The sequence below is a fragment of the Enterococcus sp. AZ196 genome (assembly GCF_050498845.1).
GTDB classification, from domain to species: domain Bacteria; phylum Bacillota; class Bacilli; order Lactobacillales; family Enterococcaceae; genus Enterococcus_A; species Enterococcus_A murrayae.
The window spans coordinates 2,728,186-2,785,856 of record NZ_JBIPAM010000001.1; the positions used below are offsets into that span (position 1 = coordinate 2,728,186).

At 38.9% G+C, this 57,671-nt stretch carries 52 protein-coding genes (2 of these 52 only partly in view); 46 read left to right on the forward strand and 6 right to left on the reverse strand.

What is annotated here, in order from left to right; genetic code table 11:
- From IGI67_RS13135 to IGI67_RS13145, 3 genes are all read right to left on the reverse strand, one after another.
- Positions 1-116 carry the 5' end (the start) of an IS30 family transposase gene (locus IGI67_RS13135; RefSeq protein WP_429958002.1) on the reverse strand. 877 nt of this gene lie to the left of the window's left edge, so 116 of the gene's 993 nt are visible here — the first part of the coding sequence; its start codon is at positions 114-116; its stop codon lies beyond the left edge, outside the window.
- Between the two features lie 197 nt (positions 117-313).
- A complete protein-coding gene (locus IGI67_RS13140; RefSeq protein WP_429958003.1) occupies positions 314-949 on the reverse strand; it encodes an isochorismatase family cysteine hydrolase in 636 nt (211 codons plus the stop codon).
- A 22-nt stretch (positions 950-971) separates the two neighbouring features.
- Positions 972-1,517 (reverse strand): hypothetical protein, encoded by a 546-nt coding sequence (locus tag IGI67_RS13145; RefSeq protein ID WP_429958004.1) that lies wholly within the window; start codon positions 1,515-1,517, stop codon positions 972-974.
- Positions 1,518-2,952: 1,435 nt separating this feature from the next.
- Here IGI67_RS13145 and IGI67_RS13150 point away from each other — a divergent pair.
- The 28 genes from IGI67_RS13150 (at position 2,953) to IGI67_RS13285 (ending at position 37,642) form a co-directional block, all read left to right on the forward strand.
- Positions 2,953-4,065 (forward strand): tyrosine-type recombinase/integrase, encoded by a 1,113-nt coding sequence (locus tag IGI67_RS13150; RefSeq protein ID WP_429958005.1) that lies wholly within the window; start codon positions 2,953-2,955, stop codon positions 4,063-4,065.
- A gap of 608 nt (positions 4,066-4,673) precedes the next feature.
- A complete protein-coding gene (locus IGI67_RS13155; protein WP_429958006.1) occupies positions 4,674-6,467 on the forward strand; it encodes a SpaH/EbpB family LPXTG-anchored major pilin in 1,794 nt (597 codons plus the stop codon).
- 156 nt (positions 6,468-6,623) lie between these two features.
- Positions 6,624-11,264, forward strand: a complete 4,641-nt coding sequence (locus IGI67_RS13160) for a SpaA isopeptide-forming pilin-related protein (RefSeq protein ID WP_429958007.1) — start codon at positions 6,624-6,626, stop codon at positions 11,262-11,264.
- Entirely contained in the window at positions 11,265-11,966 is a 702-nt protein-coding gene (locus IGI67_RS13165) for a pilin N-terminal domain-containing protein (protein ID WP_429958008.1), read from the forward strand.
- A 74-nt stretch (positions 11,967-12,040) separates the two neighbouring features.
- Complete coding sequence (locus IGI67_RS13170; RefSeq protein ID WP_429958009.1) at positions 12,041-13,798, forward strand: class C sortase; 1,758 nt, start codon at positions 12,041-12,043, stop codon at positions 13,796-13,798.
- A 61-nt stretch (positions 13,799-13,859) separates the two neighbouring features.
- The gene (locus IGI67_RS13175) at positions 13,860-16,145 is read left to right on the forward strand and encodes a glucosaminidase domain-containing protein (protein ID WP_429958010.1); all 2,286 of its coding nucleotides are present in this window, start codon (positions 13,860-13,862) and stop codon (positions 16,143-16,145) included.
- A 69-nt stretch (positions 16,146-16,214) separates the two neighbouring features.
- The gene (lepB, locus tag IGI67_RS13180) at positions 16,215-16,790 is read left to right on the forward strand and encodes a signal peptidase I (RefSeq protein ID WP_429958011.1); all 576 of its coding nucleotides are present in this window, start codon (positions 16,215-16,217) and stop codon (positions 16,788-16,790) included.
- Between the two features lie 28 nt (positions 16,791-16,818).
- On the forward strand, positions 16,819-17,598 hold the full coding sequence (locus IGI67_RS13185; protein ID WP_429958012.1) for a hypothetical protein: 780 nt from the start codon (positions 16,819-16,821) through the stop codon (positions 17,596-17,598).
- Positions 17,599-19,281, forward strand: coding sequence for a hypothetical protein (locus IGI67_RS13190; RefSeq protein ID WP_429958013.1), 1,683 nt, complete (start codon positions 17,599-17,601; stop codon positions 19,279-19,281).
- Positions 19,282-19,404: 123 nt separating this feature from the next.
- The gene (locus IGI67_RS13195) at positions 19,405-20,145 is read left to right on the forward strand and encodes a hypothetical protein (RefSeq protein ID WP_429956379.1); all 741 of its coding nucleotides are present in this window, start codon (positions 19,405-19,407) and stop codon (positions 20,143-20,145) included.
- Between the two features lie 30 nt (positions 20,146-20,175).
- Positions 20,176-21,276 carry a hypothetical protein gene (locus IGI67_RS13200; RefSeq protein WP_429958014.1) on the forward strand — a complete coding sequence of 367 codons (1,101 nt, stop codon included), beginning with the start codon at positions 20,176-20,178 and terminating at the stop codon, positions 21,274-21,276.
- Between the two features lie 134 nt (positions 21,277-21,410).
- The gene (locus IGI67_RS13205; protein ID WP_429956381.1) at positions 21,411-22,163 is read left to right on the forward strand and encodes a helix-turn-helix domain-containing protein; all 753 of its coding nucleotides are present in this window, start codon (positions 21,411-21,413) and stop codon (positions 22,161-22,163) included.
- A gap of 77 nt (positions 22,164-22,240) precedes the next feature.
- Complete coding sequence (locus IGI67_RS13210; protein ID WP_429956382.1) at positions 22,241-23,029, forward strand: YveK family protein; 789 nt, start codon at positions 22,241-22,243, stop codon at positions 23,027-23,029.
- Between the two features lie 15 nt (positions 23,030-23,044).
- The gene (locus IGI67_RS13215) at positions 23,045-23,812 is read left to right on the forward strand and encodes a CpsD/CapB family tyrosine-protein kinase (RefSeq protein ID WP_429958015.1); all 768 of its coding nucleotides are present in this window, start codon (positions 23,045-23,047) and stop codon (positions 23,810-23,812) included.
- A 149-nt stretch (positions 23,813-23,961) separates the two neighbouring features.
- A complete protein-coding gene (locus IGI67_RS13220; RefSeq protein ID WP_429958016.1) occupies positions 23,962-24,678 on the forward strand; it encodes a sugar transferase in 717 nt (238 codons plus the stop codon).
- Between the two features lie 11 nt (positions 24,679-24,689).
- A complete protein-coding gene (gene cps2T / locus IGI67_RS13225; RefSeq protein WP_429958017.1) occupies positions 24,690-25,874 on the forward strand; it encodes a beta 1-4 rhamnosyltransferase Cps2T in 1,185 nt (394 codons plus the stop codon).
- A 147-nt stretch (positions 25,875-26,021) separates the two neighbouring features.
- On the forward strand, positions 26,022-26,531 hold the full coding sequence (locus IGI67_RS13230) for a LicD family protein (protein WP_429958018.1): 510 nt from the start codon (positions 26,022-26,024) through the stop codon (positions 26,529-26,531).
- An 83-nt stretch (positions 26,532-26,614) separates the two neighbouring features.
- On the forward strand, positions 26,615-27,826 hold the full coding sequence (gene istA, locus IGI67_RS13235; protein ID WP_429956901.1) for an IS21 family transposase: 1,212 nt from the start codon (positions 26,615-26,617) through the stop codon (positions 27,824-27,826).
- Positions 27,827-27,834: 8 nt separating this feature from the next.
- Positions 27,835-28,629, forward strand: coding sequence for an IS21-like element helper ATPase IstB (gene istB, locus IGI67_RS13240; protein ID WP_429956808.1), 795 nt, complete (start codon positions 27,835-27,837; stop codon positions 28,627-28,629).
- 45 nt (positions 28,630-28,674) lie between these two features.
- The gene (locus tag IGI67_RS13245; protein ID WP_429958019.1) at positions 28,675-29,013 is read left to right on the forward strand and encodes a LicD family protein; all 339 of its coding nucleotides are present in this window, start codon (positions 28,675-28,677) and stop codon (positions 29,011-29,013) included.
- A 169-nt stretch (positions 29,014-29,182) separates the two neighbouring features.
- The gene (locus IGI67_RS13250; RefSeq protein WP_429958020.1) at positions 29,183-30,073 is read left to right on the forward strand and encodes a glycosyltransferase; all 891 of its coding nucleotides are present in this window, start codon (positions 29,183-29,185) and stop codon (positions 30,071-30,073) included.
- Between the two features lie 24 nt (positions 30,074-30,097).
- Positions 30,098-31,450 carry an O-antigen polymerase gene (locus IGI67_RS13255; protein WP_429958021.1) on the forward strand — a complete coding sequence of 451 codons (1,353 nt, stop codon included), beginning with the start codon at positions 30,098-30,100 and terminating at the stop codon, positions 31,448-31,450.
- Positions 31,451-31,469: 19 nt separating this feature from the next.
- Entirely contained in the window at positions 31,470-32,888 is a 1,419-nt protein-coding gene (locus IGI67_RS13260) for a lipopolysaccharide biosynthesis protein (protein ID WP_429958022.1), read from the forward strand.
- Positions 32,889-33,672: 784 nt separating this feature from the next.
- The gene (locus IGI67_RS13265; RefSeq protein WP_429958023.1) at positions 33,673-35,118 is read left to right on the forward strand and encodes a helix-turn-helix domain-containing protein; all 1,446 of its coding nucleotides are present in this window, start codon (positions 33,673-33,675) and stop codon (positions 35,116-35,118) included.
- 121 nt (positions 35,119-35,239) lie between these two features.
- A complete protein-coding gene (locus IGI67_RS13270) occupies positions 35,240-35,632 on the forward strand; it encodes a sigma-70 family RNA polymerase sigma factor (RefSeq protein ID WP_429958024.1) in 393 nt (130 codons plus the stop codon).
- A 12-nt stretch (positions 35,633-35,644) separates the two neighbouring features.
- Positions 35,645-35,839 (forward strand): helix-turn-helix domain-containing protein, encoded by a 195-nt coding sequence (locus tag IGI67_RS13275; RefSeq protein WP_429958025.1) that lies wholly within the window; start codon positions 35,645-35,647, stop codon positions 35,837-35,839.
- A gap of 389 nt (positions 35,840-36,228) precedes the next feature.
- A complete protein-coding gene (locus IGI67_RS13280; protein WP_429958026.1) occupies positions 36,229-36,471 on the forward strand; it encodes a DUF3173 domain-containing protein in 243 nt (80 codons plus the stop codon).
- Positions 36,464-37,642, forward strand: a complete 1,179-nt coding sequence (locus tag IGI67_RS13285) for a tyrosine-type recombinase/integrase (RefSeq protein WP_429958027.1) — start codon at positions 36,464-36,466, stop codon at positions 37,640-37,642. Before IGI67_RS13280 ends, IGI67_RS13285 begins: the two co-directional genes overlap by 8 nt.
- A 96-nt stretch (positions 37,643-37,738) precedes the next feature.
- Here the strand turns inward: IGI67_RS13285 and guaA are convergent, their stop codons facing one another.
- The gene (gene guaA / locus IGI67_RS13290) at positions 37,739-39,307 is read right to left on the reverse strand and encodes a glutamine-hydrolyzing GMP synthase (protein WP_207107182.1); all 1,569 of its coding nucleotides are present in this window, start codon (positions 39,305-39,307) and stop codon (positions 37,739-37,741) included.
- Between the two features lie 55 nt (positions 39,308-39,362).
- Positions 39,363-40,286: a type I pantothenate kinase gene (coaA, locus tag IGI67_RS13295; RefSeq protein WP_207107183.1), complete on the reverse strand. Its 924-nt coding sequence runs from the start codon at positions 40,284-40,286 to the stop codon at positions 39,363-39,365.
- Positions 40,287-40,688: 402 nt separating this feature from the next.
- Between coaA and IGI67_RS13300 the strand changes: the two genes are divergently transcribed.
- The 12 genes from IGI67_RS13300 to IGI67_RS13355 all read left to right on the forward strand — a co-directional run bounded on the left by IGI67_RS13300 (position 40,689) and on the right by IGI67_RS13355 (position 50,306).
- On the forward strand, positions 40,689-41,249 hold the full coding sequence (locus IGI67_RS13300; protein WP_429958645.1) for a GrpB family protein: 561 nt from the start codon (positions 40,689-40,691) through the stop codon (positions 41,247-41,249).
- Between the two features lie 55 nt (positions 41,250-41,304).
- A complete protein-coding gene (locus IGI67_RS13305; protein WP_207107184.1) occupies positions 41,305-41,886 on the forward strand; it encodes an SGNH/GDSL hydrolase family protein in 582 nt (193 codons plus the stop codon).
- 4 nt (positions 41,887-41,890) lie between these two features.
- Complete coding sequence (locus tag IGI67_RS13310) at positions 41,891-42,490, forward strand: class I SAM-dependent methyltransferase (RefSeq protein ID WP_207107185.1); 600 nt, start codon at positions 41,891-41,893, stop codon at positions 42,488-42,490.
- A 134-nt stretch (positions 42,491-42,624) separates the two neighbouring features.
- Positions 42,625-43,572, forward strand: coding sequence for a sugar-binding transcriptional regulator (locus IGI67_RS13315; protein ID WP_207107186.1), 948 nt, complete (start codon positions 42,625-42,627; stop codon positions 43,570-43,572).
- 76 nt (positions 43,573-43,648) lie between these two features.
- The gene (locus IGI67_RS13320) at positions 43,649-44,515 is read left to right on the forward strand and encodes a helix-turn-helix transcriptional regulator (RefSeq protein WP_207107187.1); all 867 of its coding nucleotides are present in this window, start codon (positions 43,649-43,651) and stop codon (positions 44,513-44,515) included.
- A 139-nt stretch (positions 44,516-44,654) separates the two neighbouring features.
- The gene (locus IGI67_RS13325; RefSeq protein ID WP_207107188.1) at positions 44,655-45,128 is read left to right on the forward strand and encodes a hypothetical protein; all 474 of its coding nucleotides are present in this window, start codon (positions 44,655-44,657) and stop codon (positions 45,126-45,128) included.
- A 335-nt stretch (positions 45,129-45,463) separates the two neighbouring features.
- Positions 45,464-46,264, forward strand: a complete 801-nt coding sequence (locus IGI67_RS13330) for an SDR family oxidoreductase (RefSeq protein WP_207107189.1) — start codon at positions 45,464-45,466, stop codon at positions 46,262-46,264.
- A gap of 69 nt (positions 46,265-46,333) precedes the next feature.
- Positions 46,334-46,747, forward strand: a complete 414-nt coding sequence (locus IGI67_RS13335; RefSeq protein ID WP_207107190.1) for a PTS sugar transporter subunit IIA — start codon at positions 46,334-46,336, stop codon at positions 46,745-46,747.
- 1 nt (position 46,748) lies between these two features.
- Complete coding sequence (locus IGI67_RS13340) at positions 46,749-47,237, forward strand: mannose/fructose/sorbose PTS transporter subunit IIB (RefSeq protein WP_207107191.1); 489 nt, start codon at positions 46,749-46,751, stop codon at positions 47,235-47,237.
- 33 nt (positions 47,238-47,270) lie between these two features.
- Complete coding sequence (locus IGI67_RS13345; RefSeq protein ID WP_429958028.1) at positions 47,271-48,083, forward strand: PTS mannose/fructose/sorbose transporter subunit IIC; 813 nt, start codon at positions 47,271-47,273, stop codon at positions 48,081-48,083.
- An 11-nt stretch (positions 48,084-48,094) separates the two neighbouring features.
- A complete protein-coding gene (locus tag IGI67_RS13350; RefSeq protein WP_207107193.1) occupies positions 48,095-48,958 on the forward strand; it encodes a PTS system mannose/fructose/sorbose family transporter subunit IID in 864 nt (287 codons plus the stop codon).
- A 121-nt stretch (positions 48,959-49,079) separates the two neighbouring features.
- Positions 49,080-50,306 (forward strand): zinc-binding dehydrogenase, encoded by a 1,227-nt coding sequence (locus IGI67_RS13355; protein WP_207107194.1) that lies wholly within the window; start codon positions 49,080-49,082, stop codon positions 50,304-50,306.
- Between the two features lie 122 nt (positions 50,307-50,428).
- Here the strand turns inward: IGI67_RS13355 and IGI67_RS13360 are convergent, their stop codons facing one another.
- Positions 50,429-51,196, reverse strand: coding sequence for an alpha/beta hydrolase (locus tag IGI67_RS13360; protein WP_429958029.1), 768 nt, complete (start codon positions 51,194-51,196; stop codon positions 50,429-50,431).
- Positions 51,197-51,358: 162 nt separating this feature from the next.
- Here IGI67_RS13360 and IGI67_RS13365 point away from each other — a divergent pair, with 162 nt between their 5' ends.
- From IGI67_RS13365 to IGI67_RS13390, 6 genes are all read left to right on the forward strand, one after another.
- Complete coding sequence (locus IGI67_RS13365) at positions 51,359-52,375, forward strand: LacI family DNA-binding transcriptional regulator (protein ID WP_207107273.1); 1,017 nt, start codon at positions 51,359-51,361, stop codon at positions 52,373-52,375.
- A gap of 139 nt (positions 52,376-52,514) precedes the next feature.
- Complete coding sequence (locus IGI67_RS13370) at positions 52,515-53,816, forward strand: pyrimidine-nucleoside phosphorylase (protein WP_429958030.1); 1,302 nt, start codon at positions 52,515-52,517, stop codon at positions 53,814-53,816.
- A gap of 62 nt (positions 53,817-53,878) precedes the next feature.
- Positions 53,879-54,541: a deoxyribose-phosphate aldolase gene (deoC, locus tag IGI67_RS13375; RefSeq protein WP_207107197.1), complete on the forward strand. Its 663-nt coding sequence runs from the start codon at positions 53,879-53,881 to the stop codon at positions 54,539-54,541.
- 18 nt (positions 54,542-54,559) lie between these two features.
- Complete coding sequence (locus IGI67_RS13380; RefSeq protein WP_207107198.1) at positions 54,560-54,952, forward strand: cytidine deaminase; 393 nt, start codon at positions 54,560-54,562, stop codon at positions 54,950-54,952.
- Between the two features lie 61 nt (positions 54,953-55,013).
- Positions 55,014-56,111: a BMP family lipoprotein gene (locus IGI67_RS13385; protein WP_429958031.1), complete on the forward strand. Its 1,098-nt coding sequence runs from the start codon at positions 55,014-55,016 to the stop codon at positions 56,109-56,111.
- Between the two features lie 200 nt (positions 56,112-56,311).
- A protein-coding gene (locus IGI67_RS13390; protein ID WP_242550204.1) for an ABC transporter ATP-binding protein crosses the window boundary here: on the forward strand, positions 56,312-57,671 show its 5' portion. It continues 176 nt past the right edge of the window; only the first 1,360 of its 1,536 coding nucleotides appear in the window; the start codon lies at positions 56,312-56,314; its stop codon lies beyond the right edge, outside the window.

Consider the following 57,671-nt stretch of genomic DNA (forward strand, 5'->3'; position numbering starts at 1 on the left):
GAGATCGTAGACCTATGTCGATCCAATCGGCGAGCTATTTCAGTTTGGGAAACCCCTTCCCTCAGATACGCTTCTATTTGTCCACGCTCTTCAGCTGATAAATGGTTATATGACATTCCAGAGACTCCTATCTAAAAAAACAAATCCAACAAACAATGTTTCTAGTAAATCACAAAGATTGCTACCCACAAATCCCTTAATGACAAGGTGTTCGTAGGTAGACCAATCCCATTTCACATTTTAGGTGCTTGAAATCCCTGCTGCGACAATCACTTGAAATAATCTTCACTTATGTAAAGTTCCGTAAAAATAACTAGCTTCCTTTACTAAAGTCAATTTGATCGTTGATGTTTGCTCCCAATTTTTTATAGGTGCTTAAAGCTTTGTTCAAGTGTTTTTCATCGATTGAGAATAAACAATCTTTCAGTATAGTAATTTCATATTTACGCATTAACCCCGCTTCAGTCGTTTTTAAGACGCACGAAGATGCATCTGCGCCAACTAAATATAATTCCTTGATATTGTTAGTTGCTAAAAAATCCTCGAAAGCATTACTAGAAAATAGATCACTTTTCTCCTTTGAAAAAATATTCTTTGATGTAACGGATAACTGGCTACTAAGTTTTGAACCATCCGAACCTTGCTTATATACTCCTCCTGATAGAAATTTATCAAGTGGTTTGCTAAACTCTTGTTTCGAATAAACCACAGGAATATTCATTTCATTAGCTTTTTCAATCACCTGATTAATATTATTTATTAGATCTGAAGAATTTTTATATTGAGGGACACTTAAGGTGTCATTTTGAATGTCAAGTACAACTATGGCTTTACCGCTTCTTAAATTTGAGATTATTTCTCCAGAAGAAGGTTTGCTAAGTTGATAAGTTCGAAGTCCAACAATTGTACCAATAATAATAATTACAACAGAAATTCCCAAAATGATCATTTTAACTCTCCCCCATCTTCTTTTAACTTTCATTCTGTTTGTCCTTTCTCGGCGGAGTTAATATAATAGCGACATTGTGCCGGTCTTGGTTTTCAGATTTTCTGATTAAGGCAGGCTCTAAAATCTTACTTATTGATTTCCCGTATTCAACTAATTCCTCAGCCGTTGCGTATATAGGGACTAAAGAAAAACCAGAGCCGTCTTTTAAAACATTGGCATTTTCATTTTTGGAATAATCACTAAACTCAGCTAATAGTCCTAATGTGAATTCCGAAAACATTTCATAGTATGCTTCAGGAGTAATAGTATTAAGATCTTCAATATCATTTTTCTTCAATTCTACATTCAAAGAATAAATCTTCTCTACAGAACCACGATTTTGTTTTTCATCTACAATTTTTAATATATTTTCTTGATAAAGTTTTTTCACATGTCGATACAAAGTTGCTTGAGGAACATCTGGTAATCTTAACCGTAGGTCTTTCACTGACATATTACGATTGTCAAACTCAATTAGAACTTGAGAGATCAAAGGATTCCCTAAATACTTGATGATTTTTTTATCCATTAATTACCACCGCTTTCATTATCGTATGATAATATTATCACTTGGTAACATAATATGCAATAGAAGAATATAACAAAAACACCCAACTGAAAATTGCTGAGTGTTGCGCTTTATTCTAGTATTCGGGCGTTCATTACAGAAAGAGAGAAGTAAATAACCCCCAAAAAAAGTCTACAAAAGAGGAAATAACCATGACTGGATCAAGTATTGTTAAATCAGAAGGAATTGATGGTGTCACAGCTAAAGGACAAGTCGGTTGCACTAGGAACTTTTCCTCACGTCTGATTTTCACAGCTTTTAAAGACATGAGTGGAGTTAGATCAGAAATACTGAATGTCAAAAAAACTATATAACGAATATACGAAAAAGCTTTTGAATCAGAGTTACCTTTTAGAGAGTTAGGAATGGAATGCTTTCGTTTTGCTAAAGATGAAACAAAATTGTTGGACTATTGTTTATGAGAGACTGGAATAAAGAAATGGGACTGCTGAATTTCTACATGAAATCATTGTAGATTATGATCGGATATTACAATCAATTCAGGAATGCTATAACGTTCCATATGAATTTGCTTGTCATGTTTTGAAAGTATGTGGTTGTTTACAAACAGAGTTTCTTGTTTACAAGTTGCTTCTACAATTCAGTTCACGGAAGAAAAGGTACATGCACTGATTGATGAAACTTTTACTAATTTATATTTAGTACACAAAGAACAGGAAACTACGTGAAGATAACGGACTTTTCAGGGCATATCCACTATTTTAAGACAAATCATCTCTTATAGAATTTGTAGCTTATAACCAGCTGTTCTCACAAATCAATTCACGTCAAATATATTACTTGTGTCAAGCGATCGTAGAGAAAAAAGTAAGAACGGAAGAGAACATATGTCAGCTTTTACTTTTGATTACTGAAAAAAATAGGAGATGCGGCTCAACTCCAAGCAGAAATTGAAGAAAAACAAACAAGTGAAAAAGGGGCAACTGCTAGATTGATTTCTGACACTGTAGATATTTAAAAAATGAAAAGGGTAATATAAAAAGCTTCCTTTTGTTTAGAAAGGAAGCTTATTTTTTTAAGAATATTCACAATATTTTTTTTATAACTAATATTATGAAGATTTTTTTGGGTAAATTTCTTATATACTACAAAACGTCAACTGAATAAGTACTGACAAGGATTTATCCAGTTTCTTAGAATTACTGAGTCTAAGAAACTGGATAATTTTTTGCCTTTATTTACTTGAAATAACGTTTAATTCTCACTATAGATTAACAATAATCATTTTAAACTACAATGTCAAGCTAATAAAGATCTTTTTTTTAGAAAATAGCAAGGAAATAACTCTATTTTTTGACCGAAAATATTATTTATCCCTTTGTTTTTATTCACCGTCAATTTCGCCGTCAAAATTATTGGAGAGGAATGAACAATTATGAGTCGACGAGGAGAAAATATTTATAAACGAAAAGATGGTCGCTGGGAGGGTCGATACATTCGAGGGTATCGTTCCGACGGAACCATTCATTACGGGTACATCTATGCGTATACCTATAAGGAGGTCCGTCAAGCGTTGCTTCCCTTAAAGCAGACCGAACCTTCACGCAAGAAACAGCGGTCATTGATGGATCCTACGATTACTTCATGGATCACAGACTGGTTAGCATTTCGTAAAGAAGAGTTGAAGCCTTCAACGTATGCCACCTATCAGTACAAAATCCAGCGCTATGTGTTGCCACACATAGGAGGAAAAAGACTGTCTGAATGTACGAATGACACCATTCGCGAATTAATCGTTCGCTGGAAAGAAGACGATCAGTTATCTGCTTCTACGATAAAAAGTATCTTTCAAGTGGTAAATAGAGCTCTAGGGAGCGCCCACAAGAAGGGGTATTTACTAGAAGATATTTGCGATCGAATCGTCTTACCCAAAGTCAAACGAACAAAAATCAATGCCTTGTCTTCGAGTGAACAAAGGCGATTAGAAAAAGCCGCAAACAAAGCCCCAGAGGGCTTGCCTACCCTGCTTGCGTTACATACGGGGCTTCGAATTGGAGAAATCGCTGCATTAACTTGGAAAAATATCGACTTTTCTAAGCGAAAACTCTACGTAGAAGGTACCTACCAACGTGTCCAATTGCCATCAGCCAATGGCAGAAAGACATCGTTGGTTTTAGGAGAGACAAAAACGTCTGCTTCGCAACGTTGTGTTCCATTGTCTAGTAAACTCATTCGTTTATTGAAAAAGTGGAAAGCGCAGCATTTAGGAGAGTCACATCTCTTTACGAAGAACGGACGTCCCGCAGAGCCACGCTTATTGGGCTATCATTTTCAACAAATTGCAAAAAAAGCAGCGATTGGACGTGTTCATTTCCATCAATTGCGCCATACTTTTGCGACACGCTGCATGGAAGTACAAGGTGATATTGCTTCGATCAGTTCCTTATTGGGCCACTCTTCAGCCAAGACGACCTTAGATATCTATGTGGACTCGTTGTTCGAGCAACGAGAACAGTTGATAGCCAAAATGGAACAACAATTTGCTTAACAATCATTAAAAAAACGAACGTTATCACTCCCTAGCCTCCCCCTTTTTTTGCCTCCCCAAAGAAAGCGCTTCATTTATACTTCTTCCTTTTTTGATACGTTTCGACCATTTTCCTTCAAAAATTCTTCCATTCGAGTAGATATGAGAGAAATCTCAGATTTAGAAACGGAGGAAAAAAAGTTATTTTCCGTCAATTCACCGTCAAGTATGTTTCTAAAACATTGAGTTAATCCCGATTATCGAACTCTTCTTAGACTCAGTAATTCCAAGAAACCCGTAGGGCTTCTTTTTCTCGTCAGATTTAGCCATTTTATCATGTTTTATCGATAAAAATCAGCTGACCTGTTCTTTCTATTAAAAAAAATTAATCAATACTCACACGAGAGAAAAAGATAGTGGAAACAATGGATGAAGGACCTTTGAAAGGAGGTATGTTTATCGACTGGTAGATATACAAAATAGTCAATCGTCTCCAATACCAAACGAGAGACCAAGAAAATCCAGTTGAGTATTGGGAAATAAGTGAAGAGATGCGGCAATCATAGTTTCACTTATTTTTGATTTCAACGAAATGAAACAAACTATAGCAGAGAATAAAGGAGTAAATTATGAATAGAAAATGGATAAGTAAAACAGCAATGGCTTTGGGTGTATTAACAATGGCAGGATCAGCAGGTGTAGGAACGGTGATTCATGTAGCCTATGCAGCAGAACAAAATATTAGTTCAAATGCGGTTTCTGATAATACGTCGACACGTTCGATCACTGTATGGAAATATGAAATTAAGAGCTCGTCTGAATTAGGGGGACGAGGAGATGGAACCAATCCAGACCCAAGTAAAGCTCCTGATCTAGGCGGTAAGAAATTAATGAAAGACGTGAACTTTGAAGTTATTAAAGTCAAAGCAATTGGCAATGCCTCATTAACAGATCCAGTAAAACAAAAAGAAGGAACAGAATGGGAACAAGACACTTCTTTCACTTCTATTAAAGGAAAAACCGATGCTAATGGTAAATTGACTTTTGATGTCGGAACAGGGAAAGCTGCCGATGGGATTTACTTAGTACGAGAAATTAAAGATTCCGTTTCCGGTGATTATACGTATACAAATGAAAATGGTGAAACGAAGAAAATTAATAAACCAATGGATCCATTCTTTGTTCATTTACCACAAACGAAACGGGATGATACAGGGAAATTGATCTACGACGTGCATGTCTATCCAAAAAATATCGTCACAGATACAGAATTGGATAAAACGATCGAAGGCGGAAAAGGCTACTCGATCAAAGCTGGAAATGACTTCCAATGGGAAGCAACCACAAAATTACCTGCCGGATTATATTTCAAAGCAGATAAAGACATGATTATTACAGATGTTGTTGATCCAGCAAATCCAGCGAATAAACTGCCAAACATCAATGTAGCAGCTGGTGATGAAGTGTATGGGAATTACTTCAAAGTAAGCGATAGCTTAGACGAACGCTTGTTACTACAAGATGTGGAAGTGTATGCCATCGATAAAACAGGAACCCCTGTAAAATTAACAAACGGAACTGAATATGAAGTGACGTTAGGTGGGACAAAAGTTACAGCACCAAATAAAGTAGAAGACTTAACCGAAGGTTCCAAAAAAGATGTTGTGGTGAGCTTAACGCAAGCCGGGATGAAAAAAGTTACTTTAGATGAAGATACTCACTTGCAAGTTGTGTATAAAGTAACCACTAACAAAGATTTTAATGGCACGATTGCTAATAAATATGGTGTGGATTACTTAATTCCTGGTCAAGAGCCTGTGACAGAAGAAAGTGAAAAGAATCCAGAATACTTTGATGGTGGGTTTGATATTGAGAAAACAGATGAAAAAAAAGCTGTTTTAGCAGATGCAGAATTTCATATTGCAGCGAGTGAAGACGATGCGAAAGCGAAAAAATTCTTAGCATCTGATGGAAAGTCTTACACATTAAATGATGATGGAACGACTACACCGGCGTTACCGACGGGAATTAGCCTATTGACGACGAAATCGGATGCATCAGGGAAAGCCGAATTTAATGGTTTAGCCTTAGACTGGTTTACCGATAGTAATGGCGATGGCAAACAAGATCCAAATATTCCATCAGAAGCCACTTGGGCTCATGAGGCTATCAAAAAAGACTACTGGGTAGTCGAAACAAAAGCGCCAAAGGGCTATGAATTAGTGAAAGATCCAATAAAAGTGACGGTTACATTAGACACTGCAGATGATGAAACAGTTGAATTAGATATCGTCAACAAAAAGGAAACAGACCTTCCATTTACCGGGGGTGCAGGGACTACATTGATGATCGTCATTGCATTAGGAGCAATTACTATTGGTACAGCAACAATGGCGATTGAAAAGAAACGTCGTCAAGTGTAAGTACTAAATTACACATATGATAAAGTTTTTAACACAAACTGTTTACGAAGGATTGCCTAATACTGGCATCCTTCGTATCCATCTGTTGGACAAAATAAAGAGTTCAACAACAGAAAGATTGTCTCTTAAAAGGACAACGGAAAGGAACGGAAGACGATGAGAAAACCGATTCAATTAAAACGCATGGTTCCCCTCCTTCTTCCTGTCGTGTTGATAATAGGAGTTCTTTTCTTCTATTACCAAGGAAAAGCCCTGAAAGCATCAGCACCTGACCCGTTGGTCAGTGTTACAGTAGATAAAAAAGCCGTAGAAAAGGATTCTTTGGAGACGGACAAAGAAACTGTCGAACTCACCTTGAAGGCGAAAGATACCGATGTTTTTGAGATACCGTATGATGATACCGTTTCGGTTGTCCCTTTGAATGAAGAGGGACAAGAAATTGCTTACCCTCAGTTGGATTCTTCCGATTTCAAAAAGAGTGACGCACTGAAACTATTTGAAGACAGAGTAAAAACGGTACAATCCAGCAGCAACTCTTCCGAAAAGGACGAGCAGGAAAGTAGCATAAAAGAAGAAAATAAACGACTTCCATATTATCAGGTTCGTAAAGAAGAAGGAAAAGGTTCTTTCTATTTTGAACTAGAGAAAGATCAAGAGCAGCGTGTTCGTCTCACTCGTTTGACAAAGAAAGAAAAATCCGTCGATCTGAAGTCGTTGAAAGATACAAATAGGACACAACCGATTGTAGTGTTTCAGGCAACCAAAGTGTTGAAAGAACCAGAATCAAAACTTTCAGCGAATCCTGAAGAAGCAATTAATCTAGATGAGCAACCAGAAACAAGCGACATATCGAAAAGTGAAACTGAAGAAGAAAGTACAGATACTGAAAAAGACAAAGCACCGATAAACCCACAAGCAATCAGTACGACAAAGCCTTTCGACGTAGCGGTTGATGTCGGAAAAAAAACAGGTGTGAGCCCGTTTGACAAGAAAAATGAACCTGGGTACGACACTTCTGAAACGAACGATGTTGTTCGGACATTTGATCAGGTTGTTTATGAATTTACTATGAGTATTCAAAATATGTCGTCAAAGTACACATCTTTGAAAGTTCGTTTGGATGAAGAAATTTCTGATGCATGGAGAGCTGATAAATCTGGAAAAATGCGTCAAACTGCTGAATTCGCAAATGGAAATGTAGTGAATGTCAATAGTACAACCAAAAAATCCACGCGAAGCACTTGGGCATTGGTGGAGAAGTCAACTGCACAGGTGAAATTTACAGAAACTGTTAATACTTATGGTGGAGTAAATGGTGATAACATTAATCCTAATTTTGTAATCACTATAGAAAGTGCTGTTACCTCATCCGGGGTTACAGAAGAAATTAATCAAGTAATTGATTCTAGTGTAGCACCTGTATTGTCTGAAAAGACTAAAGTAGTACTGAGTGCAAAACCAAATGTAGACATAAAACTAGCTTGGAATAGTAATAGAATGACTACATTTGAGAAGGCCACTGGAACAAAAGATAAAGAGAATACGATGATTACCAATGTTGCAGCATATGCAAAATTAAAACCCCTTCCTGATAGAGCGGATACTACACCTATTAAGGGCTCAACATTTCCTGTAGGTGGAATTAAATACAAGATAGATCAAAAGATGATCTATAAAGCATCAAATAGTAGTTCATCGAAAATTTTGAATATAGGAACCGATACTGAACCAATGGAAGTGGTTGCTTTTGATGGCTTAACAGGATGGAACTTCATTAACAAAACATTTACAGATGATTATCAAAAATATTCACCAAATTTCAATGGAGTAATAAGGCAAGGTTTGAGAGCCCCCGTTGGATATACAAATCCCAGCGAAACAAACACAATATTAAGAGGGATTTATAACACTGGAAATCCTAAGGCAACTAATAGTCTAGATCATAGTATAGAAGTAACAAATACCGACTATGTTCCCGCTTCTATTGGTAAAGATAAATGGTATTTGAATGGTAATACAATGGGGAGCAATGAGGAACCGTTTTCGGTGATTGCGATGCAAACCACCTTTCCGTATGATTATCTAGAAAAAAATTATGGAGAAGAAGCTCATATAAACTATCATTTAGAAGTGACTGAGGTGGAGTATGAAAATACTAAGCAATCAGTAGATTCATCCATTGATATGATATGGTACAAGAAGTGGCCTGGTGGTATAGAAACATATTCTTCATTTACCGATAAAGATTCAAGAGGGCTAAATTCTGGTAAAGATAGAGATTGGGTTAGTGTTGGCGATGGGAATACAGCAAAAAATAACGAAATTTATGCAAGTTCATATGCATCTTTTGTAGATTTAGAGGCTGATGAATCAGTATTATATAGTAGATGGAATTCTAACACATTAAAATTTGATGATACACGTCCTGTTAGAATTTCAGAAGAAGGAGCCAAAAAGATACAAACATTTTATGGTGTTGGAAGAGCTTTTCCTAATGTTAATGCGAGACTAAAAGAGGTTATTGATAAAGAATATTCATGGTATGAGTCGCCTGAAGAAGCTTCAGAAAAAGGGGAAATAAGTGCAGTAAAGACAACTTATAAAGTAACTGACGCTTCGGGTACTGGAAAACCAAGGATAATGACTCCTTTAATAGCAATGGGTAAAAAAGGTGCGACAGATGATTCCGGGAACGGGAATATACTTTTAACAAATGTTTTCAATTATAAAAATGATGGAGAAAAATTGACTAGTAGTTTCCCGACAATTTCAAAGGCAGATTATAAGGCAACTAAGTATGACGAAGATGGGAAGAAAACGGCAGATCATGCCCCAATGTCTAGTTATGGAGATACTCTCTATATTTCTAATATGACAATCAGACCTACGATTAATTCCAATAAAAATACGTTTTCTCCTGATGACAGAATTACTTGGACAGTAGATGCAAATGTAGATAGCGGGTCTGACAAAAATCATAAAATTCAATTAGATGTAACAATTCCTAAAGAAACAGACTATATTCCAGGAACGGCAAAAGACTATCAAAATAACGTTCTAAGAGATCCTCTTTTTGTCGACAATAAAGATGGAACTAAGACCTTAAGATGGGTATTAGATTATAAAGTAGAGACTCCTGCATACAAACCAACTGTATCATTTGATACAAAAATTGTTTCATCTAGATTAAGTTTCAATGGAAGTTCCACCTCGTTACATTCAGAAGTAGTTGCTGGTGTGTGTCTAGAAGAAGATGAAAATGTTAAAGATGACTCTGATGAGAAGAAATTTCGAACGAGCGTAAAAGACGTGGTAGTTACCAATTCGGGAGTAATGATAGTAGATAAAGAAGTAGACAAACCTTATATAGAAAGTGGAAATAAGATTGACCCAGCAAATCCTTTGAATGAGTCACCAACAGATTTTACGTATACAATTTCGTTTAAGAATCATAGTTCGTCTGATATGAGTGAAGTAAGGGTTCTTGATGTACTTCCATATATGGGAGACGGCAGGGGAACTCAATTTGATGGTGCTTACACTACAATAGCTGCAGAATTGACGGGGGGGACAGGTGAAATTTGGTACAGCAAGAGTGGTTCTTATACACCTGAAACAAACCCGAATGGTATTCCTTTAACTTATGGATGGTATAAGTTGGGTTCTGATATGACTGAACTGAAAGATGCCAAAGCTATAATGGTTTTATGTGACACTGTTAAGTCTAGTGAGTCATTAAGTCTTAATGTAACATTACGTCCGGACAGACAAAAGCCAGGAAATAAGTATGTCAATTCAGCGTCTTTAAATTCTATTTTGCAAAAGCATGTTCAAGGGGTACCAAGTACGGTTCAGGTATACGGACGTGATCTCTCTGGGGTGGCTTGGTATGACGATAATTTAGATGGATTGATCGGAAACAAACCCGCTGGTGGCGCAGAGGAATGGGCGAAAGATATCCCTGTGAAGTTATACCGTACCAGTATTGAAGTACCTACCTATAAGAAAGAATTAGTGAAGGAAAGTTTAACAGGTGAGAAATTCATTGATGCCTCTGGAAATTCACTGAAGAAAACAGACGCAAATGGGAAGTACCTGTTTGAAAACCTTCCAGAAGGAGAGTATGTTGCTGAATTCACGATTGGAGACAAAGTGATCCAACGAGAAGTGCGCGTCACTAAACAGTTGGAAGGATCTGATCCAACAAAGAATTCGAAAGCAGATAAGGAGTCTTATCAAACGCCAGAGTATAAGCAACCAATTCTAAGTGAAGTTGCTGGTTTGGGTGCGACAGATTCGAAGAATCATGTCACAGATGTCAACCTTGGCTTAATTCGGCCATCCACAATTCGTCTATTCAAGTACGCAACAGGTACTGCCATTGACGCAAATCAAGATGGCAAACTAAGCGAGGCAGAAAAAGCAACAGGAACACCGCTAAAAGATGCTGAGTTTGAAGTCTATGAAGGGGATGCGAAGACTCCTTTTGCGACAGAAACAACAGATGGTAGTGGTTACTTGAATTTTGTGAAGCTGTTTCCTGGAGAGCATACTCTAATAGAAACCAAAGCGCCTAGCGGCTATGAATTGATCAAATCACCGATTAAAGTCACGATAACAGAAGGAAATCAAACCATTAAGGTCTACCAAGAGGACGATAAGAAAGCAGATCTGCCATTTACTGGTGGAAATGGACCAATGTTTGCTATTTTATTAGCTGCAAGCGGTGCGCTTATCCTAGGCTTTGGTTACATGCTTTGGTATTATCGCATGCCTAAGAGGAAAGGAGGAAGGTAAATGAACAAGTTCTTCAAACTAGGATTTATCTTTCTCCTGATTTTTGGAACATTCGGTTTATTCGGGAAATCAGTTCAAGCCGATGAAACTGCTGAGGGATACTCAATCTCAATTGTCAAGTATCGATTAGAAGATCCGCAAATCGTCGAAAACCAGTTACCACTAGATGGAACTAAAGCAGGAGAAGTCAAAGATACGAACGGAAAGACTCTTGAACCCCTAAAAGGGGTTTCCTATGAGATCACACGTGTTTCACCTGTTCAAGGGACGACTGATTTTGAACCCGTTATCGGGGATTCGGCATTCTCCACAACAGTAACAACGGATGACGCTGGTTTAGCTCGTGTGACAAATCTGGCTCAAGGAACATATCGAGTTGTAGAAAAGGATCATGAGTTGCTAAAAAAACCAATGGAACCAGTTATCTTAGAGCTTCCTTTACCCCAAAGAACAGGAGAAGCCTTGAATGAGGTCTATCTGTACCCGAAATCTAGTGTTATCACAAAAAGTGATTCACCGGGTGGAACGATAGACAAAACGAAAGGTGTTGGGACTAGAAATGCTACTGGGAAAAACGAACGATTACCACAAACCAGTGGAAATATCGGTTCTTATCACTCATTATTACTTGTTTTGAGCTTCATTCTGATCATGACGTTGATTGGCTTTCGGGTCATGAAAACAAAGAAGTTTGATTTTTGATGGAAGAAGAGCAACTAGAGCATCAGGGGTTGCTCTTTCTTTCATAAATTTGCGAAATAGAAGGATGGCTGAGCATGAAGAAACAACCGAATAATAAGCGAAATACCTTTATTATGAGCTTTGCCATTTTTATGATTGTTGCTGGCGTCATTGTATTGATGTATCCGATTGTTGGAAATTATCTAGCCAATCGTGAACGCAGTGCAGCAAGCACCTCATACGATAATGCCCTTAAGAAAATGTCGGCGAAAGAGAAAAAGGAACAATATAACTTAGCTAAGGTTTACAACAACTATATTTTTGAAAAGCAACAAGGAAAACATACAGAACCCATGGTTTACAAAAATATTATCAAAAATGATTCTGGTGTTATGGGAACGATCGATATTCCCGGGATCGATATCAAGCAAATGCCATTTTATCATGGTACTTCCTTTAAAACGTTGGATAAAGGGTTGGGTCATTTAGAACAATCATCGATACCGATAGGTGGCAAAGACACACGAGCTGTAATTACAGGCCATAGCGGTGTTCAAAACCAGATCCTGTTTACAGATATAAAAAACTTAGAGGAAGGCGATATCTTCTACATCAATATTTTAGGGAAACGATTGGCATATCAAATTGAATCCTTTGAGGAAATATTACCTAGTGAAGCAGAAAAAGTAAAAATCGTACCTGGAAAGGATATGGTGACGCTCTTAACGTGTACCCCGCCGGGGATTAATACCTATCGGTTATTAGTAAATGGCCATCGTATTCCTTATAAAGATGCTCAAAAACAAAAAATTAACAAACGAAATTTATGGAGCTATCAGAACGTTGTGTTAGCAACCATTATTATAAATGTACTCTTATTCCTCGTGTTAATCACAATCTATCGTTTCCATGTCAAACGATTCAGATCCGATAATCCGCTTGTGGTAAACAAAGCACGGAAGAATTTGCGCCGCTTATTCAGAGTAACGAAAATCTATTTCGTGTTGATTTTTGTTGCCATGATGACGGTACTGGCAGTAGCGGCTTACGGTTATGTTCAGATGCAAGAAGATACTTCTTTAGGAGCCGTGGATGTTGGGCAAAGTGAAACCTTGAGTACTTTCAACTTAGATAAAATCAACCGGGCAAATTATGCCGAGAAACAGATCGCGAGTGTCAACGTCGCAAATTACGCGGAGGCTCGCGGGAATAGTTTTGAGACCACCAATAATTGGGGGATAGGAAAACTCAATATCCCAAAGGTTGACGTTGATCTGCCTATTTTAGCTGGGATCGCCAATCAAAACCTGTTGACAGGTGCGGCGACCTATCGGTCGGATCAACAACTCGGAAAAGGCAATTATGTTTTATTGGCACACAATATTTTTGAAACAGACGTATTGCTTCATCGAATTAAACAGTTGAATCTTGGTGATAAGATTTATGCCACAGATTTTAAAGATATCTATACCTATGATGTTTCGTTGAATAAGGTGATTGAAGAAACGGAAGTTTCTTATATTGATGCGAAAACAAAAGACGGCAAACAGACCATAACTTTGCTTCGATGTGAAGGGGATATTGGTACAATCTATCGTCGCGTAGTTCAAGGAAAATTGACAGATGTCCAACCCATCAATGGAGCAAATGAACAGCTGTTGAAACAACTAGAAATCAAAGAGGACGACCAAAAAGAATCTTCTGGAAAGATTTTAAAAGAGCGAAGAGTCTTGCCCTTTACGCAGTTCGCAATGTTGATCGCTGCAAAATTTGTTTCAGAACCGCTTCAAACAATGGTTCCGATGTTTCTCTTCTTTCTATTACCCATTTTATTCTTCAGTCTTATTCGCTAAAAGAGCGTAGAGACTGCAATGCTTGAGCGTTTAAGTTAAATTCAGGAAGGAAATTCAATTCATGAAAAAGATAATGATAGGTGTTTTTGGCATTTTGGTATTGATAGGTGGCATAGCAAGTTTACGAAGCGGCGCATTAAAAGCCGGAGAATTAAATAGAAGCGCTCCTTCAATCATAGAAACTGAAACAACAGAAAGTACGTATTCTGTTCCCGAAAATAATGTTTCTTCAGTTAATGAAGAAATTGTGGAAAGTGAAGGACCTGTCATAGAAGCTGAGCGCGAAACACCGATGGCTGAGCCAAGTGTTTCGATAGAACAATCAGGAAATCCAGAAAGCACTGTGTCTTCAGAAGCGCCCCCTTCTGAAGGAAGTACGAGTAACACGTCAACTAATCCAAGTACAACGGTGCCGTCGTCAAGCTCTAGTTCTTCGAGTAGTTCGTCGAATTCAAGTGGCTCTTCCAGTACAGGGACAACCTCATCAAGTTCGTCAACACCGAAACCGACGCAGCCAAGTACGACAACACCAAGCAGTACAAAACCAAGTGGAACAACACCGAGTAGCGTAACACCAACGCAACCGTCGACCAGTCAGCCAACAGGTAAACCAACACAACCAGTGGCTCCTGCACCGGTACCGACGGTACCAGATTCACCGGATGCGGCAACAAATGTGACGCCCAATGTATCAAGTGTTCAAGCAAATCCAACCTTTACACCAACTGTTCCAGAAGCATTTTCAGAAAAAAGTACCTTGAATTTGCCAAGCGAGTTAAAAGCCACTGGAGTAGCTCAGTCTGACCTAAAAGGGTTTGAGTTGCCATTATTGAGCCGACTGAAAGAAAAAGCTCATGGAGCATTGATCTATGAAGGGATTAAGCAAGTGGGGATTGAACAAGAAGAAACCTACGATGTGAAGCAACTGGTAACAACTCTTTATAAAGAGCTGTATGCAATTGAACCTTCTGGAACACCAAAAAAGATGCCAGAGGAACTTCAAATTGGTAGTTTGTTGTACCGAAAAGAGAAGGACCAAACGGTTTTACTCGGTATCTATATTGGAGAAGACTACTACTTATCTGTGAACGATGTTGAAGTGACAGAGGAAACCATGGATACAGAGAACAAAACCACCAGTGAATCTGTTACGCCAGAAAAAGCGATGAAAGTGGGCACTGGCGCTACGAAAGTGAAAAAGAGAGAGAAAACAAAGAGAGTAAACAAGCGATCAACGGAAGAAACGACATTAGCGAACTCAGAAGAAAAAGAAACACAACGCCAAGTTGTAGTTGAATCCATTGATTTAGATGAGGATCTATTGGTTCAAGAAATTCCAGAAGTGACATTGACGGAATATGGTGAAGAAGTATTAAAAGACTACCCGGCAGCTATGAATTTTACGGAAAATGAACGTGCGAAAAACTTCATTGAAAAAGTTGGCGAAGATGCGCAGAAATTGGGGCAGGAATACGACGTATTCGCTTCAGTAATGATCGCCCAAGCACTATTAGAAAGTGGTTCTGGTACGAGTGGTTTATCCTTACCACCAAATCATAATCTATTCGGTGTAAAAGGTTCATACCAAGGCCAATCAATTTCAATGGCCACACAAGAAGACAGAGGCAATGGTGAACTGTATTCCATCAATTCAGCTTTTCGTAAGTATCCAAATTTTGCGGCGTCATTAGGGGATTATGTGGAACTTCTGCGTGGAGGTATCTCGGGAAATGCTAGCTATTATGAAAAGACTTGGCGTTCAAAAGCTAAGAACTATCTTCGTACAACGGATGCATTGACAGGTACTTACGCGACAGATACGACATATGGGAAAAAATTAAACTCTATTATTGCCTTGTATCATTTGACACAATATGACCAAGTAAAAACCACTGAGAGTAATTCAGGAGTTTTCATTAAGGGAAAAGATGAGATTCCAGAAGAGTACCGTAGCCGTATGAAATACCCAGACTACAATGGGGTGGATTATAATGCTTCAGGGTCTTATCCTGTTGGTCAATGTACGTGGTATGCCTTTAACCGTGTCAATCAACTAGGAAAAACTGTGGACGATTACATGGGCAATGGCGGACAATGGGCAACTAAGGGAAAAGCCTTAGGTTATGAAGTCAGTCAAAAACCAAAAGCGGGTTGGCTGATCTCTTTCAAACCAGGAGTCGCAGGTTCTGATGCTCGGTATGGTCATGTAGCTTTTGTGGAAGTTGTTCGACCAGAAGGGATCTTAATTTCCGAAGGAAATGTCTATGGTGGAACAATCATTTCTTATCGAGTGATTGATAGCAGTCTAGCAACTTCTGATCAAGTTTCCTACATCAAAGCAAAATAATCGAATGAAGAAGTGAATAATAAGTCAGATAGTTTCTGACAATTTAGTGTATAAGGAGCACTGTAACTTATGGCAACTGTTCGATCACGTCAAGAAAAGGTAGAAAAACTGCCTCAGCGTTCGATCGCAAAAAGTCTGATACTCACTATATTAACGCTATTGGTTCTGATTGCGCTGATTGGAACGGGAATGCTTGCACGCAAAGAGTATAGTTTCCACCCAATCTCAGGTACGTCGATGCAGCCAGCGTTATCAGAAAAAGACATGGTATTAGTAAAAAGAAAAGGCTCTATCTTGCGGTATGATGTGATCGCTTTTTCTGTTAAAGGAGAAAGTGGCAAGTTCGTTAAACGAGTCATCGGATTACCTGGAGATCGCATGTTTATCCGTAATGATCGAATGGTCTTAAGCATTGGTTCCCAGGGAGATTTTGAAACAACTTATACCTTTCAATTAGCGCCAGCTGTAGCAGAAGAATTTCAGGAGCTAACAAAAATTCCCGAAGGGTTCTACTTTACAACAGGAGATCACATTGATGTCTCGAAAGATAGTCGAACCTTTGGGTTTGTTCAAAAAAGAAATATCGAGGGAACCGTTCAATTTCACCTCCCGTCTTTATTGAAAAAGCAGGCGGAAACGGAATGAGAAAGAAAAACCTGCTGGAGGAAAGAACATGATAGTAGAAATTTTGGAAATAGTGAGTGGCACCATAGCTATCGGAGTGATCATTTTGATGCTCTTGCGCATTAATCTGGATAGACGCTTTTCAGCTATTCAAAGAGAAGAAGGACAATCTTCTTTGTTTCAACGAAAGATGACTTATGTGAAGAAAATCGAACAAGAAAAGCATATTCATACGTTAATTCGTGGGTGCTTATTGCTGGGAGTCACGATAGTAATAATTGTCAGTGCCCTAGTGATTCTGGTGGATACAAATCAAAAGATGAAAAAGCAGACGAATAAACTAACAGATAGGATCGAAGTGTTGGAGCAACGACAACAACAATTAGCCGCCAGTATTCCATTGAAAAAGTATCCAGAAAAAGGGATTGGCCTAAAAGACTATGAGTGGAAAAAGCTAATAGGAGAAAGCAAGGATTCATCCATTCAGAAGCAGATTGAAGACGATCTTTCAAAGCAAACAATTTCCTTTTTTGGTGCTGTGGAACCGACGGTTTCCTTAGCTGTACCTAAAACAATCTCGCTTCAACTGAAGAGTCAAACAGAGGATGATACAGGCAAAGAAGCGATTAAAAAAAATATTGAAGCTTTTGCAAAAGAAGCAGAATCAATACCAGAATTGACAGACATACATGTGCGAATGGTCACCTCTGTCGGTAAATCAAAAAAAGTGATCTACAATGTCAATTATTCACGTGAAAAACCGGGAGAGTCATTCAAGAAAATGAATGTTTCCGAACAGAATCTTAAGAACGATGGTGGGAAAGGCTAAATGGCAGAGAAAAAGAGACGATGGCTTTCAACCGATGCGTTGAAGGAATTTATCAATGAAATTTCAGAAGAAGAGTTACAAGCGGAAGAGCGCTTCAATGAGAAGTTAGACAGTCTAGAGGACCCTTTGGATATACAAGAAAGATTAAATCGGACACTTTTCCAACGAGATCAATTGATAAAAGAACGGGATGAATGGATCAGAATCAATCATAAGAATCAAGAACGAATCAATGTCTTAGAAGAACAGATTCAAAAAATTCAGACAGAAGATGAACAAAAGAAAAAGGAGCGATCTTCAGAACAGGAAATTGTTTTGATGGGAACAATTAGACGTCTTGAAGAAGAATTGGCTACGTTAAAAAGAGAACGATTGATTCATATCCAAGAACTGGAAAACGAAAAAGAAGAATTAAAAGAACGATTAGATGTTGAACAAACTCACTTTGAAGAGGAATTGAATGATCGAAACGAGCATTGGAAACATAAATTGGAAGAAGCAGAAACAGAGAAAGTGACGATCGAGAAGACATTGGAAACCCTTCAACAACAGTTAGTAGAAAAGGAACAAGAACGTGAAGAATTAACGAACAAGTTGAAAGAGTTGGAAGCAGAAAAAGGTGTCCCGATCGATGAACTAATGAGTGAGCTCGAAGAGCTGAAACAAGACTATCAGTCAGCTCAAAAAAAAAATAGTGACTATGAAAAAGAAGTGGAGCAGTTCAAAAGAGAAGCTCTGGAAAACCAAGAAAAGTTGGAAAAATTTACAAAAAATCTTGAAAGAATAAACGAGCAAGAAAAAGAAATACAGCGATTAGTATCTGAAAAAAAGATATTGGAAGATACGCATCAACAGTTACATAAAGCACATCAAATAGAAAGTCAAAAAAAGGCAGAGCTTAGAGTAGAAAATGACGTGTTACTTGAGCTGATCGAAAAGAAAGACCGAGAGCTACAAGCCTATCAAAACAATGAAACAAAATTAAATCAACTTTTAGAGGAACGATTGATTGAGAACAATCAATTAGAAGTGGAGGATTCACAAATGGAAGCTGGCGAACAAGGACAAATACAAGAAGAGGTAAAAGAAGCACCAGAGCAAGAGTCCACAGAGATGACCGAAGATGTGGAAAAATTAGTGGCCGAAAAAGAGGCACTTAATAGCGCCTTGTTTGATGCCCATGAAGAGATTTCAAAATTTGAAGAGAAAATGGCCCATCTGGAAGAGCTTGAAGCGGAAAAAGAAACATTGGAACATCGTCTGGAAAATGCACAAGCGGAATTATCAGATTTGCAAGAACAAAAAGTAGAAGAAGAAAGTTTGGAATTGCTTCAAACAAAGGAACAAGTGAAAGAATTACTTGATAAAAATGAGCAATTAAAAAAAGAAGTGGTGCAATCGCAACAAGAAATTGGAGAAGTTCTAATCTCTGCCAAGAAACAAGCGAATCGAACAATTGAAGAGGCACAGGCAGAAGCGAAACATATGATCAATTCGGCAGAACTAGAGCTGGAAACAATTGGTAACCGAGCAAAAAAAATTCTGATCGAGGTCTCTGAATCTAGAAAAAGTGTTCTTTCCATTTATGATGAGTTGGAATTTAAGGTGGAATCTCTCTCAAATGGAACGTTATTAAAAGAAATCAAAAAGAAAAAACAAGAAGAAGGTAATCGACTGTTTTGATTCCAGTAGTAACATGTGTAGAGAAAAAATTTTGCGAGAGACACCTTAGGTGCTTCTAAATAGTAGTTAGAAAGACGAATAAATCACTAGATAACGAAACCAAAGAGAGAGGATAGAGAACGTTTGATCATTAATTGGATTAGCGTGGGACTGGTCATTGTCATACTGATTGTTTGGTTTCGACGAATGATTATTAAGGTGCAATTACAACGACTTCAATTGCCACCAAATACCCCAGTCTCCTTCCAACGTAAGTTGGATTATGTGAAGCAAGCAGAACAAGAAAAACATGTATCGGCTTTACTGATAGTGGCAATAGTTCTAGCCATGGGATTATTATTAACGACTTACAGTCTCTTTCAATTGGAAGAGCAACTGCAGGTGGTCACGGATCGAAGTAATCAATTAAAAGATGAACTATACACGTTAAAAAAAGAACAAAAACAAATTATCACAAAAATGCCCATCAAAGCCTATCCTGCAAAAGGGATCGGCTTGAAGGAGTATCCATGGGATGAATTATTTTCGAAAGAAAATCGTGAACGGCAATACGAAATAGAAAGTGACATATCTTCGAAAGTAAGTCCGTACTTTGGATTATCAACGACATTGATCGTATTAGATATTCCAAGTCAGACATTAAATATTGCATTAGCAGGTGATTCTGGAAGTGAGGATAACCGCAAACAGATCAAAGACAATATCAAAGCTTTTGCAAAAGAAGCAAAGGCTGTTTCAAAATTGACACAAATCACATTCCAAATGAATCTGATGAATGATAAGAACAAGAAAAAAACATATAGCTGTACATTCTCACGAGACAAACCAGATGAAGAGTTTACATTAATTCAAGAAGATGACTAAGGAAAGAGAAAGAAGATAGGAGTGGCTAACATGCATACACAACAAAAAAAGAATGGCTGGTTTTTTAATAAGAATATCATTGATGAAATCAATTCTGTTCCTGAGGAACAGGTGATGTATGACGAACAAGAACCGGTTAAATCGGTTCCACAAGGAAAGAAATTTTCCGACGATTTTGAGAAAGTAAAAAATGAATTGACAGAAAAAGAAGAGGAAATCGAGCGGTTAAAGAAAGAAAATGAATTAGAGAAACAACGTCTAGTTCGTGAGAATGAACAATATAAGCGATCTATTCTACGAGCGGGAGAGGAAAAAGCTGAAGCGCGCCGTCAAGTTCAAGATTTAGAAACAGAAGTGCGCCGAAGTCGTCAAGAAATACAGCGTTTAACAGAGGAATCCGCCTCAGGAGAGCATAAGATTCAATTAGAGAAAGCAACTAATGAAGTTAAAACTTTGAAAGATCTATTGGAGAATTATAAGGGAGTGGAAGCTGAATTAAAAGAAGCCAAGCAGCAATATCATGAATTGACATTGACACAAAAAGAAGAAGAGCTGCATCGTTTTGAAAAAGTTCAAAATCTTGAAACACAGGTGAATCAACTAACTGCAGATTTGTCGAATAAGGAAGAACAGATTACCCAATTGAATCAATCTATTTTCAATAAGGAGCAACAAATACGCGAAAAAGAAGAACAAATGAGACGTTTGATCGACGATCAAAACCATCAAAATGCGGTGATCGAAGGAGAACTGGTGACAGAGCTTCAGCATGAAATTATGATGCTTCAAAAAGAAAACGATCAATTGAAGGAAGAATCTATTCATTCGCAGCATGAAATCGGTGAAGTTTTAATCTCTGCGCGTAAACAGGCCAATCGAATGGTCGAAAAAGCGAAGATTGATGCCCAACGAATTATTCAAGAATCGCAAAGTGAGCTACAAACGATTCAAGAACGAGCAAAAGAAGTATCGTATGAAGTTGATGAATCCCGCCAAGCGATTCTAAGCATTTACGAAGAACTAAAAAGTCGTGTGGATCATTTGGCGCACGATGATGTTCATGATTTTGAAGAGATGAAGAGTCGCTATGAGTATCCTAAAGTTTCTGTGATGCCAAGGAAAGAGTACTAATAAATTTTTGGGAGAGCGGTGCAAGCAAAGTCATGACGTCCTGCTTCTCGGCTCTCTTTCTTGTGTCCGCTATTTTTCTATATATGAATTATTCGGTCATTAGGAGTGGATATCTATCTAAAGGAGAGAAAAAAATGAATCAAGTATTGATTTTGACTAGAAATATTTTATCAGATCAGGAAACTCAGAGAAAACTGCAGTCGTTGAATTATGAAGTGTTTAGTTCAACCAAACTATTTGATTACTGTAGTAAAAATAGAGAAGGTTTAGATGTTTTGCATTTCTTTCAATATATTATTTTAAGTGAAACCATTTGTGAATCAGAAGTTGATGACTTAGGTCCTGTTTTGAAAGGATATTCCGATCATATTATTCGAAAAGTAGAAAATGAAGAAGCTGCCAAACAAGCGGACTATTACAAGAGAGGTATCGTATCTGGTCTGATCACAACCAATGATTCAATTGATGAGTTGCGGGAACGACTAGCTCAATTGAAATCGACATCGAAGACGGGCATAGCTAATCAAAAAATGATCGTTGAAGCAAAGGAATATGGAAAAGGAAAGCTATCTATGAATAGACTGGAGGTTCGGTCTATTTTAAATCGACTTTCAAAAAACGAATTGAAGGTGTTGTCAGCTCTTTTACAGAATGAAGACCGTGTTGTAACAAGAGAAGAGATCTGTGAAAGAGTTTGGGGAGAATCCATTAGCAATTCGCAATTAGCATCTCTTTCATCCATTACTTCGAGACTTAAAACGAAGTTTTCAAAGATGAATCTAGATCAATCAGCAATTCAAACTTTTTGGGGACGAGGATATCAACTTGACTTTCAGTTGATCGAGTTGTTAAAGGAGGAAGATTGGTTAAATCATATTGATTACTAACAATGGAAAGCCTCAGATGAAAAACAGATGTGAAACGATCAATAAAACAGTGGATCGTTTCCCGAGAGGGAATTTAAATGGAAGATAGCCTTAATTTAAATGAATTGATTCAGGTTTTGAAAAAGAAGATACGATTGATTTTAGGGACAACGATTATTGGGATCGTGATCGCGACAATTGTAACTTTCTTCTTATTAACACCGAAATATGAGTCTGCAGCACAATTGATTGTTCAAAATGAGCAGACAGAAAATGGGAATACGAATCTACAAAATGATATCAACGGCAATGTTCTGATGGTTAATACCTATAAGGACATGATAAAAGGCGATATTGTTATTGATGCTGTACAAAAGAATCTACGTGAAGAGTATCAGTACACTTACAGTAACAAAGAACTAAAAGAGATGATTGAAATCGAGCAAACACAAAATTCTCAAATGTTTCAGATTATCGTGACGTCTTCGGAACCAAAAAAGGCAGCCCGGATTGTAAATGTAACTGCGACAACCTTTCAAGAAATAGCCGAAGATGTGTTGGAAGTGAGCAAAGTAACTATTACTTCTAAAGGAATGATTCCGACGGAATCCGTTTTCCCAAACACTAAACTGAGCTTATTGATTGGTGCGCTATTGGGATTAACAGTGGGAATCGTCAGTGCATTTGTATCAGAATTTTTTGATGATACAGTGAAGGATCGACGATACGTAACAGAAAATTTAGTTTTTCCGATTCTCGGTGATGTCTCTGAAATCAATCCAGAAGAGCTAAGTGATCATCGTGGAACAAGGACACCGGAGCAAGGAACTATAAAACGTACTCTTGCGGCTAGAACGGTTCTTAATCGACATCGAGAACGTTTATAAGGAGCATATAGTTAGATGGAAAATAAGGAACAATTGATTGCCCCAGTGGATTTAGTAGCGGCACTTAATCCATATTCCGCAGTTTCTGAGCAATATCGAAAAATTCGAACGAATATTGAATTTTCAACTGCCGATAAAAAAATTAAGTCACTAGTGGTGACTTCGTCTGGCCCATCCGAAGGAAAGACAACAACGGCTGCGAATTTAGCGATTGTTTTTGCCAATGCGGGAAATCGAGTGGCTTTAGTTGATGCCGATTTACGAAGACCAAATGTTGCTTTGAGTTTTGGTATACCAAATGTTAATGGACTGAGCAATTATTTGACCGAAAAAAATTCAACGAGTGCGAATTTCTTATCTGAGACCGAGGTGAAGAATGTCTATATGACCCAAAGTCATGCACAAGTAGGTAGTCGTTTAGTTGCAACAAGTGTTGAAAACCTGTATTTGATTCCCAGTGGTCCAACGCCTCCAAATCCTTCGGAATTGCTAAATTCCAATCGAATGAAGGAATTGATTGAAATTTTGACAGAATCGTTTGATTTAGTGATTTTTGATATGCCGCCAGTGGTGATGGTGGCAGACGCACAAATTTTATCTTCATACGTCGATGGCACGATTTTAGTCGTGCGAGAACGAGTAGCGAAAAAACAAAATTTACTGGAAGCAAAGAAACTGTTGGAAATGGTCAATGCAAAGGTGATCGGTGTGGTTTATAACGGGGTCAACAAAAAAAATGAGGCTTATTATTATGGAACGGAAAGAACGAAAAAGGGGAAATAAACACTCTATATTTCTCACTTATTCGTTAAGCTACTTACGAAGAAAATGCCATCATATCTGGAAGCCATATTCTATTAGTCAATCAAAAAATGTTCAAATGTTTTGCATTCGTAAATTTTGAATGCTCATTATTGTTGGAGGAGTTAGGGATGAAGAATGAAAATAATTTTGGGTATATAGGAAGCGTAAAAAGCCGTAGATATGACGATCAAAGGTACTTCCAATTGAATCAATTCGATCAATTGAATCTGGAAAAGCGAAGATTTTATACATTTTTCAAGCGGTCAATTGATCTATTTTTTAGCTTAATTGGCTTAATTTTTCTTTCACCGATTATGTTGTGGGTGGCTTATAAAGTACATAAAGAAGATCCAGAGGCTCCTATAATTTTTACACAAGAACGGATCGGTCAAGATGGTAACTCCTTCACAATGTATAAATTTCGCTCAATGCATGGGGATGCGGAGAAGCAATTAGAAGAACTTCTTGATCAAAATGAAGTCAAAGGACCGATGTTCAAAATGAAAGAGGATCCTCGAGTCACTGAATTTGGAAAACTTATCCGACGAACAAGCTTGGACGAATTTCCACAACTGGTGAATGTCATTAAAGGTGAAATGAGTTTAATCGGACCACGGCCCGCTTTAAAAAGAGAAGTGATCAATTACACACCCCATGATCGAAAACGTTTGTTAGTAAAGCCCGGTTGTTCTGGTTTGTGGCAAGTCAGTGGGCGAAGTGAGGTTCATTTTGAGGAAATGGTCGCATTTGATATCGAATATATTCAGAAACGAAGTTTCTGGTACGACATTCGACTCATCCTAAAGACAATAAAAGTAATGATAAAACCAGAGGGTGCGTATTAAGGAGTCACAAAATGGAAGAAAAGCAACACGTTTATATCATAGGATCAAAGGGAATTCCTGCCCATTATGGAGGATTTGAGACATTTGTGGAGCAGCTGACAAGTCATCAAGTAGACAAAAGGATACAATATCATGTCGCGTGCATGACTGAAAATTCAGAAAAATCAGATATTAGTCAAAAGCACTTTGAGTATAATCACGCGAAGTGCTTTAACATTGATGTGCCCAAAATTGGTCCTGCCAGGGCAATCTATTACGATGTCTTAGCGCTGAATTTTGCTATACAGTTAGCAAAAGTTAACCGAGACAAGCACCCCATATTCTATGTTTTAGCTTGTCGAATCGGTCCTTTTATAGGTCGCATGAAAAAGCGCATTGAAGCTCTGGGTGGTCGCTTGTTTGTCAATCCAGATGGACATGAATGGTTACGAGCAAAGTGGGCGTATCCTGTTCGAAGGTACTGGAAGCATTCTGAACGATTAATGGTGAAACATGCCGATTTACTGATCTGTGACAGTCAAACAATCGAGAACTATATTCAAGAGACGTATCGTTCTTACGAACCAGAGACGACTTATCTAGCTTATGGAACCGATTTAGAGAAATCTGAATTGGACGAAAGTGACTCAGAAGTTCGTGAATGGTATCAAGAAAATGACGTATCCCTACGGGAATATTATTTAGTTGTTGGTCGATTTGTCCCAGAAAATAATTACGAAACCGCGATTCGTGAATTCATGAAGTCTGAAACAACAAAGGATCTGGTCTTGATTACGAATAATGAGCAGCATGGTTATTACACCAAGCTACGAAAGGAGACAGCGTTTGATTCCGATCCGCGAATCAAATTTGTGGGCACAGTCTATAATCAAGAGCTACTAAAATACATTCGAGAGCATGCTTTTGCTTATATCCATGGTCATGAAGTAGGAGGAACTAATCCGTCCCTCTTAGAAGCGATGGCGTTAACAAAATTGAATCTGTTGTTAGATGTTGGCTTCAATCGAGAAGTTGGGAGAAATTCCGCTGTGTATTGGAAAAAGAATGGCACCTTACATCAAATGATTACAGGATTAGACTCACCATTAGAAGAGCTGATGACCCTTAAAGGATTGAAGAAACCTGAACATATTGCCACAGAGTTCTCATGGGAAACAATCGTTGCTTCTTATGAAGATCTATTAATGAAATTTTGATCTATGAAACTGATTTTGAACATGTAAAGGATAGTAGAATCAAAAATTATTAACAAGAAGGTACTAGCAGACGAGGGGTTTCCAAAGGAAACAATGAACGATAAAGCAGTATACATTGTCTAATAGTAAGTCAAGAGGAGCGAGTGAATGGAAGAGGAGAGTCAGCTACGAAGACTCCAAATGTTGGAATTGGAAGCATTAATAGAATTGCGAGCATTTTGCCAAATGCATGGTATGGATTTTTTTTTACGTGGCGGCAGTGTTATGGGGGCAGTAAAATACAGTGGTTTTGTCCCGTGGGATGACGACGCAGATATTGCCATTTTTAGGAAAGATTATGATCGATTCATTGAATTGACAGCTGCGAATGAATGGTCAGAAAAATTTGAGGTGGTTAGCTATAAATACAATCCAGAGATTCATTGCTATTTCCCAAGGGTATTGTTAAAAGAGGGCATCCGAAAGAAAGAAGGCTTACCGAAAAACAATCATTTGGGATTAAGTATGATCGATATTCTTCCCATTGATGGTAGTCCGAATTCATTTATGTTAAAAACTTTCTATTATACACGGATCTATGTGTATCGCGCGCTTGCAGGGGTATGGACAATGGGTATCGAAGATACGGTTAGCATGCATTGTGAATCCCGACAGTAGAATGTAAGAAAATGCCGACGAGAAAAATGGTGTTTTTCTTACATTTTTTAGTACACTGGTTTAAAAACAATCAGGAGGATTTTATGCGATCAGATGTACGTGAAGGAGTTCAAATTTATATTATGAGTGATATTAAACCTAATTTTACCCATTTAGCTAGACAGTTCGAATGTGATCCACGCACTGTCAAACGTTATTACGAAAACAATCTATCTAAAAAGAAAGCTGCACCGAAAAAACGGCCAAGCAAATTAGATCCTTTTCGGTCAATTATTCAAGAGAAAGTTGAACTAGGCTGTTCTGCTTCAGCGATTTATCGTTTTATCAAGAAGAAAGGTTACGAAGGGAAGGATTCTATTCTAAGAGATTACTGCAGCCAATTGCGAAAAACACACATTCAGAAAGCGACGATCCGAATTGAAACCCAACCAGGTTTGTCTGCACAAGTTGACTGGAAAGAAGATCTTGTCCTTTACAATCGTTCGGGTCAACGGTTTCAAATCAATTTATTTTTATATGTTCTAGGCTTTTCACGTTGGAAGTATATCGAGTTAACGCTAGACAGAAAACAAGATACATTACTTCGTTGTTTGAACAATGCCTTTCTTTCTTCAGAAGGAATTCCTCATGAAATTTGGTTTGATAATATGCGTACTGTTGTTGATCAAAGTAGAACGCAGTTTAGAAAGGTCACTTGGAACCAAAGGTTCTATGAATACAGTAAAGACGCAGGATTTAAACCAATTGCCTGTCGACCTTATCGTCCGCAAACAAAAGGGAAAGTGGAAGCCTTAGCTCGAACGGTCGAGCAACTAAAAGTATACAATGGCGAATTTGATACATTGGAGGATTTGATTGATCTTGTTTTTGAATTCAATGAAGAGCTTAACAAAGAAACTTCTCAAGCAATTGAGGGTCCACCAATACTGAAATTTACTGCACACGAAAAAGAGCACTTATTGCCCTTTGATTCGAAATTACTAACGACCTACACACAAGATATCCTCTCTCGTAAGGTATCCAAAGAATCGCTCGTGATTTATCAAAAGAATAAGTACTCTGTACCCGTTCGCTATATCGGCAAGACAGTTTCTCTCCAAGCTGTTGCCGGCGAACTTACTATTCATTATAACGGCGAATGTATTCAAAGACACCTTTTAAGTCAAAAAAAATTTAATTATCATTCAGATGATATGCAGGAAATTTTAAAGTCCGACATTTATCGGTCAAAATCGGATGAAGAAATTGCACACTATGTTCAAGAAAATTTGAAACTCTACGACGAGTTCTATTAGGAGGCACCATGTCACAATACCAAGAGTTACTAGATAATCTAACAACGTTAAAGCTAGATCAGATCAAAGAATATCTCCCTCATTTTTTAGAATCTGAAAAAACAAAAGAACTGTCCACAATCGATATTCTTTATTCATTAACGGAACGGGAATTAGCGTTTAGGAAACAACGGGCGGAAAAAATGAATATCAAAACGTCCCACTTCCCCTATGAAAAACGGATGTCCGATTTTGACTTTGACTATCAGCCGAGTGTAAACAAACGGCAACTGCTGGACTTATCCAGCCTGCATTTTATGGAACGGCAAGAGAACATTTTATTTATCGGCAGCAGCGGTGTTGGCAAAACACATTTAGCAACGGCGATAGGTATGGAAGCTTGTCGCCAACGAATCAGCACCTATTTTATTACGTGTAATGAGTTGATTCAGCGATTGACAAAAGCCTATCAAGAAAACCGGCATGAAGCATTAATAAAAAATTACTGCCGATATAAACTACTCATTATCGACGAAATTGGTTATTTACCGATTTCAGAGGTTGGTGCAAATCTTTTTTTCCAGTTAATCACCAGGAGATATGAAACGAAATCGACGATTATTACAACGAATATCCCATTATCAAAATGGGGAGCAGTATTCTCAGACCCAACATTAGCAAATGCCATATTGGACCGATTGGTCCATCACTCTCAACTAATCAAAATTACTGGGAGATCTTATCGCATGAAAGACTACTTGCTTGATAAGGATGTTCTTCAGGCACCTACAGATGAGAAAGGGAAGAAAATCGGTAAAAACTAGCATATTTTCACCGGCAAAAAATTACATTTGAAAATCGGGATTGACATGCATGATTCAACAAAGAAGAAGGTCTTGTCCTTTTTAAAACAAATTCGGATCCATCGCTTGTATTCACAGGTGTCTATCTATGAACGATTGGATCGTTTATACACAAAATATCCACTTGAACAGTCAAAGGATATAGGCACAATTACTGGTTCATTGTACAAAAAAGAGATTCTTCCTCGAGAGTGGTGGGGGAATGGGGAAGAACTCGCTTTTGAAAATCATCGATTTCTTGTTCCAGTGAATTACAACGACTATTTGAAGCAATTATATGGGGATAACTATCTAACATATACTCCGAGTGTCACGCAACAAGAAGAGAAAAAGCATATTAAGTAGACTGTCAAGAGAGTAAATGGCATGTGTCAATGAATGAGAAGGGTCGAAATATTTTTAGCTGTAGAATCTTCTTTTGAATACACATAGTATTGTATACTTAGATTTCTATTGACTGTCTAGTCAACGGAAGAAGAACGAATCTACATGAATAATTTTTTGGAGGGATCCCATGTTTTGTTTTGTCGTGTTGCATTATCTGGTTAAAGAAGAAACGATTTTATGCGTGAATAGTATTCTGCAATTGATAGGAGAAAAGCGAATCATTATCGTAGATAATGCGTCACCAAATGGTTCTGGAAAAGAGTTAGAACAGATCTATTCTAAAGTTCCCAACATTGATGTGATCGTCTTGCCGGAAAACGTTGGATTTGCGAAGGGAAATAATGCTGGTTACCTATATGCAAAAAAAATTTATCAACCAGAAAGTATTGTGATCATGAATAATGATATCCAAATTGCTCAGCAGGATTTTATTATTACAGCCAAAGAACTCTATAAAGCGGAGAAGTATGCGGTTTTGGGTCCGGATGTCTATGCGACATCTTTGAATATCCATCAAAGTCCGAAGCGATTGACGCATTACACACAGGAGGAAGTCCATCGGCTTTTGAAGCAGTATGAAAAGAAATGTTCACAAAAAAGGCTAACGAGAATTAAGTGCCGAATCAAGCGAGTAAAAGCATTAAAACGTTTTGTGTACCATCGGCGAATCAAGAGAAATCTTATTGATCATCGAAATACTTATTACGATGTCCCGTTGCATGGGTCTTGTTTGATTTTTTCAGAACCCTTTATTCAACAACGGGATTACGCTTTTTTCAATGAGACATTTATGTATTATGAGACAGAAATTCTTGACTATGAGTGTCAAAAAAAGAAGTTTAAAACGATGTATACACCTCGACTACAGGTTTTGCATCATCACAACGTTGCTACAAATCAAACTTTTCAATCGGATATTCAGAGAACAGTGTTTATGAATACAACGATCCGAGAATCGTTGTCAGCATTCCATACATTGATGGAAAAAGATGGGGCAGAGGAAATCTTTTCTGAATGATCATTGGAAAATTGGAGGAAGAATGTGTTGATTTTTGTTCTATTTATTATTGAGATTCTTTTGATTTTCTTGGCATTTTATCTTATGGGGTATGATCTGTTTAGACCTTCGGTCGTTTTTCTGTCTGTCTTTGCCCTGAGCACTTTTTTTGCCTTATTAAATGTCTTCAATTGGCGAATTGATTACCTACCAAAGACGCTTGCGATTATGGTAACTGGTTTCTTACTTGCAATCGTGGCGGATTATTTGGTCTACCTTTTCTATTCGCGATCTATTGGGCATTCACAGGAGTTACAGGTATTAGTGATTGAAAAATGGAAGGTTTTTGTCATTTTGCTCGTTCAACTAGCGGCTCTTTTTTTGTATTATAAGGAGATCAAACGTCTAGCAGTTATTAGCGGGTATGTTGAAGGCGCAAATCTTTTGTGGCATTTTAGGAATGCGACTTCTTATACAGCCGAGGCATCCATCAGTGGGTTAGTGAGTTTGTTTGTAAAAACTTCTGATGCCATAGGTTATGTGTTTACCTTTGTGTTTATTCAAAATACATTGTCCAAAAAAATCAAGCTGAGATCGTTTTATTTTTATCTTTTCCCCATTGTTTTGTTTGCGATTCGAGTCTTGATGGGCTCTGGAAGACAAGAGTTATTACGATGGGTAGCCTTTTCTGTCGTGATTAGTTATATTCTGTTGCACTATCGTTCTGGCTGGTCCACAAAGAAACTTTCCTTTCGATATATGAAAAAGATTGTGGTGATTCTACCAATTACACTGGGTCTTTTTTATGTTGCGGCGAATGTCATCGGTCGGGAAACCACACGTACCTTTTTTCAATATATTTCAACTTATGCCGGTGGTTCGATTCAGCACTTTAATCAGTACTTAACTGAACGTCCTTTAGTTGTGGAAAAACATTTTGGCGCAGAAACCTTTCCAGCAGTCTACTCATTTCTTCATCGTTTAGGTGTGACTCATTACACACGAAGTGTGCATCTTGAAATGCGTCAGTTGGGAGTCACACAAGGAAATATTTACACTTTTTTTCGACGTCCGTATCATGACTTCGGTTTACTTGGAATGTGTCTGATGGTATTTTTCGTGATCCTTCTTTTCTCCTTATGGTACTCCTCTTTCAAGAAAAAAAAACTTGGTCCAAGAACCAATTACTCGATGATCTGTTATAGCTATCTTTTTTACTGGATTGTCCTTGCCTCTATCGAAAATTACGCAATCGGTTTGATTTCACTAGGAACAGTGATGACGTTACTTCTTATCAAGCTGGTCTATTTTTTCTTATTTGGTTTTTCTTTGAAAAGATGGAGACCTCAAATAGACTATTTTGACCCTCTTGAGAAGGAATCGTCTATTCTAAAATGATGGAAAAGTGAGGATGCCTTTGAATACGAAAGCGAAGAATCTACTAAAGAATATTCATTATACTGTCACAGCGAACATTCTTGTTTTAACAATCTCAGTTTTATTAAACTTGTTTGTCCCAAAATTTATTGGGGTAGAGGATTATAGTTATTGGCAACTCTATGTTTTCTATTCTTCCTATGTGGGCTTTTTTCATCTCGGTTGGTTAGACGGCATCTACTTGAAGATTGGTGGGAAAGAGTACGAGGAATTGGATAAATCAACATTAGGGAGCCAGTTTTGGTACTTCTTCATATTTGAATGTGGTTTATCACTGGTGTTCAGTGTGTTTGTTTGTTTATTGCCAATTTCAGAACCTAAGGTTCCTATTCTATTATTTACAGCACTTGTTTCAATCATTAGAAACTGTACGACGTTCATTCTTTACATCCTGCAATCCACGAATCGAATCAAAGAATATGCCCAGGTATCAAGAAATGACCGGTATGTTTACTTAGTTTTTTTAAGTGTCTATCTCTTTTATGGCGGGAGAAATTATCTCTTACTGATTCAACTTGATGTTCTGGCGCGTCTTCTTGTGACGATTTGGGGATTCCTCAAACTGAAAGATCTCTTTTTCTCTAAACCTTTAAGCGTTTCATCCCTTCGACAAGAAATTTTCCACAATGTCAAAGTTGGTAGCAATCTCATGATTAGTAATATCGTGGGCATGTTGATTATTGGGGTTTCTAGAATTCTGATTGAACTACATTGGACTGTTGAGACCTTTGGAAAGCTGTCTCTGACTTTAGGAATTTCAAACCTATTTATGACCTTTATCAACGCAGTAGGAGTGGTGTTGTTTCCGTTGTTGAGACGAACAAATCCTCAAAAATTAAGCGCGCTTTATCAGACCCTTCGGGCAGTGTTTGTGCCAATTTCTTATAGTCTTCTACTTGTTTATTATCCATTGAAGTTGATTCTAGAAAGTTGGTTGCCAGCATACAAACAAAGTTTTCTGTTTATGGGCATTTTATTTCCGATGATCCTTTTTGAAGGCAGAATGTCTCTTCTCGTAACAACGTATTTAAAAACGATCAGAAAAGAGAAACTGATTCTCTCCGCCAATGTGGTAGCATTATTATTTTCAGTTGTTGGATCATTCATCGCGATTTTTTATTGGGAGAGTCTATTAGGAGCAGTCGGGATAATTGTTCTTAGTTCAGCGATTCGTTGTGTGATTGGAGAGATTCTTTTAGCTAGAGCGATAAAGTTGGAGATAATAAAACCATTAGTGATCGAACTGGCATTAACCATTATTTTCATTTTTGGAAATAGTTGGCTGCGAGAACTGACAAGTTTTATTTGTTTTAGCAGTTGTTTTTTGGTGTATGTACTCTATGATCGTTCTTCATTTTTAAGTAGCTTGAAACGATTAGTGAGACTTTCAAAAGCGTAATGCAAATAAATAGACCATGAATATGAGTAAAGGGGCTAAGAGAAAGGATAAAAATGAAGCATTATTCTTATAGTGGGAAGCGAAAGAATCATTTGAAGAGAATAGTTTTTGTTTTGTTGGGAGGGGGATTGTCGTATTCGCAATTTTTGGTATAGGAGCAAAAATATACTAGGATGTAAAATCAACTGCTAAACAAACGTATGAATTGCTTGATCCGAAGAATGATTCTACAGATCGACAAGAGTCAATAGCAAAGAATGATCTCTTCATTATTTTATTATTTGATAAGGATTAACCAATTCACAAGCTGCTTTGAATACAGTAGGAAATAACCGTAGGAATAATGAGACTTTTGAAGATATGAAGGGCATCATGCAGACATATCTATCCGCTTTTGATTATTTCGAATCCGAACAGATGAAGGGAGAATAATTCACGAAAGTTGGGATTTCTTATCAACACATATTTGAATAAGAAATTAGCCAGATTAGAAATAGGCTATTGAAGGTAATAAGGTAATTTTCTATAAGGTGTATTTATTTGACTAGAGAAATAGCTTTTTGTGTTTCGTAGAGAACGCAAACACAGTTCATTATTTGAAAGTTGTATTCATTTTTTTGTGAATACTAATGTGTATCACTCTCTAAATGTCTTATTTTAAGGAAGAGGAAGAGAAGGGAAACATGTTATAGCCCTTCGCTTGTTGTATGTTGTGGGCATGTGTTTTGTTTATATTGTCTTGTCACTTCTTGATAACCTTTTAAAGAATAGTGAGGGCGAATTTATGGACGAATTATTTTCAGAAAAAAGTTTTACTCAACTGCAGATGCTGCACTTCATTGCATCTGGGCCAAATAAAATGAGAAAGACAAAGGAGATCGTGGATTCTGTTCCGATAAGTCAGCAAACCGTGAGAATCTATTTAAATGATCTAATGGATGATATTCTTCAGGTAATGCCAAAGGATGCATCTTGTAGACTGAAGAAGATCCCTCATGGGTATCAAATAATCGGAGCGGAACAAGATGTATTGGCACGGCTTGTTTTAAAGTATGGAAAACAATCTCCTATTTTTATGTTACTTCATATGATCGTGACTTCTAAACGCTTTTCGATCAATAACTATTGTGAGAAAGCATATGTAAGTAGTGGAAACTTTTATAAGAAAAGCGACAAGCTGAAAGTGTTCTTGGCAAATTATGGTCTATCAATGAATTCACGATTCCAAATCATTGGGGAAGAATATGACATTAGGCAACTACTGTTTTCTGTTTATTTTACACTTTTCAAAGATATCGATAATCCTTTTGCCTCGTTTGTAGTCGCAGAAGCGCAGCAAGTACTTGATCAATTTTTAAACGAAGAATTGAAAACGGTTACTTTCGGTAAGTCAGATAGAAATAGATTTTTGATGTATTTAATGATTAGCGTGTTGCGTATCAATGGGGGGCATTTTTTACATGAAAAGAATCCCTATTTTCCTTCAGAAAGACATTCGTCTTCAACGATTGATTTTCTCAAAAGACGATTCGGTTTTTCAGATAGGCGAGCAAATTTAGAATATCAGTTACTTAAATCCTTTTTGGAATTAGAGAAAATCGTTCCTTACTCTACAATGCACTACACTCATAACATTACGGAAAGTTTTATAACGATAGCAGGAGATTTTGTAAAATTATTGAAGCAGCATTCTATTTCTGAGGTGGATGAACAATCGTTAGAAGCGATCAATTTTGGTTTGAGAAATATGTTTAAGAATATTTTGTTAAGTGAGAGTAAGCGGGTAGACAGCCTTTTCTTTTTGAGAGAGGCTGATGTGTCTGAGGAATTTCCAGTTCAGTTTAAGATTTGTCTTGAGTTTCTAAATACCTATTTTCAAAAAGAGCCAATGCTTAATCCATCACTTCTACGGAATCGATCGTTGATGTTACATCTTTTCATCTCGCTGGAAGAAGTCTTTGAGCTTGGTCATTTACGTTACGATGTTGCTCTTCGTGTAGATTGTAGTTATGGAGTATTCGGCCGAGAGTATATAAAGAGGAAAATACGGCAGCAACTTGCGTTGCCGATCACCATTGTGGATTCGGATGAGCAGAAAGCAGATATTTTGATTACGGATCGTAGCACCAGTCCAGATACAAATGAACGTATACTTGTGTGGAATTATCCACCGACGTCTTCTAATTGGGAGACATTGATAGCTAGCATTAAAGAGAAGTTAAGAGTGTAATGATTATTTCCTAAATCAATCGTATTTAGATACTGACTATCTGATGAATTAATTCCATCAAGAAAAAAGTGATAGCTTAGAAAAAAGATAAATCCTATTATTGTAGAAAGAAGCAGATAGAATGAAAAGAAGAGATCCCATTCATTCAGCTAGAGAAGCACAGTTGGTAAGTTATATCTCTACGATTATTAGAAATACAGCAACGAACTACTATCGAGCAAAAAGAAGGTCACTTTTTCGAGAGTTATTGAAAGAACCAGATAAAGTGAATCAACTATTGAGAGAAAAAGAATACTATCAAAATCAATTTTCTATTCATTATTCGATTGAGGAAGAACTAAACAACCACCTATCTAGATTGCCGACTCGTGATTTAGATTTGTTGGTTAAGAAATACGTATTCGAACAAACGGATGAAAAAATAGCATTATCAGAGGGCGTAACCAAACAAGCCATTAACCAAAGAAAAAAGCGTCTGTTAGAAAAGCTTAAAGTTTTATTGAAGAATGAGTAGGAAGTGAAGAATATGAGGGATTTGTATTCACTTGTATTACGGATGAAGCGAGGAGACGATCACGCCTTTGAAGTTATTATCAAACGGTTTGATCGAACCTTAAAAAGCAATTCTAGTAGGGAAGGATACTTTGATAGTGATTGTTATCAGGAGTGTCTAATAAGATTACATAAGGGGCTGAAGAATTATAAAAAGATAAACGATTAAAAATATTTTGAAATATTTATTTAAACGTTGACTTTTTGATGGGTTAAATTGTTTTTAGTATTAGAAACAACTTGATCTTTCAAAATTTAATAGAATCTATCAGTACAAAGATATCTGCATGGAGCATTGATTCAACTCCGCGAAGACAATAATTTGAGCGAAAACGAGTTGGGATAAAAGCTGGACTTGTCATTCAGAAGCCAAGATGTGCAGGTACTATAATGATACTTCCGTAAGGCTCGCCGTAAACTGGGGAGAGGGATAAAAACCTATGATGCTTTGACAAAGGCAACTGAAAGATTTAACAAACATATAGTAAGAGTCGTATAATAAAGGTGCATTGGTTCAATAGGAAGGGGGTAACATTAACGGCGAATGTTATAAAGACAATGACCAGAAGTGATCTAATTGCTTTGGGATATGGCCCTTCATTTTCTAGGGATATTATAAGAAAAGCAAAGATCCTGATGGTTCAGAAAGGTTTTGGTTTTTATAATACGAAAAAGTTGGGGAGAGTCCCCATTGAAGCTGTGGAAGAGATTCTTGGAATGACTATCGATTCTGATGATCTTGAAAAAATTCGTAAAACAGATGGCTCTGCTTTAATCAAGGAAAGGCAAAAAGATGGTTAAAGTAAAGAAAAGTAAAAATGGAACCTATGAATTCAGAGTAAGCTTGGGCTTTGATCCTAAAACTGGAAAACGAGTACAAAAACGAATGAGTGGTTTTAGAACGAAATCAGAAGCAAATAAGGCACTTGCAAGTCTAGTGGTCGATGGTGTAAAAGAAAAAGCAACTGAAATAGATACAAGCATGAATTTTAAAAAATTTACAGAGGATATCTTTACCTCATGGTATAGAAACCAAGTGAAAGAGAGTACATTTCTTAATAGACAAGGTTCTATTAAGAAGCATTTTGCTTATTTCTATAATATGGATCTGGATGAAATTACTCCACTAGTTTTGCAAGAATGGCAAATAAAAATGCGAGATAAGTGTTCTAGTCAATACGTACGATCTATTCAAGGCTTGCTTTCTATAGCATTTGACCGGGCGATCGTTTTGGGATTGATGAAGAAGAACCCTTCAAAAATTATAGGAAATGTAAAAAAAGAGAAGAGCGCTATTGATTTTTGGACTAAAGAAGAATTTGAGAGGGTAATTTCTCAGATATATTTAGGAGACTATTTTCAGCATTTTCAATTTATTTGTCTATGGTTACTGTTTATGACAGGGATGCGCGTTGGAGAAGCCACTGCTTTACAGTGGTCAGATGTTGATTTAAACAAGAGAACGTTAAGTATATCAAAAAATCTTTTTTATCAGAATGTAGATAATTATAAGTTTACTACTCCAAAGACGTATGCAAGCATTCGTACGATTGTTCTTGATACGGATACTATAGAGATATTAACTAAATGGAGAGAAGTCCAAAAAGAAAACTGTAAAACGAAGTTTATCCTTTCGTATAATGGTGTGCCAACACAAAAATTTACCATTTCCTATGCGATAGATCGTTACTCAAAAATAGCTGGGGTCCATCGTATTAGGATTCACGGTTTAAGGCACTCTCATGCTTCGCTACTGATTAGTATGGGAGAAAATCCATTAATTATTAAGGATCGTTTAGGCCATGCAGATATAGAGACTACTTTAGGAACGTATGGACATCTTTATCCCAATAGTAATTTTCAAGTGGCAGACAAGTTGAGCAACTTTATTGAAAAGAAAACTAGTGATGAAACCAAAGTGAACCATTACAGTAGTAATCAATTCATGAAAACTACTTACGGTATGAACTAAGTTATTTTATTGATTGAAAAACTGTGCCATAACTGTGCCACAGATAAAAAATAGGTTTGAAACCCTTGATATATAAGGGTTTCAAACCTCCGACAATTATTCCCACTCTACAGTCGCAGGCGGCTTGCTCGTAATATCATACACGATCCGATTGACATGAGCGACTTCATTGACGATCCGCACTGAGATTTTTTGCAGAACATCCCAAGGGATACGTGCAAAGTCAGCAGTCATACCATCGATTGAAGTTACCGCACGGATACCGACTGTGTAGTCGTAGGTACGGCCGTCGCCCATGACACCGACTGAACGGATGCCTGGTAGGACAGTGAAGTATTGCCAGATATCGCGGTCAAGACCAGCGTTGGCGATTTCTTCACGCAGGATTGCGTCTGATTCGCGGACGATTTCCAATTTTTCTTCAGTAAGCTCGCCAAGGACACGGATACCTAGACCTGGTCCTGGGAATGGTTGGCGCCAAACGATGGAGTCAGGCATGCCAAGCTGTGTTCCTAATTCTCGTACTTCATCTTTGAATAGGGTATTTAAAGGTTCGATCAACTCAAACTGCATGTCTTCTGGTAATCCACCAACATTGTGGTGAGATTTGATGGTTTGTGCTGTTTCTGTACCAGATTCGATCACATCAGTATAAAGGGTACCTTGGGCTAAGAAGGAAATACCTTCTTTACCAGCAAGTTTTGTCGCTTCGTCGTCAAAGACGTAAACAAATTCGTTACCAATAATTTTACGTTTTTGTTCAGGATCAGAAACGCCGGCTAATTTATTTAAGAAACGGTCTTTGGCATCAACTTTGATGATGTTCAAGCCGAATTTTCCGCCTAGAGCTTCCATTACTTGTTCGCCTTCGTCTTTACGTAATAGACCGTGGTCTACGAAGATCGAAGTTAATTGATCACCGATGGCTTTTTGTAAAAGCACACCAACGACACTGGAGTCTACACCGCCTGATAGGCCTAGCAGAACTTTTTTGTCGCCGACTTGTTCACGGATTTTTGCGACTTGCATGTCGATGAAGTTATCCATGCTCCAGTCGCCTTTGCATTGACACACATCTAGGGCAAAGTGACGTAATAATTCATTGCCGTATTCTGAATGACGCACTTCTGCGTGGAATTGAATTCCGTAGAAGTTGCGATTGGTATCTTGGATCGCTGCGATTGGGCAGTCTTTGCTGGTGCCAACTTTTTCAAAGCCTTCAGGAACCTGTGTAACCAGGTCGCCGTGGCTCATCCAAACAGTTTGTTCTTTTGGCGTTCCGGCGAATAGGACAGCATCGTCAGAAAGGACTTCTAAGGTTGCTTGACCGTATTCACGGTTTTTAGCGGGTTCTACTTTTCCGCCTAAGTTATATGTGATCAGCTGCATGCCGTAGCAAATACCTAAGACTGGAATCCCCAATTCAAAGATTTTTGGATCGATGGAGAAGGCTCCTTCGTCATAAACACTGTTTGGGCCACCTGATAAGATGATCCCTTTTGGATTCATGGCTTTGACTTCTTCTGCAGTGATGCGGTGGCTCATAAGTTCTGAGAAAACACCGAATTCACGAATACGACGAGTGATTAATTGGTTATACTGACTACCATAATCAAGTACAATGATTTTTTCTACGTTTGTCATTTCGGTAGAAACATTTGTCACAATTATTACCCCTTTTCAAGTTTTATTATAAAAGAAAGCAAGCTTTCTTTATAAGCTAGTATTTACGCAAATAGATTTCATCAATGATATGATGCTTTGCCTTGTGCAAGATAATATCAGCTCGACCTCTTGTTGGCAAGATATACTCTTCCAAATTCTTCAAGTTGACATTTTTCCAGACATCCTCGGCCATAGCCAATGCTTCTTTACGATCGCCGATGGCATAGTCGTAATAGTAGTTATCTGGATCTTTAAAGGCTGTATCCAGCAAGGACTCAAACCGTTCCAAATACCATCTTTCGACCATTTTAGGATCAGCATCTACATAAATCGACAAATCAAAAAAGTCGCTGACATAGATTTGCTGGTTGGCTGGCAGCTGCAGTGTATTGATTCCTTCCACGATCAAAATATCTGGAGAATCGATCATTTCATATTCTCCCTCCACGATATCGTACACATCATGGGAATATTTTGGGATCGGAATATTTTCCTTGCCGGATTTCACTTCATTCAAGACATCAATTAAATTCTCCATGTCATAGCTTTCAGGAAATCCTTTGCGATCCATGATTCCTCGTTCCTCCAAAACAGCGTTCGGATATAAGAAACCGTCTGTAGTGATTAATTGCACGGTTTGGTGTTTGAATAAGCGGTCCAATAGGGTCTGCAATAAACGAGCGGTGGTACTTTTTCCGACAGCTACACTTCCCGCGATTCCGATGATAAAGGGCGGCATCTTCACATAGCGATGCAGAAATAACCCTTTGCTTAAAGTGAGTGACTCAAAATCTTTCATATAAAGATGGATCAGGTGACATAAGGGTACATAGACATCGGTCACATCTTTCATCGAGATTTGGTCGTTCAAACTCTTGATGCTATCAAGCTCTGCTTGCGTCAACGGTGTGTTTCCCGGGGTATAGAAATCCTGCCACTGGTCACGGGCGATCCGGAAATAGTTCCCTCTTTCGTTCATAATAACCTCCTTATTCATACTAAGGCATTTATTTTCAAAAAATGTTTTCTGATTTCATAGTATATGCCATTCAACTATGAATTTTTCTTGTATACATGCCATTCTGCAGCTCTAGTTATTAGTAAGAAGCAGGACTGGCAACTGCGCTTATTCTACCATAAAAATCCTATTAGAAAGTGCTCCGTCTTCAAGAAATCCGAATAATTTCCTGTCGTAAAACGTTAACTATCATTTTAGCCGAAAAAAACCCTAAAAATCTATCGTAATGATAGGAGTTTCATTGTTTTTTTAGTTGCGGCAGGAAAAACTAGCGAGATGTTAAGAATCGGCTTTAAAAAGTGTATCATAATAGTAGTAACAGGTTTATGGAAGCAGGGTGCTGAATTGAAAAAACTAGAAGAAATGAGTTTGGAAGAGCTGTGGCGATTATTTCCAATTATCTTAAGGGAACACAGTGACGATTATGCTAGGTGGTATGAGGAAGAAAAGGAAAAGCTGACAAAGCTGCTGGCTGACTTCGAGATTCAGCGAATGAATCATATCGGCAGTACTTCAGTTGAAGGGTTGATTGCTAAACCAATCGTAGATATTTTGCTAGAATTACCGGATGGTTATGAGCTTAACCGAGTTTCGGAGCTGCTGCAGAAATCTGGTTGGCTTTTAATGATGAGCGATGAGAAAAAACAGACACTGGATTTGAATAAGGGGTATACTCCGGCAGGATTTGCGGAGAAGGTTTATCATCTGCATATAAAAGTATTAGGCGATTGGGATGAGCTTTATTTCAAAGATTATTTGTGTAAATATTCGGAAGCCGCACGACAGTATGAAGAGCTGAAGCTTTCGTTGAAGGCGAGATATGAGCATAATCGCGATGCGTATACGGATGCAAAAACTGATTTTGTTAGGAAATATAGTCAGAAGGCCCGACAAGAGTTTGGTCCGCGCTATTTGGTTAAATAAATTCTATATTTCGTGCTATGATAAGAAGGACAATTAGTAAGAAGGGGTGACAATCATGAAAAAAATCGTTTTATTTGGCGACAGCTTATTGGCTGGTGTGATGAATGGTGAAACGAGCAATATTTTAGATAAATATATTCTTGATGAGCTGACAGGAATGGGCTTTCCTGGTTACGAATTAGTAAAGCTGGGGAAACGCGGCGAATCTTCTTCTGATGGCTTGGCACGGGTCAATGAAGCGGTGGAAGCAGAAGGCGATTTTGTGGTAATCTCTTTTGGAACCAATGATTCATTGAAGCAAAAAAATACGGTTGAGGCGTTTGGTGAGAATATCAAAGAGATCATCGAGTCCTTTGATGCATCAAAGGTGATATTATTGACGACGGGCTATATCAACACAGAGATTTTGCCGATCGGTGACAATGATCGCCAGCAGGTATATGTTGAAAAAGCGAAACAAATCGCTGAAGAGGTTGGAGTCAATGTGATCGATCTGTATCATCACATGACCGTTTATCCAAAACCAAATGAGTTTGTGCAAACATTTGATGGGATCCATCCTTCAAATGAAGGCTACCATTTCTTAGGGGCTTTGATCGCACGAGATATTAAAGAAAAATTATTAGCAGAAGGGTAAGTTTATGGCAAATCATTATTATTCGGAAAATCCCGAGACAGCTCACGATCTTCACCAATGGTCGTTTGAACTAGCAGGGAAAACATTTCAGTTTGTTACTGACAGTGGTGTTTTTTCTCGAGATACAGTAGATTATGGATCGCGCGCGTTGATTGACCATTTCGATGCTGAAAATCTACCGGATGGAACATTGCTGGATGTGGGCTGCGGCTACGGTCCGATTGGCATGGCATTGGCCTATCAAACAGGTCGTCCGGTTGAAATGATCGATGTGAACAATCGAGCGGTAGAGCTGGCGCAAGGCAACGCGAAGCATAACGGTATTGAAGCAGACATTCATCAATCCAATATTTACGAGACGCTGCATCAAGAAGAGTATGCGGCCATCATCAGCAACCCGCCGATCCGAGCGGGAAAAAAAGTCGTTCATCAAATCTTGAGTGAGGCGGAGCCATTGTTAAAGATCGGCGGTACATTGACTATCGTGATCCAAAAGAAACAGGGAGCTCCGAGTGCAAAAAGCAAGATGGAGGACGTATTTGGAAACGCAGAGATCGTTGCGAAAGATAAAGGCTATTACATTATTCGCAGCACCAAGGAATAAAAAAATCCCGTTAGTTCTGTTTTTGAACTGACGGGATTTTTTCGTAAAGGAAAAGGCTTGCAAGTCTAGTTGAAGAAACGCTATAATCACAATGACTCATTATTTTCACAAATGTGATAGAGGAGGGCGAGTTTATGCAAAAAGAAGAAGATAAATTATTGGTTCGCATAGCCGAAATGTATTACCAAGAAGATAAAAATCAAAGTCAGATTTCTAAGGAATTAAATATTCATCGTAGCACGATCAGCAGATTACTGAAGCGTTCGCGCAATGAGGGGATCGTCAACATTTCTATCAATTATGACAAGGCAGGGACCTATAGTATTGAAAAGGAGCTGCAGGAGAAATTTGAATTGGAAAAGGCGATCATCGTACAAGCTGGAACCGATTTGAGCCGTACGCAAAAGGATAAATTATTGGCGCAGGGAGTGGGAGAATATCTGACGGAGATCATCAGGGATGATATGATCTTTGGTTTTTCGTGGGGGGAAACGATGTCTGCGATCCCAGAAGGTTTGACCAACTATGAGGTAGAAAATATTTTATGTGTCCCAATGATTGGCGGGCCTTCTGGCCGTCTGATCAGTGATTATCACGTAAATACGATCACGTACGAGGCGTCAAAAAAATTAAATGGTCGGGCATTATTAATCGATTCGCCGGCCTTTCCAGAAACAGTGAGCTTGAAGAAAGCGTTGATGGAAAATGAGTTTAATCAAGAATTAATTGATTATTGGCGTAAGATCGATATTGCTATTCTAGGCATTGGCTCTCCGACCTTGAAAGCGAGCGAGAGCTGGAAGCAGTTCTACGGAGAAGATGTATTGGCTTATTTGGAAGGTAAAAAAGTGGTTGGTGATGTTGTGTCGCGTTTTTATAATATCGAGGGCGAACATATTGATAATACGTTAGATGATCGTTTGATCGGGATCGATATCTCTGATTTAAAACGGGCTCCGTATCGAATCGGTGTGGCTGAGGCTGTTGATAAAGCAGATGCAATCGCTAGTGCATTGAAAGGTCGTTATATTAATGTATTGGTCACAACAGAAGAAACGGCGCAGGAAGTATTGAAAAGGTAGCCCTATCTGGAATTGAAGAGATCAAAGGGAAAAATGGCTGCGTTGATGGGAGTCAAAGCTTACCAAAGGAGGAGCTATGCAGGTTATTCGTTTGCTTCAAACGACATTGATTTTACTGAGCCGCAAGCAGGTGACGGCGAAGGAATTAGCGGAACGTTTTCAAGTTTCCACCCGTACGATTTATCGTGATGTTGATGCATTGAGTTTAGCAGGGGTGCCTGTATATGCGAATAAAGGGCGCAATGGCGGGATATTCTTAGACGACTCGTATCATGTCAGCAATGCTTTAATTGAAAAAGAGGAGCAGGATGATTTATTTTTAGCGCTGCATTTACTCCAATCGGTTGGGCTCGCAGATACCAAGAAGCTGTTGAAAAAAATGGGGACGGTCTATGATTGGAGTGAATGGCTGGCGGTTGACCTCAGTCAAACTGAAATCGCGAGCAGGACCTTTGAGCAGATAAAAAAGGCGTTATTCAATCATTGTGAGATCACCTGTATTTATCACACTGAATATGGTCAGACCCGCTTGCTGTCATTAGCGCCTAAACGAGTATTATACAAGTATCAAACATGGTATTTGCTGGCGTGGGAAATGTCCAAAAAGGAATGGTTGCTGCTGCCGATAAAACAAATCAGAGAGGTTGTTTTAACTGAACCGATTTGCTATTCATTTCCAGAAGAGGTCCTAACGTTTCCTCAGTTGACAGTACGTTTGCGTTTCAGTAAACGGATTGCCTATAAAAAATACGCTGAGTTTGCCGACTTGGATTGGCAGGATAATCCTGACAGCAGCTTTGAAGCTTCTTTGACATTCACAGAATTTGATGATCTTTATCGATTTTTGTTGCCTTTAGGAAAAAATGTTGAGCTTCTTTCACCTCCATGGATTCGAGAAAAGGTTTTGAATTATGTGTCTGCTTTTTACGATAATCATTTTTAATATGACATGTTCTGGCACTTTGTTCTATTAAACTAGAGTAAACAAAGGTATCAGTCTAGCTTAAGTAAGAGAAATGTCTTCAGGAAAAAGTGTGAGGCTTAGTTGGCTGGTATACAACATGAAATAGGAGGGAAGAGCTATGCAATTCGAACAAATCGTAAAACCAGATCAATGGATTCTTTCACAGAGCTTTACGGTGAAGGTGGAAGAGATTCCCCAAGTAATTGGACCAACCTTTATGAAGCTAGGAGGATTTATTCAAACACAGGGGATTCAGATTTTAAGTACGCCTTTCGTATCTTATAAAGGCATGGATGAAACTGGCGGACTAGACGAACAGGCAATCCAAATGGAAGTGGGATTCCCAATCGCGGAAGAAGTACAAAATGCTGCGGAAGTCGAAGCAGCTTGTTATCATCAGCCATCGTACAAAGCCTTGTCCACACTTTATGTGGGTAAGTATGATGAGATGGCGAATACGTATTTTGCGATGATGGCTGAAATTAAAAACATTGGTGGAAAATTTATTGGTACAGGCTATGAATATTATTTAAGCGATGAGGAAATTCCAGAAGAACAACAGGAAACAATTTTAGAACTAGTATACGAATAAGCGAGTTATCCATTAAGACAAGTTGAGAAGCTTGTCTTTTTTTTGAGTCGTTTGTAGGAAAGGATAACCTTTCCACAGTTAAAATCCTGAATGAGTGTATTTTTTGTAGATTGGCAAAGGATGGAAAGAACTTCCATATATAGCGTTTAGTAATAAATCGGAAATTTCGTAAAAGAGGCGTGTCTTTCATTTTTGGAATGCACGTCTTTTTTTGCACTTTTGTGATTTAGTTTTAAAAAAGTTGAAAAAGTTGTTGACAACGTTTTCTTGTGAAGTTACTATAAGGTTGAAACAAATGTTAAAAACAAATCACAAATGTTAAAGGGGCGTTTGCAATGGATTGGTTAGATGTGCAGGGAAAAACAGTGATTGTCACAGGAGGTTCATCAGGAATTGGTGCGGCTATTGTCAAAGAATTATGTGAATTAGGGATCAATGTGGTGAATGCTGATTTGAGAGAAGGAACTTTTACTCATAAAAATCTATTATTCAGCCAAACAGATGTCACTTCACCTGAATCTGTAGAGCAAACAGTCGCAATTGCGGTAGAAACATTTCAAACGATCGATGCGGTAGTCAATAATGCAGGAATTAATATTCCAGCTTTATTAGTCGATGAAGAAATGACTGAAGACGGAAAATTTCAAATCAATGAACGAATTTTTAACAAGATGATCGACATCAATCAAAAGGGCGTCTACTTGATGGGACAAGCTGTTGGTCGTGTGATGGTCAAGCAGGGTTATGGAGTCATCATCAACATGTCATCGGAGTGCGGTCTGGAAGGCTCCGAAGGTCAAAGTGTTTACGCTGCAACGAAGGCTGCGGTGAATAGTTTTACTCGCTCATGGGCAAAAGAGTTAGGAAAAAAAGGGGTAAGAGTTGTAGGGATAGCACCAGGCATCATGGAGGAAACGGGATTACGCACGCTCGAATACGAAACAGCTTTGGCTTATACCCGCGGAATTACAGTTGAGCAATTACGGGCTGGATACAGTAATACCAAGACTATTCCGCTAGGTCGTGATGGGAAATTAAGTGAAGTTGCCGATTTGGTTGCTTACTTTGTCTCTGCACGTTCAAGCTATGTAGATGGTGTGACTGTAAATGTCGCTGGTGGAAAAACTAGAGGTTAGTGTTCAAATCAGCTGTTCGCAGCAAACGGGGCGTTCAGCTGATTGACAGATAAAACAGGAGGAGGGCTTATGAACAAAGTAATTTTAGTGGCACATGGGAAGCTGGCGCATGAAATGAAAAATTCGGCGGAAATGATCTTTGGCGCGCTGCCAGATTTTGAATCAATAGCGTTCTTAAAAGAAGAAGGACTGGATACGATTCAAGAAAAAATCTCCGCTGCGATGGATGAGAAGGACGCATCCTATCTGATCTTAACCGATTTATTTTGCGGGACACCTTACAATGCCAGCTGTGCAGTAGCTATGAAGAATCCTGAACGGGAGATCGAAGTCGTTTCGGGAATGTCGCTGCCGATCGTGTTGGAGGTGGCGAGTATGTTGGGCAATAATTTGCAGGATATTGTGAATCATGCAACAAGTATTCCTTGCGATACAGTGAAAGCGTTTAAACAGCAAGTGATTGAAGAAGAGGAGGATTTTTAAGATGCAAATCAAATTAGCACGAATTGATGACCGATTGATCCATGGGCAAGTAGCAACCGTATGGGCGAAGGAAGCAGGTGCAAAACGAATCATCGTTGTCAGTAAAGAAGTCGCTAACGACGAGATTCGTAAGACTTTGGTGAAACAAGCAGCACCGCCAGGCATTAAAGTGAACATCGTTGATCCGGAAAAAGCAGTGAAGGTCTACAACAATCCGAAGTATGCGGATGAAACAGTTTTTTATCTATTTACCAATCCGATGGAGGTACTGGAATTAGTTGAGATGCAGGTGCCGATCAAATCAATCAATATTGGTGGGATGCAATTCAAAACCGGACGGACACAAATCACAAAGGCGGTCTCAGTCGATCAGACAGAAGCTGATGCTTTCCGTAAATTAGAAGCATCTGGAGTGGAGTTGGATCTGCGAGTAATTGCGACCGATCCCAAAGGAAATTTTGAAGAAAAATTGAAAGAAGCAGGTTTTTAATTATCGATAATTAGGAAATAGGAGGACACAAAAATGGAATTATCAGCTTTGCAGATTGTACTTATTTTTCTTTTTTCATGTGTGTGCGGGATGGGCAGCGTATTGGATGAGTTTCAAACGCATCGACCACTGATTGCGTGTACAATGGTTGGTTTGATTTTGGGAGATGTGACGACGGGGATTATTTTAGGCGGAACATTGGAGCTGATTGCTTTAGGCTGGATGAACATTGGCGCGGCGCAATCGCCGGATTCGGCTTTAGCAAGTGTGATTTCTACTATATTAGTAGTCGTTGGACAGCAGGATATTCAATCTGGGATCGCGATTGCTTTGCCTGTTGCAGCGGCAGGACAGGTACTGACGGTTATTGCTCGGACAATCACGGTAGCTTTTCAGCATGCGGCGGACCGCGAAGCGGAAAAAGCGAATTTCAACAAAATTATCTTCCTGCATTTTAGTGCGTTGTTCATTCAAGCTTTACGTGTAGCAATTCCAGCAACGATCGTAGCGGCATTTGTCAGCGCAGAGATGGTGACGAAGATGCTGGATATGATCCCGGATGTGATTACAGGGGGGCTGGCTGTTGCTGGTGGATTTATCGTCGTTGTCGGATACGCGATGGTTTTGAACATGATGAGCGTGGCGTATCTGATGCCGTTCTTCTATCTAGGATTTGTCATGGGCGGTTATTTAGACTTTAGTCTATTAGCTTTCGGTATCGTTGGATTGATCACGGCGTTAGTTTACGTCCAGTTAAATCCAAACTTTAAGAAAAATGACGTTCAAGGCAATCAGGTGGCGGCAGTTGTTGCTGCTGAATTGGCGGATGATGAGTTAGAGGATTAGGAGGCAAAAAAATGGAAAATACTTCAACGGTAGAAAGCAAAAAAGATATTTATGCGCAATCGCAATTGACCAAAAAGGATTTGATGACCACTTTTGTTTTTTCAAACTTCCAGCAGGCATCTTTTAACTTTGAAAGAATCCATGCTTTGGCATTTTGTGTGGATATGATCCCAACGATTCGCAGGGTCTATAAAACAAAAGAAGAGCAGGCGGAAGCATTGAAACGCCATATGACATTCTTCAATACGACACCAGCAGTTTGCGGGCCAGTGATCGGCGTAACAATGGCGATGGAGGAAGCACGGGCGAGCGGTGCAGATATAGATGATGGAACGATCAACAGCTTGAAGGTTGGTTTGATGGGACCTTTAGCTGGTGTGGGTGATCCGCTTGTTTGGGGAACCCTGCGACCGATTACAGCAGCTTTAGGCGCTTCATTGGCTTTATCCGGCAATGTGATGGGACCAATCTTATTCTTTGTCGCGTTTAATGCGATTCGGTTAGCGATGAAATGGTTTGGGTTGACCTATGGTTTTAGTAAAGGAATGGATATCGTCAAAGATCTATCTGGCAACTTGTTACAAAAATTAACCGAAGGCGCGACCATTTTAGGCTTATTCATCATGGGTGTTCTAGTGACAAAGTGGACGACCGTCAACATTCCATTGATCGTATCAAAAACACCGGGAGCAGATGGAAAAACAGTTATCACTACAGTGCAGAATGTTTTGGACGATTTAGTTCCTGGGCTGCCTGCGCTAGGATTGACTCTGTTGATGATGTATTTGTTAAAGAAAAAAGTCAGTCCGATCGTCTTGATCTTTGTATTATTTGCGGTAGGGATCATCGGTTATTGGTTGGGTATTTTAGCTTAATATGTCCACTCTACTAGATCAGCGGAAAGGACTGGGCAATGATGATCGCTCAACTAAGCGTTCGTCTTGTCAGAGTGCGTGAGAAAAATGAATGTGTTAATAGAAACTAGGGGGAATAGCAGTGAAAACAAAGGCAGTGCGTTTATATGGTAAGAAAGATTTGCGCTTGGAGGAATTCGAATTACCAGAAATTAAAGAAAATGAGATTTTAGCTTCTGTGATTACCGACAGTATTTGTATGTCGACATGGAAATTAGCGAATCAAGGAGCGGATCATAAGAAAGCGCCAAACGATCTTGCAGATAATCCTATTATCATCGGTCATGAGTTTTGTGGCGAACTTTTAGAAGTGGGTGGAAAATGGGCGCACAAATACAAAAAGGGTGAACGATACGTTTTGCAGGCAAACCTGCAATTACCGGATCGTCCGGATTGTCCCGGCTATTCGTATCCCTATACAGGCGGTGACGCTACTTATATCGTAATCTCTGAAGATGTCATGAATCAGGACTGTTTGATCCCTTATAAGGGAGAAACATATTTCGAAGGTTCATTGATTGAACCGTTATCTTGTGTGATCGGTGCCTTTGAAGCGAATTATCATTTGAAAGAAGGTTCTTATGAACACAAGATGGGAATCAAATCGGATGGCAACCTGCTGATCATGGGCGGTACTGGACCGATGGGCTTATTGGCAATCGATTATGCACTGCATGGTCCGATCAAACCAAAAAAATTAGTAGTAACAGATCGCGACGCAGAAAAATTGGCACGGGCAGCCAAACTTTATCCAAGTCAAAATGGTATCGACGTTTCCTATGTAAATGTCGCAGAGGTAACGGACCAGGTCAATCTCTTGAAAGAGACCGTCGACGGCGGGTTCGATGATATCTTTGTCATGGTTCCTGTAGATTCGGTTGTTAGTGAGGCAGCAGCGATGCTGAATCCAGATGGATGTCTAAATTTCTTTGCAGGACCTCAAAACAAAGAATTTTCAGCTAATGTGAACTTCTATGATGTGCATTATTCATTTACTCATTTCGTTGGAACGTCAGGCGGAAACACAGAAGACATGCGCAAAGCAGTCAAGTTGATTGAAAACAAACAGGTCAAGGTGGCGAATGTCGTTACTCACATTCTAGGCTTGGATGCAGTGGGGGAGACTACCTTGAATCAACCAGCAATCGGCGGCGGGAAAAAATTAGTTTATACCCATAAGCAATCGGAATTGAGTAAATTGTCAGAAATCGAACAAGAATCTGAACTAGGGAAAATATTGGCAGAAACAGGCGGTATTTGGAGTAAAAAGGCTGAAAATTATGTCTTAAAAAATTATCCAAATATTTAATATTTTATAAAGTAAATGAATTAATCGTTTTTCTAGTGTTAGTCTCATTTTCCATTGTTCGTGTTTTAAAGTGAAAATAGCTAAAGATCGCCGCAGCGTTTTATGATCTGCGACGATCTTTTTTATAGATTTTCCTTTAAGAATTGAACGGTTGCTTGATAGGCGATGTCAGCATACCCTTCACCGTGAATCGTACCGCTAATTAATTTAGTCTCACTGGGAATCCCTTTTTCAGCGAGTGCTGTTTGTAATTTATAGACACCTGATAAAGGAACCAATTCATTTAATGAATTCGCGATAAAAAGTGGTCCACTGTTATTTGAGACTCGTGATAACGGATCGGCTTGTTGCAAACGCTCCAAGTCTTGCGCTACATAATTCAAGATAAACCATTTATAGAAGGCATCATTCGTGCCGTCTTGGTCGATTTTACCGCTAGTTTGCTTGTCGAAATCAGGTTTTTGGTTCATAGCGGGTACCACTTCAGGGTGTCGCTGTACCCAGTCATAGAGATCGATAATGCCGGACCAAGAAGCGGCGGGAATTCCTTTTTGCAGAGCTAATTCGATCGACAAATTACCGCCGGCTGATGAGCCAAGTGCGGTGATTTTTCCTTTTACAGGATATTCACTTGCTGCTAACCAATCGTAGACCTTCAGCAAATCATCCATTGCAGCTGGAAAGATATAGTCTGGCGCTAAACGATAGTTAGGTGCGATAACGAGAAAATCATCCGCTGCTAAACGTTCTGCCAAAGCAGCCTCTTTCTTTTTGTCGCCACGGAACCAACCGCCGCCGTGAATCAGGATAATCGCTGCCTCGATTTTTTTCGGTTCATAGATATCTAATGTTAATTGTTTTTTTTCATCGTATACATAATCTTTGATCATCTTACCGCACTCCTTTTTTTCTTCATAGAAGCTCTATACAGACTCTAATCTACGCTCTTTTTTCTACAGGGCAAGTAAGAAGTCCTGCCTTTTTATGAAAAAGGCTTTCTTTCTAAATTTTCCTTTGCTACACTTAAAAAAAATACAGAGAGAAGGTCCATGATGAAGGTTACTATCAAAGAGATCGCTGAAATGGCAGGTGTTTCGGTAACAACTGTATCGCAGATCCTAAATAATAAGGGCAGTCGATTCAGCGAGCAGACACGAAAAAAAGTCTTGGCGATCGTTGAAGAATATCAATATAAACCGGATTTTTTTGCGGCAAATTTGATCAATCGTCATTCTAAAACGATTGGAATGATTGTGCCGGATGTGACAGACTTTTTCTTTTCAAAAGTGATCGAGGGAGTAGAAAGTTATTTAAATCCCTTAGGCTACATGATTATTTTGTGCAATTCGCGCCATGATATTGAACAGGAAAAACGTTATTTAAATGAGCTTTCACATCGCTCGGTGGATGGGATTTTAATGGCTACACCGAATCATCTAGAGGATGAGCATAAGCTGGACAGCGATTTCTATCGTAAGCATCCGATTGTCCTGATTGATCGAGGCTTGAATGATCGTGATTGGGGTCAGCTTTTAGTTGAGGAATACGCAGGTGCACAGGAAGTTCTGCGGGTACTGGTAGAAAAGGGACATCGACACATCGGGATGCTGAAGGAAAGTCAAGGCTATTATCAATTGACAGAGCGTGTGAAGGCTTACCGTCAAGTCATCTTCGAATATCAATTGCCTTTTGAGGAAAGCTACATTTGTTCAGGTCAGTTGACGATAGCAGGCGGTTATCATGCGGCAAAGGAAGTACTAAAAAATAAAAAGATTACAGCGATTTTCTGCGGCAACGATGAGATGGCGATTGGCTGTTATCAAGCAATCTATGAAGCGGGCTTAAAAATTCCTGAGGATATATCGGTCGTGGGCTTTGACGGGCTAGAGGTCAGCAAGTATATGGTTCCTCCGTTGACCACTGTTTTTCAACCGAGCCGTGAAATCGGATTTTCTGCAGCAAAATTTTTGGTTGATGCGATCAATTTTCCTTCTCAGCGAATCCCGAATAAAATCTTTCAAACTAAATTAATTATTCGTGAGAGTATAAAAGAAATAGTTCAGGGTTGACAACGGGTTTCAGACTCGTTATAGTAGCAATGGCAGCGCTAACAGAAAGCGCTTCTTCGATTAGTAAACTGTTTTACTAAAGTGGTTTACCTTTCGCCATTTTATTGTATAATATCTTTTGACGCTTGGAGGAAAACCTATGAGAATGGTAGATTTGATAGAGAAAAAGAGAGACGGAAATGTTCTATCAAAAGAAGAAATCGATTTTATTATTGATGGTTACACAGACGGCAGTATTCCAGATTATCAAATGAGTGCGTTGCTGATGGCGATTTTTTATCAGGACATGACAGATGAAGAGATTTCACACTTAACGTTAGCGATGGCAAATTCGGGTGACATCATTGATTTATCTTCTATCGAGGGGATTAAGGTAGATAAACATTCTACTGGTGGTGTCGGTGATACGACAACTTTGGTATTAGCTCCACTCGTAGCAAGTGTGGGTGTACCTGTAGCAAAAATGTCTGGACGAGGACTTGGGTTTACAGGAGGTACCTTAGATAAGTTTGAATCAATCCCGGGATTTAAGATCGAATTATCCGATCAAGAGTTTATTGATATCGTAAACAAGAGCAAGGTGGCAGTGATCGGTCAGTCAGGCAATCTGGCCCCAGCTGATAAGAAGCTTTATGCACTGCGGGATGTGACAGCGACAGTAGATTCTATCCCATTGATCGCTAGCTCGATCATGAGTAAAAAAATTGCGGCTGGTGCTGATGCGATCGTGTTAGATGTAACGACTGGCGATGGCGCCTTTATGAAGGACATCGAGGATGCGAAGCGATTAGCGAAGACAATGGTCCGAATCGGAAAACTGGCGGGCCGTCAAACGATGGCCGTCATTTCGGATATGTCTGAGCCTTTGGGTGAAGCGATCGGCAACAGCTTAGAAATCGTTGAAGCGATCGATACATTGAAAGGCAACGGTCCTGCAGATCTTACGGAAATGTGCTATGTATTAGGCAGTCAAATGGTTGTATTGGCAGGAAAAGCGGAAACATTAGAAGAGGCACGTGGGATGCTGGAAGAAGCGCTACATTCCGGCAAAGCGTTGGAGAAATTCCGTGAAATGGTCAAGGATCAGGGCGGCGATGCTGCGGTGATTGATCAAACGGAAAAAATCTTAACAGCTGAGTATGCGATCGAACTACCCGCTAGAACCTCTGGCTATGTAACGAAGCTGGTTGCTAATGAAATCGGGATTGCAGCGATGCTGCTGGGAGCAGGGCGCAAAACCAAAGAAGAAGATATCGATCATGCGGTAGGTATCAAACTTCATAAGAAAATCGGTGACGAAGTGACTGAAGGAGAGTCGTTGTTGACGATTTATGCGAATACTAATGAAATTGATGATGTAAAGAAATTACTTTATCAGAATATTTCTATTGGCAGTATTCCCCAAGAGCCTATTTTGATTCACGATATTATTACAGAATAAGTATTTAAAACTTTTTTATAGCAATTAAAAATAGATTATAATGAAAGAAGCGAGGGTCAGAAATGGAAATAAATCGAATGATCGACCACACAATTTTAAAAGCAGATGCGGAAAAAGAAGCTGTAATGAAAATTATTGAAGAGGCAAAAAAATACCGATTTTATTCAGTTTGCATCAACCCTACTTGGGTCGCGCTTGCAGCAAAAGAATTACAAGGTGAACCTGTCGCTGTTTGTACGGTGATCGGCTTCCCGCTTGGAGCGAATACAACTGAAACTAAGGCTTTCGAAGCAGCGAATGCAATTGCAAATGGTGCTGATGAAGTCGATATGGTTATCAATATTGGCGAACTAAAAGGCGGCAACGATGAAAAAGTCCAAAAAGACATTGAAGCCGTTGTAGCTGCGGCTAAGGACAAAGCGTTAGTTAAGGTTATTATTGAAACCTCCTTATTGACGAACGATGAAAAAATCAAAGCGTGTGAACTTGCGAAAGCAGCAGGCGCAGATTTTGTTAAAACGTCGACTGGTTTTTCAACCGGGGGAGCCACTGTTGAGGATGTCCGCTTGATGCGCGAAACAGTGGGACCTGAAATGGGCGTTAAAGCTTCTGGCGGGATCCACAATGCCAAAGAAGCGGAAGCAATGATCGAAGCAGGCGCAACACGTTTAGGTGCCAGCTCAGGTGTTGCTATTATGAACGGACTTTCCGGTACAGGGTATTAAGATCGGAGGAGACATTTCATGGATAAACAAGAATGGATCAATATCGCTGTCGAAGCACTGGACAAAGCGTATGTCCCATATTCAAAATTTCCAGTAGGCGCCTGTCTTGTAACAAAGGAAGGCAAAGCCTATCAAGGCATTAATATTGAAAATGCTTCTTACGGCTTATCAAATTGTGCAGAACGTACAGCCTTTTTCAAAGCTGTTTCAGAGGGTGAAAGAGAATTTAGTCACTTAGTAATTGCCGGTCACACACCAGAACCTATCTCTCCATGCGGCGCGTGCCGCCAAGTCATGGCAGAATTTTGTGACCCAGCGATGCCAGTAACCTTAGTCGGTGACAACGGTGTAGTCAAAGAAATGACCGTTGAAGGCTTACTGCCATATTCCTTCACTGATAAAGATTTATAAACCATGTTCATTCAGTCGCAGGACTGTTGAAAAAAATTCATATTTAGGGGGCTTTACAGAAATGAAAAAAGCAAAATTATTTAGCCTAGGTACCGTGGCGATGGCAGCATTGCTAGCTTTAGGAGCATGCGGCGGCGGTGGCGGCGGAAAAACTGATTCTTCAGGCGGAGCGGCTAAAGAAGATTCAAAACACAGTGTTGCAATCGTAACAGACATTGGTGGAGTGGATGACCGTTCGTTTAACCAAAGTGCTTGGGAAGGTCTTCAAGCTTGGGGTAAAAAACATGACATCAAAAAAGGTAATGGCGGATATAACTATATCCAATCAAACGATGCTTCTGAATATGAACAAAATATCTCACAAGCTGTTACTAACGGATTTAAAACAGTCTTCGGTGTAGGTTATCTATTAGCTGACCCAATCTCAGCAGCAGCTGATCAAAATGCAGATACAAACTTTGTTATCATCGACTCAGTTATCGACGGTAAAGACAATGTCGCTTCGGCAACATTTAAAGACCAAGAGGCAGCTTACCTAGCAGGTGTAGCAGCAGCTGAAACAACAAAATCTAATAAAGTCGGTTTTGTTGGTGGTGAAGAAGGTGCCGTTATCGACCGCTTTGAAGCTGGTTTCGTTAAGGGTGTAGAAGATACTGCTAAAAAATTAGACAAAGATATCTCTGTTAAGGTTGAATATGCTGCTTCATTTGGTGACCCAGCTAAAGGGAAAGCTCTTGCAGCAAACATGTACAACAGCGGAATCGACATTATCTATCATGCTTCAGGCGGTACAGGCCAAGGGGTCTTCTCAGAAGCTAAAGCGCGTAATGAAAAATTAGATGAAGCTGACAAGCTTTGGGTTATCGGTGTTGATAGCGACCAACAAAAAGAAGGTAAATACAAATCTAAAGACGGTAAAGAAAGCAACTTCTGTTTAACATCAACACTTAAAGGTGTAGGCGCAGCAGTTCAAGATATCTCTACTCGTGCATTAGAAGATAAATTCCCTAGTGGCGAACACTTATCATATGGTTTGAAAGACGGCGGTGTTGATTTAACTGACGGATTCCTTTCAGACGATGCAAAAGCAGCGGTTAAAGAAGCGAAAACACAAGTTTCTGACGGCGACATCAAAGTTCCGGAAACACCAGAAAAATAATCATTGAGGTGACCATAGCCTCCGGCCAAACGAGGCTATGGTCTCTTTTTTTAAAGCTAAGTCTTCTTTTTTTAGCCAAGTCTCAACCTGTGTTGGATTTGGCTAAGGGAAGAACGCCCTTAACGTTGCAATGTTTTGTCAGGTTTGAAAAAGCGATAGGATGTGAAAAGAAAGTGACAGAAGAACAAAATGTCATTGAGATGCGCAATATCACCAAGCAATTTGGCACGTTTAAAGCAAATGACAACATCAATCTACAGGTTCGAAAAGGCGAGATTCATGCACTTTTAGGAGAAAACGGCGCCGGTAAATCTACACTGATGAATGTTTTGTCGGGGTTATTGCAGCCAACTTCTGGTGAAATTTTGATGGATGGTCAAAAGGTGGATATCTCAAGTCCAACTAAAGCCAATCAATTAGGGATTGGGATGGTCCATCAGCATTTCATGTTAGTTGATGCCTTTACCGTCACAGAAAACATTATTTTAGGCAGTGAGCCAAAGAAAAATGGCATGCTGGACCAAAAGAAAGCCAAAGCTGAAATTGTTCGATTGTCTGAAGAATATGGATTGAAAGTTGATCCAGATGCGTACATTCGCGATATATCAGTAGGGATGCAGCAACGGGTCGAGATTTTGAAAACATTGTACCGCGGTGCGAATGTTCTAATCTTTGATGAACCGACGGCTGTATTGACACCGCAGGAAATCGATGAGTTGATCATGATTATGGAAGGCCTGATTAAAGAAGGCAAATCAATTATTCTGATTACTCATAAGCTAGATGAGATCAAAAAGGTTGCGGATCGTTGTTCAGTTATTCGTCGTGGGCAATACATAGGAACGGTCGACGTGAAAGATGTCAGCTCACAGCAATTAGCTGATATGATGGTCGGACGCTCTGTTTCATTTAAGACAGACAAAATTGCAGCAAAACCAGGTGAAGTGGTTCTTTCAATTAAAGATTTAGTTGTAAAAGAAAGCCGTGGATTAGAAGCAGTGAAGAGCTTATCGCTGGATGTTCATCGTGGTGAGGTCGTTGGGATTGCCGGAATCGACGGCAACGGACAGACTGAATTGATCCAAGCATTAACCGGTCTGCGAAAAGTCGAAAGCGGAACAGTAACAATCAATGGAAAAGATGTGACAAGCAAAGCACCGCGTCAAATCACTGAGACCGGTGTGGGTCATGTACCGGAAGACCGACATAAATATGGCTTGATCTTGCCGCTTCCTTTATCAGAAAATATCGCTTTGCAGTCTTATTATCATGCGCCATTTAGTAAAAATGGTATTTTAAATTATGGTGAGATTGATCGGTATGCAAAACGCTTGATTGAAGAATATGATGTACGGACCACGGGTGAAAAAGCTCCGGCTGCTTCGCTTTCAGGTGGGAACCAGCAAAAAGCAATCATTGCTCGCGAGGTCGACCGTGATCCGGACCTATTGATTGTCTCGCAGCCAACTCGCGGACTTGATGTGGGAGCGATCGAATATATTCATAAACGCTTAGTCGAGCAACGTGATAAGCAAAAAGGGGTACTGTTAGTAAGTTTTG

What these genes read in the sequence shown, in the direction of transcription:
- IGI67_RS13140 (WP_429958003.1), bottom strand. Translation starts at nt 949, where the DNA reads ATGATCATTTTGGGAATTTCTGTTGTAATTATTATTATTGGTACAATT.
- IGI67_RS13145 (WP_429958004.1), bottom strand. Translation starts at nt 1,517, where the DNA reads ATGGATAAAAAAATCATCAAGTATTTAGGGAATCCTTTGATCTCTCAA.
- IGI67_RS13150 (WP_429958005.1), top strand. Translation starts at nt 2,953, where the DNA reads ATGAGTCGACGAGGAGAAAATATTTATAAACGAAAAGATGGTCGCTGG.
- IGI67_RS13155 (WP_429958006.1), top strand. Translation starts at nt 4,674, where the DNA reads ATGAATAGAAAATGGATAAGTAAAACAGCAATGGCTTTGGGTGTATTA.
- IGI67_RS13160 (WP_429958007.1), top strand. Translation starts at nt 6,624, where the DNA reads ATGAGAAAACCGATTCAATTAAAACGCATGGTTCCCCTCCTTCTTCCT.
- IGI67_RS13165 (WP_429958008.1), top strand. Translation starts at nt 11,265, where the DNA reads ATGAACAAGTTCTTCAAACTAGGATTTATCTTTCTCCTGATTTTTGGA.
- IGI67_RS13170 (WP_429958009.1), top strand. Translation starts at nt 12,041, where the DNA reads ATGAAGAAACAACCGAATAATAAGCGAAATACCTTTATTATGAGCTTT.
- IGI67_RS13175 (WP_429958010.1), top strand. Translation starts at nt 13,860, where the DNA reads ATGAAAAAGATAATGATAGGTGTTTTTGGCATTTTGGTATTGATAGGT.
- lepB (WP_429958011.1), top strand. Translation starts at nt 16,215, where the DNA reads ATGGCAACTGTTCGATCACGTCAAGAAAAGGTAGAAAAACTGCCTCAG.
- IGI67_RS13185 (WP_429958012.1), top strand. Translation starts at nt 16,819, where the DNA reads ATGATAGTAGAAATTTTGGAAATAGTGAGTGGCACCATAGCTATCGGA.
- IGI67_RS13190 (WP_429958013.1), top strand. Translation starts at nt 17,599, where the DNA reads ATGGCAGAGAAAAAGAGACGATGGCTTTCAACCGATGCGTTGAAGGAA.
- IGI67_RS13200 (WP_429958014.1), top strand. Translation starts at nt 20,176, where the DNA reads ATGCATACACAACAAAAAAAGAATGGCTGGTTTTTTAATAAGAATATC.
- IGI67_RS13205 (WP_429956381.1), top strand. Translation starts at nt 21,411, where the DNA reads ATGAATCAAGTATTGATTTTGACTAGAAATATTTTATCAGATCAGGAA.
- IGI67_RS13210 (WP_429956382.1), top strand. Translation starts at nt 22,241, where the DNA reads ATGGAAGATAGCCTTAATTTAAATGAATTGATTCAGGTTTTGAAAAAG.
- IGI67_RS13215 (WP_429958015.1), top strand. Translation starts at nt 23,045, where the DNA reads ATGGAAAATAAGGAACAATTGATTGCCCCAGTGGATTTAGTAGCGGCA.
- IGI67_RS13220 (WP_429958016.1), top strand. Translation starts at nt 23,962, where the DNA reads ATGAAGAATGAAAATAATTTTGGGTATATAGGAAGCGTAAAAAGCCGT.
- cps2T (WP_429958017.1), top strand. Translation starts at nt 24,690, where the DNA reads ATGGAAGAAAAGCAACACGTTTATATCATAGGATCAAAGGGAATTCCT.
- IGI67_RS13230 (WP_429958018.1), top strand. Translation starts at nt 26,022, where the DNA reads ATGGAAGAGGAGAGTCAGCTACGAAGACTCCAAATGTTGGAATTGGAA.
- istA (WP_429956901.1), top strand. Translation starts at nt 26,615, where the DNA reads ATGCGATCAGATGTACGTGAAGGAGTTCAAATTTATATTATGAGTGAT.
- istB (WP_429956808.1), top strand. Translation starts at nt 27,835, where the DNA reads ATGTCACAATACCAAGAGTTACTAGATAATCTAACAACGTTAAAGCTA.
- IGI67_RS13245 (WP_429958019.1), top strand. Translation starts at nt 28,675, where the DNA reads ATGCATGATTCAACAAAGAAGAAGGTCTTGTCCTTTTTAAAACAAATT.
- IGI67_RS13250 (WP_429958020.1), top strand. Translation starts at nt 29,183, where the DNA reads ATGTTTTGTTTTGTCGTGTTGCATTATCTGGTTAAAGAAGAAACGATT.
- IGI67_RS13265 (WP_429958023.1), top strand. Translation starts at nt 33,673, where the DNA reads ATGGACGAATTATTTTCAGAAAAAAGTTTTACTCAACTGCAGATGCTG.
- IGI67_RS13270 (WP_429958024.1), top strand. Translation starts at nt 35,240, where the DNA reads ATGAAAAGAAGAGATCCCATTCATTCAGCTAGAGAAGCACAGTTGGTA.
- IGI67_RS13275 (WP_429958025.1), top strand. Translation starts at nt 35,645, where the DNA reads ATGAGGGATTTGTATTCACTTGTATTACGGATGAAGCGAGGAGACGAT.
- IGI67_RS13280 (WP_429958026.1), top strand. Translation starts at nt 36,229, where the DNA reads ATGACCAGAAGTGATCTAATTGCTTTGGGATATGGCCCTTCATTTTCT.
- IGI67_RS13285 (WP_429958027.1), top strand. Translation starts at nt 36,464, where the DNA reads ATGGTTAAAGTAAAGAAAAGTAAAAATGGAACCTATGAATTCAGAGTA.
- coaA (WP_207107183.1), bottom strand. Translation starts at nt 40,286, where the DNA reads ATGAACGAAAGAGGGAACTATTTCCGGATCGCCCGTGACCAGTGGCAG.
- IGI67_RS13300 (WP_429958645.1), top strand. Translation starts at nt 40,689, where the DNA reads ATGAGTTTGGAAGAGCTGTGGCGATTATTTCCAATTATCTTAAGGGAA.
- IGI67_RS13305 (WP_207107184.1), top strand. Translation starts at nt 41,305, where the DNA reads ATGAAAAAAATCGTTTTATTTGGCGACAGCTTATTGGCTGGTGTGATG.
- IGI67_RS13310 (WP_207107185.1), top strand. Translation starts at nt 41,891, where the DNA reads ATGGCAAATCATTATTATTCGGAAAATCCCGAGACAGCTCACGATCTT.
- IGI67_RS13315 (WP_207107186.1), top strand. Translation starts at nt 42,625, where the DNA reads ATGCAAAAAGAAGAAGATAAATTATTGGTTCGCATAGCCGAAATGTAT.
- IGI67_RS13320 (WP_207107187.1), top strand. Translation starts at nt 43,649, where the DNA reads ATGCAGGTTATTCGTTTGCTTCAAACGACATTGATTTTACTGAGCCGC.
- IGI67_RS13325 (WP_207107188.1), top strand. Translation starts at nt 44,655, where the DNA reads ATGCAATTCGAACAAATCGTAAAACCAGATCAATGGATTCTTTCACAG.
- IGI67_RS13330 (WP_207107189.1), top strand. Translation starts at nt 45,464, where the DNA reads ATGGATTGGTTAGATGTGCAGGGAAAAACAGTGATTGTCACAGGAGGT.
- IGI67_RS13335 (WP_207107190.1), top strand. Translation starts at nt 46,334, where the DNA reads ATGAACAAAGTAATTTTAGTGGCACATGGGAAGCTGGCGCATGAAATG.
- IGI67_RS13340 (WP_207107191.1), top strand. Translation starts at nt 46,749, where the DNA reads ATGCAAATCAAATTAGCACGAATTGATGACCGATTGATCCATGGGCAA.
- IGI67_RS13345 (WP_429958028.1), top strand. Translation starts at nt 47,271, where the DNA reads ATGGAATTATCAGCTTTGCAGATTGTACTTATTTTTCTTTTTTCATGT.
- IGI67_RS13350 (WP_207107193.1), top strand. Translation starts at nt 48,095, where the DNA reads ATGGAAAATACTTCAACGGTAGAAAGCAAAAAAGATATTTATGCGCAA.
- IGI67_RS13360 (WP_429958029.1), bottom strand. Translation starts at nt 51,196, where the DNA reads ATGATCAAAGATTATGTATACGATGAAAAAAAACAATTAACATTAGAT.
- IGI67_RS13365 (WP_207107273.1), top strand. Translation starts at nt 51,359, where the DNA reads ATGAAGGTTACTATCAAAGAGATCGCTGAAATGGCAGGTGTTTCGGTA.
- IGI67_RS13370 (WP_429958030.1), top strand. Translation starts at nt 52,515, where the DNA reads ATGAGAATGGTAGATTTGATAGAGAAAAAGAGAGACGGAAATGTTCTA.
- deoC (WP_207107197.1), top strand. Translation starts at nt 53,879, where the DNA reads ATGGAAATAAATCGAATGATCGACCACACAATTTTAAAAGCAGATGCG.
- IGI67_RS13380 (WP_207107198.1), top strand. Translation starts at nt 54,560, where the DNA reads ATGGATAAACAAGAATGGATCAATATCGCTGTCGAAGCACTGGACAAA.
- IGI67_RS13385 (WP_429958031.1), top strand. Translation starts at nt 55,014, where the DNA reads ATGAAAAAAGCAAAATTATTTAGCCTAGGTACCGTGGCGATGGCAGCA.